55 protein-coding genes and 1 pseudogene (1 of these 56 running past the window's edge) are annotated in these 57,179 nt (G+C 63.3%); 30 read left to right on the top strand and 26 right to left on the bottom strand.

All coding sequences use genetic code 11. The features are described 5' to 3' along the window. Positions 1–325, bottom strand: partial view of an ABC transporter substrate-binding protein gene (locus PCS43_RS11850; RefSeq protein WP_209910818.1) — the 5' end (the start) only. Its footprint begins 689 nt before the window's first position; the window shows 325 of its 1,014 coding nt (coding positions 1–325); its start codon is at positions 323–325; its stop codon lies off the left edge, out of view. Further along, positions 322–1,344 (bottom strand): ABC transporter substrate-binding protein, encoded by a 1,023-nt coding sequence (locus PCS43_RS11845; protein WP_209910815.1) that lies wholly within the window; start codon positions 1,342–1,344, stop codon positions 322–324. The genes PCS43_RS11850 and PCS43_RS11845 overlap by 4 nt, the downstream gene beginning before the upstream one ends. Before the next feature lie 156 nt (positions 1,345–1,500). Between PCS43_RS11845 and PCS43_RS11840 the strand changes: the two genes are divergently transcribed. The 4 genes from PCS43_RS11840 to PCS43_RS11825 all read left to right on the top strand — a co-directional run bounded on the left by PCS43_RS11840 (position 1,501) and on the right by PCS43_RS11825 (position 4,676). Next, positions 1,501–2,223: a FadR/GntR family transcriptional regulator gene (locus tag PCS43_RS11840; protein WP_007735969.1), complete on the top strand. Its 723-nt coding sequence runs from the start codon at positions 1,501–1,503 to the stop codon at positions 2,221–2,223. Beyond that, on the top strand, positions 2,220–2,870 hold the full coding sequence (locus tag PCS43_RS11835) for a sterol desaturase family protein (protein ID WP_020968076.1): 651 nt from the start codon (positions 2,220–2,222) through the stop codon (positions 2,868–2,870). The genes PCS43_RS11840 and PCS43_RS11835 overlap by 4 nt, the downstream gene beginning before the upstream one ends. A 144-nt stretch (positions 2,871–3,014) precedes the next feature. Further along, positions 3,015–3,173: a hypothetical protein gene (locus PCS43_RS11830; protein ID WP_003944172.1), complete on the top strand. Its 159-nt coding sequence runs from the start codon at positions 3,015–3,017 to the stop codon at positions 3,171–3,173. A 90-nt stretch (positions 3,174–3,263) separates the two neighbouring features. After that, the gene (locus tag PCS43_RS11825; RefSeq protein ID WP_209910813.1) at positions 3,264–4,676 is read left to right on the top strand and encodes an amidase; all 1,413 of its coding nucleotides are present in this window, start codon (positions 3,264–3,266) and stop codon (positions 4,674–4,676) included. Between the two features lie 19 nt (positions 4,677–4,695). Here PCS43_RS11825 and PCS43_RS11820 read toward each other — a convergent pair whose 3' ends face one another. The 5 genes from PCS43_RS11820 to PCS43_RS11800 are packed head-to-tail and all read right to left on the bottom strand — an operon-like array spanning position 4,696 to position 10,354. Continuing rightward, a complete protein-coding gene (locus tag PCS43_RS11820) occupies positions 4,696–6,894 on the bottom strand; it encodes an acyl-CoA dehydrogenase (RefSeq protein WP_209910810.1) in 2,199 nt (732 codons plus the stop codon). Positions 6,895–6,898: 4 nt separating this feature from the next. Continuing rightward, positions 6,899–7,765, bottom strand: coding sequence for an SDR family oxidoreductase (locus PCS43_RS11815; RefSeq protein ID WP_030535856.1), 867 nt, complete (start codon positions 7,763–7,765; stop codon positions 6,899–6,901). A 41-nt stretch (positions 7,766–7,806) separates the two neighbouring features. Then, complete coding sequence (locus PCS43_RS11810) at positions 7,807–8,682, bottom strand: MaoC/PaaZ C-terminal domain-containing protein (RefSeq protein WP_019746344.1); 876 nt, start codon at positions 8,680–8,682, stop codon at positions 7,807–7,809. Positions 8,683–8,689: 7 nt separating this feature from the next. Beyond that, positions 8,690–9,121, bottom strand: a complete 432-nt coding sequence (locus PCS43_RS11805; protein ID WP_030535858.1) for a type II toxin-antitoxin system Rv0910 family toxin — start codon at positions 9,119–9,121, stop codon at positions 8,690–8,692. Between the two features lie 42 nt (positions 9,122–9,163). After that, the gene (locus PCS43_RS11800) at positions 9,164–10,354 is read right to left on the bottom strand and encodes a lipid-transfer protein (protein ID WP_209910807.1); all 1,191 of its coding nucleotides are present in this window, start codon (positions 10,352–10,354) and stop codon (positions 9,164–9,166) included. Between the two features lie 102 nt (positions 10,355–10,456). Here PCS43_RS11800 and PCS43_RS11795 point away from each other — a divergent pair, with 102 nt between their 5' ends. Both PCS43_RS11795 and PCS43_RS11790 read left to right on the top strand, forming a co-directional pair. After that, positions 10,457–11,140: a TetR/AcrR family transcriptional regulator gene (locus PCS43_RS11795; RefSeq protein ID WP_209910805.1), complete on the top strand. Its 684-nt coding sequence runs from the start codon at positions 10,457–10,459 to the stop codon at positions 11,138–11,140. After that, positions 11,137–11,688 (top strand): GNAT family N-acetyltransferase, encoded by a 552-nt coding sequence (locus tag PCS43_RS11790; RefSeq protein WP_209910802.1) that lies wholly within the window; start codon positions 11,137–11,139, stop codon positions 11,686–11,688. The genes PCS43_RS11795 and PCS43_RS11790 overlap by 4 nt, the downstream gene beginning before the upstream one ends. Before the next feature lie 81 nt (positions 11,689–11,769). Here PCS43_RS11790 and PCS43_RS11785 read toward each other — a convergent pair whose 3' ends face one another. From PCS43_RS11785 to PCS43_RS11775, 3 genes are read right to left on the bottom strand one after another with little or no spacing between them, the layout of a single operon-like run. After that, entirely contained in the window at positions 11,770–13,122 is a 1,353-nt protein-coding gene (locus PCS43_RS11785) for a DUF222 domain-containing protein (protein ID WP_245361519.1), read from the bottom strand. 35 nt (positions 13,123–13,157) lie between these two features. Beyond that, positions 13,158–13,808 carry a DUF6308 family protein gene (locus PCS43_RS11780; RefSeq protein WP_209910799.1) on the bottom strand — a complete coding sequence of 217 codons (651 nt, stop codon included), beginning with the start codon at positions 13,806–13,808 and terminating at the stop codon, positions 13,158–13,160. Then, a complete protein-coding gene (locus tag PCS43_RS11775; protein ID WP_054188683.1) occupies positions 13,801–14,391 on the bottom strand; it encodes a hypothetical protein in 591 nt (196 codons plus the stop codon). Before PCS43_RS11775 ends, PCS43_RS11780 begins: the two co-directional genes overlap by 8 nt. A 158-nt stretch (positions 14,392–14,549) precedes the next feature. Between PCS43_RS11775 and PCS43_RS11770 the strand changes: the two genes are divergently transcribed. Beyond that, complete coding sequence (locus tag PCS43_RS11770; protein ID WP_003944195.1) at positions 14,550–15,317, top strand: SDR family NAD(P)-dependent oxidoreductase; 768 nt, start codon at positions 14,550–14,552, stop codon at positions 15,315–15,317. Positions 15,318–15,372: 55 nt separating this feature from the next. On the opposite strand, the gene PCS43_RS11765 is transcribed toward PCS43_RS11770, so the two are convergent. Both PCS43_RS11765 and PCS43_RS11760 read right to left on the bottom strand, forming a co-directional pair. Beyond that, the gene (locus PCS43_RS11765) at positions 15,373–17,700 is read right to left on the bottom strand and encodes a putative bifunctional diguanylate cyclase/phosphodiesterase (protein WP_209910796.1); all 2,328 of its coding nucleotides are present in this window, start codon (positions 17,698–17,700) and stop codon (positions 15,373–15,375) included. Positions 17,701–17,838: 138 nt separating this feature from the next. Further along, positions 17,839–19,395 (bottom strand): TM0106 family RecB-like putative nuclease, encoded by a 1,557-nt coding sequence (locus PCS43_RS11760; protein ID WP_209911758.1) that lies wholly within the window; start codon positions 19,393–19,395, stop codon positions 17,839–17,841. 124 nt (positions 19,396–19,519) lie between these two features. Here PCS43_RS11760 and PCS43_RS11755 point away from each other — a divergent pair, with 124 nt between their 5' ends. The 8 genes from PCS43_RS11755 to cysC all read left to right on the top strand — a co-directional run bounded on the left by PCS43_RS11755 (position 19,520) and on the right by cysC (position 26,617). Further along, complete coding sequence (locus tag PCS43_RS11755; protein WP_003944178.1) at positions 19,520–20,173, top strand: DUF6474 family protein; 654 nt, start codon at positions 19,520–19,522, stop codon at positions 20,171–20,173. A 14-nt stretch (positions 20,174–20,187) separates the two neighbouring features. Further along, on the top strand, positions 20,188–20,703 hold the full coding sequence (locus PCS43_RS11750; protein WP_003944165.1) for a hypothetical protein: 516 nt from the start codon (positions 20,188–20,190) through the stop codon (positions 20,701–20,703). A 52-nt stretch (positions 20,704–20,755) separates the two neighbouring features. Continuing rightward, a complete protein-coding gene (locus PCS43_RS11745; RefSeq protein WP_003944147.1) occupies positions 20,756–21,430 on the top strand; it encodes a YcnI family copper-binding membrane protein in 675 nt (224 codons plus the stop codon). Continuing rightward, the gene (locus tag PCS43_RS11740; protein ID WP_003944137.1) at positions 21,430–21,948 is read left to right on the top strand and encodes a copper resistance CopC family protein; all 519 of its coding nucleotides are present in this window, start codon (positions 21,430–21,432) and stop codon (positions 21,946–21,948) included. The genes PCS43_RS11745 and PCS43_RS11740 overlap by 1 nt, the downstream gene beginning before the upstream one ends. Before the next feature lie 4 nt (positions 21,949–21,952). Then, the gene (locus PCS43_RS11735; RefSeq protein WP_003944164.1) at positions 21,953–22,894 is read left to right on the top strand and encodes a copper resistance D family protein; all 942 of its coding nucleotides are present in this window, start codon (positions 21,953–21,955) and stop codon (positions 22,892–22,894) included. A gap of 122 nt (positions 22,895–23,016) precedes the next feature. Continuing rightward, complete coding sequence (gene stf0, locus PCS43_RS11730) at positions 23,017–23,826, top strand: trehalose 2-sulfotransferase (protein WP_007735934.1); 810 nt, start codon at positions 23,017–23,019, stop codon at positions 23,824–23,826. After that, positions 23,823–24,737 carry a sulfate adenylyltransferase subunit CysD gene (cysD, locus tag PCS43_RS11725; RefSeq protein WP_042453255.1) on the top strand — a complete coding sequence of 305 codons (915 nt, stop codon included), beginning with the start codon at positions 23,823–23,825 and terminating at the stop codon, positions 24,735–24,737. The genes stf0 and cysD overlap by 4 nt, the downstream gene beginning before the upstream one ends. Beyond that, positions 24,737–26,617: an adenylyl-sulfate kinase gene (cysC, locus tag PCS43_RS11720; protein ID WP_047272727.1), complete on the top strand. Its 1,881-nt coding sequence runs from the start codon at positions 24,737–24,739 to the stop codon at positions 26,615–26,617. The genes cysD and cysC overlap by 1 nt, the downstream gene beginning before the upstream one ends. Here the strand turns inward: cysC and PCS43_RS11715 are convergent. From PCS43_RS11715 to PCS43_RS11700, 4 genes are read right to left on the bottom strand one after another with little or no spacing between them, the layout of a single operon-like run. Beyond that, positions 26,614–27,984, bottom strand: a complete 1,371-nt coding sequence (locus tag PCS43_RS11715; RefSeq protein ID WP_209910793.1) for a sulfatase family protein — start codon at positions 27,982–27,984, stop codon at positions 26,614–26,616. The two genes, cysC and PCS43_RS11715, sit on opposite strands and share 4 nt — an antisense overlap. A gap of 56 nt (positions 27,985–28,040) precedes the next feature. Further along, a complete protein-coding gene (locus tag PCS43_RS11710; RefSeq protein WP_209910789.1) occupies positions 28,041–31,238 on the bottom strand; it encodes a carboxyl transferase domain-containing protein in 3,198 nt (1,065 codons plus the stop codon). Further along, positions 31,235–32,932 (bottom strand): AMP-binding protein, encoded by a 1,698-nt coding sequence (locus PCS43_RS11705; RefSeq protein WP_007735929.1) that lies wholly within the window; start codon positions 32,930–32,932, stop codon positions 31,235–31,237. The genes PCS43_RS11710 and PCS43_RS11705 overlap by 4 nt, the downstream gene beginning before the upstream one ends. A gap of 25 nt (positions 32,933–32,957) precedes the next feature. Continuing rightward, entirely contained in the window at positions 32,958–33,593 is a 636-nt protein-coding gene (locus tag PCS43_RS11700; protein ID WP_019746323.1) for a TetR/AcrR family transcriptional regulator, read from the bottom strand. A gap of 150 nt (positions 33,594–33,743) precedes the next feature. On the opposite strand from PCS43_RS11700, the gene PCS43_RS11695 reads away from it, so the two are divergent. Then, a complete protein-coding gene (locus PCS43_RS11695) occupies positions 33,744–35,120 on the top strand; it encodes a M20/M25/M40 family metallo-hydrolase (RefSeq protein WP_209910783.1) in 1,377 nt (458 codons plus the stop codon). After that, positions 35,117–36,679 carry a YfcC family protein gene (locus PCS43_RS11690; protein WP_054826618.1) on the top strand — a complete coding sequence of 521 codons (1,563 nt, stop codon included), beginning with the start codon at positions 35,117–35,119 and terminating at the stop codon, positions 36,677–36,679. Before PCS43_RS11695 ends, PCS43_RS11690 begins: the two co-directional genes overlap by 4 nt. 1 nt (position 36,680) lies before the next feature. Here PCS43_RS11690 and PCS43_RS11685 read toward each other — a convergent pair whose 3' ends face one another. Beyond that, entirely contained in the window at positions 36,681–37,268 is a 588-nt protein-coding gene (locus tag PCS43_RS11685) for a DinB family protein (RefSeq protein ID WP_003944177.1), read from the bottom strand. Positions 37,269–37,286: 18 nt separating this feature from the next. Here PCS43_RS11685 and PCS43_RS11680 point away from each other — a divergent pair, with 18 nt between their 5' ends. The 4 genes from PCS43_RS11680 (at position 37,287) to PCS43_RS11665 (ending at position 40,986) form a co-directional block, all read left to right on the top strand. After that, positions 37,287–38,534, top strand: coding sequence for a hypothetical protein (locus PCS43_RS11680; RefSeq protein WP_270923036.1), 1,248 nt, complete (start codon positions 37,287–37,289; stop codon positions 38,532–38,534). Positions 38,535–38,602: 68 nt separating this feature from the next. Beyond that, positions 38,603–40,249: an MFS transporter gene (locus PCS43_RS11675; protein ID WP_050657053.1), complete on the top strand. Its 1,647-nt coding sequence runs from the start codon at positions 38,603–38,605 to the stop codon at positions 40,247–40,249. Positions 40,250–40,252: 3 nt separating this feature from the next. After that, positions 40,253–40,705, top strand: coding sequence for a DUF6325 family protein (locus tag PCS43_RS11670; protein WP_007735911.1), 453 nt, complete (start codon positions 40,253–40,255; stop codon positions 40,703–40,705). Continuing rightward, positions 40,702–40,986: an SHOCT domain-containing protein gene (locus PCS43_RS11665; RefSeq protein ID WP_007735909.1), complete on the top strand. Its 285-nt coding sequence runs from the start codon at positions 40,702–40,704 to the stop codon at positions 40,984–40,986. Before PCS43_RS11670 ends, PCS43_RS11665 begins: the two co-directional genes overlap by 4 nt. 1 nt (position 40,987) lies before the next feature. Here the strand turns inward: PCS43_RS11665 and PCS43_RS11660 are convergent, their stop codons facing one another. The 5 genes from PCS43_RS11660 to PCS43_RS11640 form a co-directional block, all read right to left on the bottom strand. Then, positions 40,988–41,671 (bottom strand): SagB family peptide dehydrogenase, encoded by a 684-nt coding sequence (locus PCS43_RS11660; protein ID WP_209910780.1) that lies wholly within the window; start codon positions 41,669–41,671, stop codon positions 40,988–40,990. Next, on the bottom strand, positions 41,668–42,648 hold the full coding sequence (locus tag PCS43_RS11655) for an ABC transporter substrate-binding protein (RefSeq protein ID WP_161121504.1): 981 nt from the start codon (positions 42,646–42,648) through the stop codon (positions 41,668–41,670). The genes PCS43_RS11660 and PCS43_RS11655 overlap by 4 nt, the downstream gene beginning before the upstream one ends. After that, positions 42,645–43,439, bottom strand: coding sequence for an ABC transporter ATP-binding protein (locus PCS43_RS11650; protein WP_042453274.1), 795 nt, complete (start codon positions 43,437–43,439; stop codon positions 42,645–42,647). Before PCS43_RS11650 ends, PCS43_RS11655 begins: the two co-directional genes overlap by 4 nt. Then, positions 43,436–44,503, bottom strand: a complete 1,068-nt coding sequence (locus PCS43_RS11645) for a FecCD family ABC transporter permease (protein ID WP_209910777.1) — start codon at positions 44,501–44,503, stop codon at positions 43,436–43,438. Before PCS43_RS11645 ends, PCS43_RS11650 begins: the two co-directional genes overlap by 4 nt. A gap of 84 nt (positions 44,504–44,587) precedes the next feature. Further along, the gene (locus PCS43_RS11640) at positions 44,588–45,847 is read right to left on the bottom strand and encodes an MFS transporter (protein WP_209910774.1); all 1,260 of its coding nucleotides are present in this window, start codon (positions 45,845–45,847) and stop codon (positions 44,588–44,590) included. 92 nt (positions 45,848–45,939) lie between these two features. On the opposite strand from PCS43_RS11640, the gene PCS43_RS11635 reads away from it, so the two are divergent. The 5 genes from PCS43_RS11635 (at position 45,940) to PCS43_RS11615 (ending at position 51,084) form a co-directional block, all read left to right on the top strand. Then, positions 45,940–46,128: a streptamidine-related RiPP repeat protein gene (locus PCS43_RS11635; protein ID WP_003943543.1), complete on the top strand. Its 189-nt coding sequence runs from the start codon at positions 45,940–45,942 to the stop codon at positions 46,126–46,128. Positions 46,129–46,222: 94 nt separating this feature from the next. Continuing rightward, complete coding sequence (locus tag PCS43_RS11630) at positions 46,223–47,035, top strand: hypothetical protein (RefSeq protein ID WP_209910768.1); 813 nt, start codon at positions 46,223–46,225, stop codon at positions 47,033–47,035. Next, entirely contained in the window at positions 47,032–48,462 is a 1,431-nt protein-coding gene (locus PCS43_RS11625; protein ID WP_209910763.1) for a CocE/NonD family hydrolase, read from the top strand. Before PCS43_RS11630 ends, PCS43_RS11625 begins: the two co-directional genes overlap by 4 nt. Continuing rightward, positions 48,455–49,795 carry a YcaO-like family protein gene (locus PCS43_RS11620; RefSeq protein WP_209910759.1) on the top strand — a complete coding sequence of 447 codons (1,341 nt, stop codon included), beginning with the start codon at positions 48,455–48,457 and terminating at the stop codon, positions 49,793–49,795. The genes PCS43_RS11625 and PCS43_RS11620 overlap by 8 nt, the downstream gene beginning before the upstream one ends. Then, complete coding sequence (locus PCS43_RS11615; RefSeq protein ID WP_209910756.1) at positions 49,792–51,084, top strand: YcaO-like family protein; 1,293 nt, start codon at positions 49,792–49,794, stop codon at positions 51,082–51,084. The genes PCS43_RS11620 and PCS43_RS11615 overlap by 4 nt, the downstream gene beginning before the upstream one ends. Here the strand turns inward: PCS43_RS11615 and PCS43_RS11610 are convergent. Continuing rightward, entirely contained in the window at positions 51,031–52,002 is a 972-nt protein-coding gene (locus tag PCS43_RS11610; protein WP_037130941.1) for a hypothetical protein, read from the bottom strand. The genes PCS43_RS11615 and PCS43_RS11610 overlap by 54 nt on opposite strands. A 51-nt stretch (positions 52,003–52,053) precedes the next feature. Here PCS43_RS11610 and PCS43_RS11605 point away from each other — a divergent pair, with 51 nt between their 5' ends. Beyond that, the gene (locus tag PCS43_RS11605) at positions 52,054–52,680 is read left to right on the top strand and encodes a TetR/AcrR family transcriptional regulator (RefSeq protein WP_003943606.1); all 627 of its coding nucleotides are present in this window, start codon (positions 52,054–52,056) and stop codon (positions 52,678–52,680) included. A gap of 6 nt (positions 52,681–52,686) precedes the next feature. Here PCS43_RS11605 and PCS43_RS11600 read toward each other — a convergent pair whose 3' ends face one another. From PCS43_RS11600 to PCS43_RS11590, 3 genes are all read right to left on the bottom strand, one after another. Next, positions 52,687–53,127 (bottom strand): PAS domain S-box protein, encoded by a 441-nt coding sequence (locus PCS43_RS11600; protein WP_003943598.1) that lies wholly within the window; start codon positions 53,125–53,127, stop codon positions 52,687–52,689. A 111-nt stretch (positions 53,128–53,238) separates the two neighbouring features. Further along, positions 53,239–53,979, bottom strand: coding sequence for an ABC transporter ATP-binding protein (locus PCS43_RS11595; protein ID WP_007735886.1), 741 nt, complete (start codon positions 53,977–53,979; stop codon positions 53,239–53,241). Then, a complete protein-coding gene (locus PCS43_RS11590) occupies positions 53,976–55,022 on the bottom strand; it encodes an ABC transporter permease (protein WP_039973533.1) in 1,047 nt (348 codons plus the stop codon). The genes PCS43_RS11595 and PCS43_RS11590 overlap by 4 nt, the downstream gene beginning before the upstream one ends. Before the next feature lie 114 nt (positions 55,023–55,136). On the opposite strand from PCS43_RS11590, the gene PCS43_RS11585 reads away from it, so the two are divergent. The 3 genes and pseudogenes from PCS43_RS11585 to PCS43_RS11575 all read left to right on the top strand — a co-directional run. Then, entirely contained in the window at positions 55,137–56,339 is a 1,203-nt protein-coding gene (locus PCS43_RS11585) for a sensor histidine kinase (RefSeq protein ID WP_003943587.1), read from the top strand. Further along, positions 56,336–56,953: a response regulator gene (locus tag PCS43_RS11580; protein ID WP_003943536.1), complete on the top strand. Its 618-nt coding sequence runs from the start codon at positions 56,336–56,338 to the stop codon at positions 56,951–56,953. The genes PCS43_RS11585 and PCS43_RS11580 overlap by 4 nt, the downstream gene beginning before the upstream one ends. 92 nt (positions 56,954–57,045) lie before the next feature. Continuing rightward, positions 57,046–57,179 (top strand): annotated as a pseudogene (locus PCS43_RS11575) (HNH endonuclease signature motif containing protein); the annotation flags it as partial.

Below are 57,179 nucleotides of genomic sequence, written 5' to 3'. Positions count from 1 at the left end.
CATAGGGTTCCGGGACGCCGTCGGCGTTCTCGTAGTCGACCGGCAATCCGACCGGTGTGAACCCGGCGTCGAACATCGCGGGGCCCGTGTAGTAATCGGCGCTGACCACCCGTTGCGGGTTGGTGGGCACTTCCACCTGCCCCAAAGCCGTGTTGATGGTGCGCATCGAACCCTCGGCCGATTCACCGGAGCTGGTTCCACAGGCCGTGAGCAATCCGATCCCCGCCAAGGCACCGGCTCCGAGGAAACCGCGTCGGGTAAGTGCTGCGGTGATGCGAGCGAATTCGGCATCGGTGTCAGCGGTGGGCAATAGAAGTGATGTCATGAAAGTGCCTCCAAGGCGCCGGTTTCGAGTTCGTTGAGCCAGTTGATTGCAGTGCCGTAGTCGGTGACCTGAGTGCTGATTCCGAATACCCGGCCCGAAGCTGCTGCCGGAATGCGGCTCCACAGCGGGCTGGCGAAGACGGATTTCATTCCTGCAGAATCAGTTCCGTTCGGCTGCTTCGGGTAGATGACGACGGTGACGTCCCGCAGCATTTCGAGTTGTTCGAGCGGGAAGGCTTCGAAGCCGGTGGCTGGGCGCAGGTCCGGGATGAATTCGCCGCGGGTCACGTTCAGGTCGGCGAGCATCGCGCCGGTCACTCCGGTTGGATACAGGATGGAGAAGAGCCCTTCCGAACCACCGATAGCAACCTGGGCCCACCGATTCTCGCCAAGCTGCGCGGCGTATTCGGTGCGGATTCGCTCTTGCATCGCCTGATACTTCTCACGATTCGACGTCAGTGCCGAACCCTTGTTGACCGCGTCTGCGACACCCTCGGCGACAGCGCGCCAATCCGATCGGTTCGTGCCCGAATACACCGCTGTCGGAGCAATTTTCGAGAGCTCGCGGAACATGTCCTCGTCGATCTCGTACGCATCGCCGACAATGAGATCAGGCGCGGCAGCCACGACGGCTTCGCGGTTGACCTCGAGGAAAACCCCCACCGTGGACAAGCCGTCGATGAACTTCTGCTGTGTCGGGGTGAACTGGTCGATGTACGCGCTGTAGTCGAGCGTCGCGACGGGTCGGGCGCCGACGGCTTGCAACTGCCACGGGGTGTTGTAGGAGACGGCGACGATGCGCTGCGGATCAACGGGAACATCCACGGGTCCGTAATGCGTCTGCACCGTCCGAGTTTCGCCTTCCGCACCGTCACCGCCGTCCTCACTGCTGCATCCGGCAAGGGCGAGCATGGACAGTGCGGCGGCACTTCCGCCCAGAAAGCCGCGTCGGGTCAAGGCCGCGGTGATGCGAGCGAACTCTGCGTCGGTGTCTAGCGTCGGTAACAGGAGAGGTGTCATGGGCTTCCTGACGGTATTCCGAATTAGGGTCGCCTAAAATTACTCTCACCTGCGCCGTTACGGTGAAGCTTGTTGGCCAAGGGGTATCTCTTTCACGCCAGTGCACAACTGGTAATACCACTTGACCTCTCACCAGCAAGCGCTTAAGGTCGGTACATGTTCCAACCCGTTGCACGTACCTCGGCCTCCGGCGCAGTCTTCGATCAGATATCGGTGAAAGTGCTGGCCGGAGAGCTGGCTGCGGGTGAGGCACTACCCAGCGAGCGCAAGCTCGCCGAGGCATTCGGCGTCTCGCGGCCCGCAGTCCGCGAGGCAATTCAGAAGCTCGCCCAGGCCGGACTCGTCGAGGTCCGCCAGGGCGAGTCCACGTCGGTGCGCGATTTTCGACGCCAGGCCGGACCCGAACTTCTCCCCCAGCTGCTGGTGCGCGACGGCGTCCCCGACCTGAGCGTGGTGCGCAGCGTGCTGGAAACTCGCGAGTTGATGGGACCGCAGATCGCTGTGCTGGCCGCCCGTCGCATCTCCGCGGAATCCGCCCGAGAACTCGACACGGCCGTTGATCAACTAGGCGCCACCGAAGATCCAGTGGAGTTGCAGGACCGCGCTCTGGCGTTCTGGGACGTCGTCGTCGACAGCGCAGATTCCATTGCCTTCCGTTTGATCTTCAACAGCCTTCGGGCTGCATACGAGCCGGCTATGACTGCACTTGCATCCGTCATGGTCGCCGAAGTCGGCCAGACCGACCTGTATCGAAAACTGGCCTCCGCCATCACTTCACACGACGAGCCAACTGCCGAGGCGTCAGCCGCACAGCTCCTTCACACCGGCACGACGGCAATCGGCGACGCTCTCACCTTCCTGGAAGGACTGAAACCATGAGCAAGCCTCTCACTCTCGCCGATGCCGCACGGACGTTCCGCAAGTCACCGACGCCGTGGATGATCGGCACCATGCTGCTGGCCGCCGCGGCGGCGCGCATCGCAGTGGGCAACTGGCAGATCACCGACGCCCTCGTTCCGCTCGTGATGCTTGCCGCATTCCCCTTCGTGGAGTGGATCATTCACGTCTTCGTTCTCCATTGGAAGCCGCGAACCATTGCCGGCGTCACACTCGATTCCCGGCTGGCGCGCAGCCATCGGGAACACCACTTTGCGCCGCGAACCGTCTCACTCATCTTCATCCCGTGGCAGACGCTCCTGATCGTGATTCCCGTTCTGACAGCCGTCGCCCTCCTGGCATTTCCCCGCGTCGAACTCGGTCTGACGTTCCTGACCTGCATTTCCGTGCTCGGCCTCGGTTACGAGTGGACTCATTTCCTCATCCACAGTGACTACAAGCCGAAAACTGCTCTCTACCGGTCGGTTTGGCGCAACCATCGCAACCATCACTTCAAGAACGAGCACTACTGGTTCACCGTCACCACCGCGGGAACGGCCGATCGCGTACTGGGCACGTACCCCGATCCCAAATCCGTCGAGACGTCCCCGACGGCGAAGAACCTGCACGGCGCAGCGTCCAAGCTGTGAAGGAAGGCTGGTTCCTGGCCCCCAGCTGGCAATGAACTTGAACTTGCCTGTGTATCAGCAATTTTCGTTGAAACTCGTCAGAACCGTGCTTAGTGTCGATGGAGTCAGAAGTTCGAAAAACGCTGTAACCGAAGGACACAACACATGTTCAACGATGTATTCAACAACGTGATCCACCCGATGGTCACGAACTTCCAGCAGTTAGGCCCCCAGCAGTTCATTCCGCAGCAGTTCATCCCCCAGGGAGTGTTCCAGCAGGCGCCGCAGGCGGCCGAGCAGGCAGTGACGATCTTCGGTAGCTGATACCGCAATCCACAGATAGCGCCACTCAGGGGTCGTCCGTCCAATATGCTGGACGGACGACCTGAGTGCCTCCGCCTGACAAGGATCCCCATGACCGCGAACACCCCCATCCACGCTTTCACCGACGACGCCCTGGGCGACCTCGACGCCACCGGCGTCGCCGCCCGGATCGAATCGGGTGAGGTGACCGCACGGGAAGTCATGGAGGCATCGATCGCCCGCGCCGAGGCAGTGCAGGGGCAATTGAACGGTCTGGCCTGCACTGATTTCGATCGTGCCCTCGCCAGGAGCAACCGGCCCGCCAAGGGCGTCTTTGCCGGTGTCCCCACCGCGATCAAGGACAACACCGACAGCGCCGGCCTTCCCACCCAGCAGGGCAGTACCGCCTTCACCGCGATCCCCGCCAAAGCCGACAGCGATTTCGCGAAGCAGTTCCTCTCCACCGGGGCCATTTCGATCGGCAAGACCCGACTGCCCGAGTTCGGATTCAGTGCGTCCACCGAATACATGACGGAAGAACCCGTCCACAACCCGTGGAATCCGGCGTACTCGTCGGGCGCTTCCTCGGGAGGCGCAGCCGCGCTTGTTGCTGCGGGCGTACTCCCGATCGCGCACGCCAACGATGGCGGTGGATCGATTCGCATTCCCGCCGCTGCCTGCGGACTGGTCGGACTCAAACCCACTCGCGGACGCACCATCGCCGATCCGGCCGACAAGTCGATGCCGATCCGGTTGATCGCTCAGGGCGCCGTTACTCGCACTGTTCGCGACACTGCACGATGGATGTCTGCGGCTGAGAACTACTACCGCAATCCGCGACTCGCACCGGTTCGCTTGGTCGAAGGACCCAGCTCAACCCGCCTGCGCGTCGGCGTGATCGCCGATTCCGTCACCGTCACCAAGACGGACGACGAGACGCGCAAGTCCGTCGAAGCTACGGCCGAACTCCTTGCAAGCCTTGGCCATCATGTCGAGGACGCAGCACTGCCCGTCGGCCCCGAATTCATCGACGACTTCAGCATTTACTGGGGCTTTCTGTCGTTTGCCATCTCCACCGGTGGCAAACAAATGCTCGGACCCGACTTCGACAAGTCCGGCACCGACAATCTCACCAAGGGCCTCTACACGCTGTACCGGAAGAACCTGGTGAAGACGCCGCGCGTGCTCTATCGTCTGCGACGGCTCCAGCAGCAATACAGCGCCATGTTCTTGAAGTACGACGTCGTGCTCTCGCCGGCCCTGGGGCACACCACCCCCGAGCTGGGATACCTTTCTCCCGCTCAGCCTTTCGAGGAACTCTTCGACAAGCTGATCGCGTACACATCGTTCACGCCACTGAACAACATCTCCGGAGGTCCCGCGATTTCGCTACCGATGCATCAGACCAGCAATGGTTTGCCGTTGGCTGCGCATTTCTCCGCCGATCTCGGCGACGAGCGCACGCTCCTCGAATTGGCCTTCGAACTGGAAGAGGCTCAGCCCTGGAGAAGAATCCAGGACTGAGCCTCGCCGGTAAATACCCTCAGTCTCGCGGCAATCCGAGCATGCGCTCACCGATCACGTTGAGCTGCACCTCGGTTGTGCCACCGTAGATGGTGGTGGCACGGCCCGAAATGAGTTGCTCCATCGCCTTGTCGCTTGGCTGACCTGGGATGCTGACCGCTCCGGCAGCACCCAGTTCGGCGACGACGAACTCGGCGATCGACTGGCTGATCTTCATCGCCAACAGCTTGCCGACGCTCGACGTCGTACTCACGTCGATCCCCGAAAGTTGCTTGAGCACAACGCGGGAGCCGATGAGGTCGATCGCCTGACTCTCCGCAACCAGCTCGCCGACACGGTAGCGTCCGATCGGGCTCAGGTCTGCCGACTTCGCGAACTTCAGCAGATCGGAGTCCGAGGCGTACGCCTCCATCTTCTGGCTGAGCGCGACGCGCTCGCCGGCCAGCGTCGTCCGGGCGACGTTCCACCCGTCGTTGACCTCACCGACCACGTTCTCGTCGGGGATGAACACGTCGTCGAGGAACACCTCGTTGAACAACGCCGAGCCCGTCATCTCACGCAGCGGGCGGACGGTGATGCCCGGTGTCGACATATCGAGCACGAAGTAGGTGATGCCCTGATGCTTCGGCTTGGTGGCGTCCGTGCGGGCGATCAGCATTGCCCAGTCGGAGAACTGCGCAACCGTGGTCCAGATCTTCTGACCGGTGATCTTCCAACCGCCGTCGACCTTTTCGGCCTTCGTGGACAATGACGCAAGGTCGGAACCAGCACCGGGCTCGCTGAAGAGCTGGCACCACACCAGCTCACCCTGCAGGGTAGGCACGGCCAGCTCTTGCTTCTGCTTGTCCGAACCATGTGCCACGACGGCCTGCACGGCCCACGTTCCCATCAGAAGCTGCGGCATCGAGATTCCGGCAGCCTTGATCTCCTGGGAGATGACGATCTGCTCGAGCGGAGCGGCGCTGCGCCCGTACGGCTTCGGCAGGTGAGGCTGAACCCAGCCGCCGTCGCCGAGCGCGATCAGCTGGTCGTCCTCGTCGAGCTCGACCAACTTGGCAAGCTCGGCCGCGATGCCGCCGCGGATCTCCTCCGCCTCTGGCGGCAGTTCGAGAACCGAAGCCCGGCTGACACCGTCAAGTGCTTGCTGCGCAACACGATTGGCTCGATCCTCGCGGGTGCCGAGAATGCCGCGGATCGAGAGCGCGCGGCGGTAGTACAGGTGTGCGTCGTGCTCCCACGTGAAGCCGATGCCGCCGTGGACCTGCACACAATCCTGCGCTACCTGCACTGCGGCGTCCGGCACGATGACTGCTGCGATATCGGCGGCAAAATCTGCCGTGCCGTCGCCCTTGTCCAATGCGCTTGCCGCATCCCACACAACGGCGCGTGCCTGCTCGAGCGCAATGCCCATCTGCGCACACTTGTGCTTGACGCCCTGGAACTGGCCGATGGGTCGCCCGAACTGCACGCGTGTCTTGGCGTACTCCGACGCAGTGGAAACGCACCAGGACATGACGCCGACGTCTTCGGCGCCGAGAACGACTGCGGCAATGGACCGTACCCGCGCCTCGGTGAGACCGTCGAGTATCCGTTCGGCGCTGATCTGAGCATTGTCAGCTTCGATCCGCGCACTACCGCGCAGCACGTCGATGCTGTCCTGAACGGTGATCGCGACTGCGCTGCTCTCGAGCACCGCGTAGCGAACGCCCTCGGGCAACTGGATCGGAACCAGCAGTACGTCGGCGTGCTCACCACCGAGCACACCGTCGAGTGCGCCCGTGATCTTGTACCCACCGTCCGACGACTCGGCCGCAAACGGTGCACCCAAGGCGACTGCTGCCGTACGACTTCCGTCGATCAGACCGGGCAGGAACTCGGGTCCCGCCTTGGAATCGGCGACACCGAGAACGGCACTTGCCAATACCGTCGGAACGAACGGGCCGGGAGAGACTGTGCGGCCCAATGCTTCCAGTGCCACTGCCAAGGTCAGCAGGCCGGCGCCGTGACCACCTTGCTCTTCCGGAACCGCGAGCCCGAGAAGGTCCTGCCCGACGAGCGCCGTCCAGAACTGGGGGAACTTGTCCTCGGTCCGCGACTCCACGGCCGCGCGCACCTGCTCGGTGGTGATGGTGCGCTCGGCGAAGGAGCGCACCGAATCTGCAAGCGCGGTGTGCTCCTCACTCAGCCCGAGACCGAGTTCGTATGCGTTGCGTGCCATGCGCTTACAGTCGTTCTGCGAGGTCGGCGGTGGTCCAGGGACCCTCGCTCTCGATGGTGTTCACACCGTGCCAGCCGGCGAGTTCCGTGATGGCCCCACCCTGAACGGCATACACCTTGCCGGTCAGCTTGCAATCCGCTGCCGCTAGATAGGCCACCAGCGGGGAGATGTTGGACGGCGCAAACGCGTCGAACTCACCCTCGGGGACCTCGGCGGCGAACAACGCGCCCATACCGGGTGTCGCTAGCGTCAGCCGAGTACGCGCGATCGGCGCAATAGCGTTGACACGCACGCCGTATCGATCGAGCTCGTCAGCGGCCACCAGAGTCAGGGCTGCGATGCCCGCCTTGGCGGCGCCGTAGTTGCCCTGGCCCGCGTTGGGCATGAAGGTACCCGAAGCCGAAGCGGTGTTGATGACCGAAGCGTTGACGGTCTCGCCTGCCTTGCTCTGGTCCTTCCAGTACGCGGCAGCGTGGTGCAGCGTCGCTGCGTGCCCCTTGAGGTGCACGGCAATGACTGCATCCCACTGGCTCTCGTCCATACCGGCGATGAAGGCGTCACGAAGAATGCCGGCGTTGTTGACCAGTACGTCGAGTCGGCCGAACTCGCTGACGGCCTGCTTGACGAGGTCCTCGGCGCCGTCCCAGGTGGCGATGTTGTCGGTGTTGGCAACAGCCTTGCCGCCTGCAGCGACGATCTCGTCGACTACCTGCTGCGCGGGGCCGGCATCTGCACCGGAACCGTCGTTTGCTCCGCCGAGATCGTTGACCACGACGCTCGCACCCTCACGAGCGAAGAGCAGCGCATGCTCACGGCCGATGCCGCGTCCTGCTCCGGTGATGATCGCTACGCGACCGTCGAGACTTCCCATCAGTTCAAATTCCCATCAGTTCAGTTGTCGGACATGAAGACTCATTTGTCGGCGATGACCGCGAGGCCGTCCTTGATGACCAGGTCACCGACCGCGCTGGTTTCGTACGAGTACGACGTGGCTCCGTCTGCCGAACCCGACTTGTAGAACACCGTCTCGATGTCCTGGGTCGGGAGCACAGGCTTCGCGAATCGCACTGCGAGACGGCGCAACCGCTCGGTCTCGCCGCCTGCCAGTTCGGTCAGGGCTCCCCACGACGTGAACGCCATCGTGCACAGTCCGTGGTTGATGATTCCGGGGAGCCCGGACATCCGAGCGATCTCCTCGTCAAGGTGGATCGGCATCGGATCGCCGGAAGCCGGTGAGTACCGGAACGTCTGGTCCTCGTCGATGTGCTGATTCACCACCGCTGCGGGACTACCAGCGCGAAGAGCGTCGTCGAATCGGTGTTCGGGAGCCTTCTCGCCCAGTCCGGGGCCCGCGTCGACCTTGCGGAAGAACGCTGTCATCCATTGCTCGTTGACCAATTCACCCTTGTCGGTTTTGGTTTCGACGTAGATGACGACGGTGGACCCGTTGTCCCGGCCCTCGAATCCGATGGGCTTGGCGCGAGCGACCAGATGGTCGCCAGGGTAGATCGGACGGTGGAACAGGAAGTCCTGCTCACCGTGAACGAGCTTCATCAGCAGTTCGACCGGCGCCACCGACAGCGCAGCGGGTGCCATCGACATGAAGACGGGTACCACCGCGAAGACCGGCGGAGCGATCTCGCCTTTCAGGTGTCGCTCGATGGGGTCGTTTGTGGCAGCGGCATATTCGGCGATGCGCTCGGCTGTCACCTCGAAGTGCTCCGGATCGGTCCATACGTCCAGCCCGGACGTATCGAATTCGACCGCGTTGGTCTTCGGTGTCGTCATCGAGCCGTTACCCGACCAGCTCGGCGAACTTGGCCAGCGAGGCCTCGAGATCAGCCTTGGCGTTCTTGGCAACTGCCTTGCCGATCGGCCCGACGATCATGGTGCCCTTGAAGCTGGCGTCGACGGTTGCCTTCGAACCCGCACCGTCGGCCTCGACCGAGAGGATGAATTCGACGGTGACGCCGGCCATTCCGGTACCGGCAATCTTGACCATCTTCGGAACCTCGACCTCTTCGACGGTCCACTCGATCTTGTTGGCCATACCCATCACGGAGACGACCTCGGTGAACTTGGCGCCCAACGCGACCTCGGTGGGGAGTTCACTCTTCCAGCCCTGGTGAATGGTGAGCCACTCTTCCCAGCGAGACAGATCGGAGAGCGCATCCCAGGTCTTCTCGGGGGATGCGGGCAGTACGGCGGAGACGGAAACGGAAGCCATGATGAAACTCCTAGTGGGTAGCTGGCGGGTTGAGGGTGTGATTCAGCGTGCGTAGGGCTTGTATGCGGTCACGACAACTGCACCGCCGAGTCCGATGTTGTGCTGGAGGGCGACCTTCGCGCCGTCGACCTGACGCTTGTCCGCGGTTCCGCGGAGCTGCCAGGTGAGTTCGGCGCACTGCGCGAGGCCTGTTGCTCCGAGGGGGTGGCCCTTCGAGATGAGGCCGCCGGACGGGTTGACCACCCAGCGTCCGCCGTAGGTGGTGTCGTCGGCGTCGACGAGCTTGCCGCCGTCACCTTCGGCGCACAGTCCAAGTGCCTCGTAGGTCAGCAACTCGTTGGTGGAGAAGCAGTCGTGGAGTTCGATGACGTCGACGTCGTCGGCGGTGATCCCGGCCTGGGCGTATACCTTCTCGGCGGCCTTGCGGGTCATGTCCGCGCCGACGAGGCTGATGGCGCTCTTGTCCTCGAAAGTGCTGTTCATATCGGTGACCATGGCCTGTCCGACGATCTCGATCGCCTGAGCAGCGAGCCCGTGCTTTTCGACGAATGCTTCGCTGGCGATGATCGCCGCGCCGGATCCGTCCGAGGTGGGCGAGCACTGGAGCTTGGTGAGCGGCCCGTGGATCTGGCGTGCTTCGAGGATCTGCTCGAGGGTGTACTCGTCCTGGAACTGCGCGTACGGGTTGTTCAGTGAGTGCTTGTGGTTCTTGACGGCGATCTTCGCGAACTGCTCGGCAGTGGTTCCGAAGCGTTCCATGTGCTCGACGCCGGCCGCGCCGAACATGTACGGAGCGGGCGGCATCGCGAACTCCTGCAGCTCGGCGAGAGCGAGGAGGTGCCGCATGAGGGGCTGTTCGCGGTCGTCGTAGGTGGATCCGAGCGACCCGGACTGCATCTTCTCGAAGCCCAGCGCGAGTGCGCAGTCGGCCTGACCACTCTTGACCGCCTGCGTGGCGAGGTAGAGCGCGGTCGATCCCGTCGAACAGTTGTTGTTGACGTTGACGATGGGGATACCCGTCAGACCGAGCTCGTAGACAGCGCGCTGACCTGCGGTGGACTCGCCGTAGACGTAGCCGACGTATGCCTGCTCGACCTCGGTGTAGTCGATACCCGCGTCGTCGAGCGCCTTGGTACCCGACTCGCGTGCCATGTCGGGATAGTCCCACTCGCGGGCTCCCGGCTTCTCGAACTTCGTCATGCCGACGCCGACGACAAAAACCCTGTTACTCATTGCCACTCCTGAAGAGAACGGTATCTGTGTGTGACACGCTGTCCCACCAAAGTATGTGAGACATCTTGTCCAGTCAATGGCGGGGTGAGTATCGTTCGATTTATGACAAAAACAGCCGAGTCGGCGCAGCCCGACGGGCGCAGCACTCGCTGGAACGATCACAAGGAGCAGCGCAAAGCGCGGATCCTCGACGCAGCACTCGATGCAGTCAACGAAGGTGGCGCCGACGTCGGCGTCCAGCAGATCGCCGAGCGCGCCGACGTCCCCCGCTCTGTTGTCTACCGGATCTTCAAGGATCGAGCCGACCTCGACGAGCAGCTGCGAGTCCGCATCCTCGAGATGATGATGACCGACCTGGCCCCCACTCTCACGCCGAAGGGCACCGTCGGCGAGGCCATCTCACGGGCCGTCGAGACCTACCTTCAGTGGATTGTGAAATATCCACGACTGCACCACTTTTTAGGCAAGGGCTCGCCGAGTACGCGGGCCACCGGTTCGAAAGTGGTGACCGGAACCAAGACGGCAATCGCCGTCCAATTGGGAAATTTGTTGGGCACGATCCTCACCAGCCGTGGCAAACCGTCGAAGATGGCTGAGCCCTTGGCTTTCGGCGTCATCGGATTGGTCGACGTCAGCGTCAACCGTTGGCTCAGCCAGCCGGGTTCCGATGTGACCAGTGCGGAATTGGCCGAATTCCTCGAACGCTCCATCTGGCAAGTCCTCGACGGCAATCTCCGGAGCATCGGTGTCGACATAACGCTGTCGACTCCGATCGCCGAACTGTGACAGTCACCGAACTACCCTGGACACTCGGCGGACGTGGACTTCAACTGGTCCAGGTTCCATCACTCGCCCTGCACGCACTGGGTGAAGACAACGCCACTCTTGCAATGGAACTCGCACCCGACCTCCTGACCCCGTATCTCCTCGGCGAAGAATGCCAGGGCTTGTGGCGCTACCGAAGCAAGCAGATAGTAGAGAACCCGCACGACAGCGCTTGGATCACCCGCATCGCGGTCGACACTTGGACGTCGACGCCGGTGGGGTTGGCCGGATTTCACGGCCGCCCCGACGCGCGTGGGATGGTCGAGATGGGATATCGCATCGACCCGGCGTTTCGACGACAGGGCTACGCACGAACCGCCCTCGAGATACTTCTCGACGTCGCGAGTCGCGAATCCGACGTACACGTCGTTCGCGCGACCATCAGCCCGGACAATGCCGCATCTCGAAACCTGATCAGCCAGTACAATTTTTGCGAAGTCGGTGAGCAGTGGGACGAAGAAGACGGTCTGGAGACCATCTTCGAAGTCAGTGCCTCTCCGGAACCGTGACCGCCGTCAACCCGCTGGTTTTATCGGTCCAGTGAATGGCACGGTCCTCCAGCATCACCGGCGTCCACAACCTGTATGTCTTCACCTGATGGTGATGACGACACAGGCATTGGAGGTTGCTCGCAATGGTCCACCCACCACGTCTCGGATCGGAAGGATCGAACTCGGTGATGTGGTCGAGTTGGCACCTGTTCGCGGGCACCGAACACCAGGGAACCGGCAGTGACCGTCGACGGCCCGCACCGATGCGGCCAGAGCCGCTCCCGGAGCATAGGTCAGCGCGCCGGGAGGTGGATCGGGCTGGGCGCCATGCCCATCCGATCTTCGAACTATGTCCGGGGCTCGCGCGACCAACCGTTGCATCGCCCGAATCCGATCCCCGCAGCCTTTCGGTTCGCGACTTGGGCGATCACGTCGGGTGACAAGCGGCAGGACAGTCGGAGCATGCTGCCGACGCGGTCGGTTCCCCGCGGCCTGGGCGCGGAAATCGACGAACAAGGCCTGCCAGGTGGAATCAGCGGCGAGCTCGCGAGCAAAATCAGGATCGATCGGCCCGTATCCGTCGATGCTCGCGGGATCTGACATCAATCCGAGGAGCGTCGCCAGATCACACACGATGTGCAACAACGGCTTCCGACGTGAGGGCGCAGTCGATCGAGCTGCTGTGAATGCTGCCTCGCACGTTTCGCTGCCACACTGACAAGTCAGCCCCTGTTCGCCGTGCAGCAGAGCGACCAGTGCGTCGGCCCTACGGGTCGAGACATTTCGTGGATCGTGGTTGCAGACGCTTCCGGCGGCCTCGTTGATCAGGCCAAGCGCTTCGACGGCCTCGGTCGCGCTGAGTGTTGCCTGCAACTGGGCGAGTCCGTGACGGTCTGCTCGCGTGCGAACATCGCGGTGTTCCAGCATCTTCCGGCGACGTTCGGCGGCAGCATCCGGATCGTAGGCAAAGAGCTGGCGCTCGATGTCGCGCTCCAGTTGCCCGGGCGGAAGACGGTGCGCCGAGGCAAGTACCCGGCGCTCGAGTGCTGCGATCGCCTCGGGGTCGACCCCGGTGAGTCCGTCGACAATCTTGCGCACACGCGCATAGTCCAGCTCGCCGGCAGCGAAGGCGACCTTGGTGAGCGGAAGGAACTCCCGTAGGGCATCACCGATCTCGATGTGGACTTCGGCAGTACGACGCGAGCACGTGAGCATGACCGCGATCTCGTTGCATGCGATCCGCCACGCCTTGTCGACATCACCGGACACGTCGAGTTCGGCGTTGAATCTCGACTCCGACAACATGGATGCACCGAGCACCTTTTGCGCGGCTAGCATGTTCTCGCTCTGCGCCGTCGCAAAGAGCATGTCCGGCAACATGAGTGGATCGACGACAGGACGGCCGTCATCGACGACTGCCCCCACACCGCCCGTCGATCCGTTATCGAACATACATTCGACAATAAACCCACCCACCGACAAGAAAGCTAGAGTGCCGGTTTGTATCCCTTACCCTGCATCCACGCCAGCACGTCCAACACCCTGATGACCGGAACGGATTCGTCGAGACCTGCTCGTGCACGTAGATCGAGGAGTCGACTCTGCAACTCGTCTTCCCGCATGGCTACGCGAACGGGTTCCAGGTGGGCCGACTTCGTTCCCAAATCCCGCCCGACGACGTCGTCGTAGATCGGGAAGAGTCGCGGACGCTTGCGCGCGATCAGTTTGGACGCCATGGTTCGCCCGACACCGTGAATCTCTCGAAGCGCCGTCTCCAACCGCCACACCGGAGATTCCGGAGTGAAGGGATCGGGTTCGTTCGACAGATCGCGATCCGGGCCCACGTCCGCCAGGAGTCGGTTCAGTTCGGCATTGTTCTCCCCGAGCAGGAAGAAGGCTCCTTGCGCCGGAACCTGAACCGACAGAAGCGTCACCGCAACAAGATCTTCCGCGGTGAAGATGTTCGCATCACGATCGCGATTGCCACTGGGATCCCAGGAATCCCACAACGCACCGGTTCGGAGATAACCGGTCTTTCGGAGCGGCCTCGTGAAATATTCCTGCAGCACGTCGACCGCGCCGTCATCGTCCCCGTCTCGCAGCACACGCGGGAGTCGGATGGGCAACTGATCAAGCATGGTCGAGCGACCTTTCCAGTACATATTTGGCGAACCCGGCGTTGTGATACTGCCGAAATGGGCCCTTGCCCTTGGCAACAAGATGCTCCGCGAGCGGACGAACCGTCGTCATGTCGACGGGCAGTTGAGCAAACTGTTCCAACGCATCCGAGTCCTCGAGACTGCAGTCGATCACGGTCCCGTCGCCGTCGGCGGACGCCAACTCGGTGCGTCTGATGGCGACCAGATCGTGCTTGGCGTCGAGTTCTTCGATGCTGCATCCGGTTCGCGATTCCAGTGCCGAACTGGATACGTACACGGACATGACGTGCTCGATCGGCTTACCGCCGACCAGATGGCACTCGACGCTCAGAATCTCCATCGGACCGATATTGAGCGTGAACAAGCGATGGCGCTCCGCGGATCGGTTGGTCGACGGCAGGCAACTGATCGTCCACTGTTCGATCTCGACGGCGGCCGGAGCGTCGAACGCGTAGGAGAGAACCTCGGCAATCAGCTCGGCAAGATCTTCGAAGAGCGGGTCGCGCTGCAACCGCTCGAAATTCTCGACAGAAGCGGCGGGACGCACAGGCGCCTTGCTCACGCAGGTCCCCTCTCGTCCGGTGCTTTGCTCTCAGACCTCGCGTCCAAGGTACCCAGCCCTACGCGGGTCTCGCGCGTTCGCCCTCACATACACCCTCGCGTTATGGTTCTCGACACGTACCACCGCCTTACCGATCGCTAACTCGAGGAGCACACGAAGTGGAAATCAAGGGAACCGCAGCACTGGTCACCGGAGCGGCATCAGGCCTCGGCGCCGCAACAGCCAAGCGCCTCGCCGACGCCGGCGCTACCGTCTTCGGCCTGGATCTGCCCGCGTCGATCGAGCGCGCAGGCGACAACGTCCCCGCCGGCGTCACCCTCATCCCCACCGACGTGACCAGCGGCGAAGAGGTCGAAGCAGCGATCAACCAGATCGTCGAGTCGGGCTCCCCGCTGCGCATCGTCGTCAACTGTGCCGGTGTCGGCTGGGCCGGACGCATCCTGTCCAAGAAGGGTCCGCACGACCTCGAGCTGTTCCGCACGGTCATCACCGTCAACCTGCTCGGCACCTTCAACGTCATGCGCCTGGCCGCCGACGCCATCGCCAAGACCGAGGCCGTCGACGAGTCGGGCCAGCGCGGCGTCGTCATCAACACCGCTTCCGTTGCTGCCTTCGAAGGCCAGATCGGCCAGATCGCGTACTCCGCCTCCAAGGGCGGCGTGCACGGCATGACGGTTCCGGCTGCCCGTGACCTTGCGCAGTTCGGCATCCGCGTCAACACGATCGCTCCCGGCATCATCGACACCCCGATGCTCGCAGGCGTCACCGACGAGTACCGCAAGGGCCTCGAGGCCGGCGTTCCGTTCCCGTCCCGCCTGGGCCAGCCGTCCGAGTACGCGCAGCTCGCGCAGATGATCGTCGAGCACGACTACCTCAACGGCGAGACCATCCGCATGGACGGCGCACTGCGCATGGCGCCGCGCTAACCTCCCTGCTGTGCGCCTTTATTAACCGCCCGCGGTTAATAAAGGCGCACAGTTGTCAGAACGAATGAAAATACCCACCGTTGGAGTGGGCAGTTGCGCTGAGGTACTCGGCTACTTCCTTCGCCGGCATCGGTCGGCTGATGTAGTAACCCTGAACCAATTCGCAACCGGCGGTAAGCAAGAGCCTCAGCTGGTCGGCCGTCTCCACGCCTTCCGCCAATGACTGCATACCGAGCGCCTTCGCCACCTCGACCACCGAAGTGACAACTGCCGAATCACCCTCGCTCAGTTCGGTGATGAACGACCGGTCGATCTTGAGGATGTCCAACGGCAGTTTCTTCAAACTCTCGAAAGACGAATAGCCGGTTCCGAAGTCGTCCAGGGCAATCGCAATCCCGGTGGCACGCAGGCGATCCAACTCGGCGACGGCAAGCTCCTCCACTGCTCCCGTCTCTGTGATTTCCAGCTGAAGCCGTTTGCCGGACAGACCGCTTGCCTCCAGCGCATCGTTCACGGCTGATCCGAAGCCGGACGACATCAGTTGCACCGGAGAGACGTTCACCGTCACGTACGTGTCGTCGGGCCACGTCGCGGCTTCGGCGCACGCCATGTGCAGTACCTGGAGTCCCAGAGGGACTATCAAGCCGGTCTCCTCCGCGACATCGATGAAAATGTGCGGTGCAAGCACGCCCCGCACCGGGTGATTCCAGCGAAGCAGTGCCTCGAAACCCTCGACGCGGCCGGTGTCCGCACGAACCTGCGGTTGGTAGTACAGCTCGAACTGCCGAGACTCGATCGCAAGCCCAAGTTCTTGCAGGGCCGATGCTCGCTCCCTGGCCCGCGCCCGCAGCACCGGTGAGTATCTTCCTACCCGGTTCTTGCCGGCGGATTTTGCCGCATACAGCGCCAGGTCGGCGGACATGACAAGCGTGTCCGCGTCTTCGGAATCTGCGGGTGCGCCGGCATAGCCGATCGATGCACGAACCTCGATGCGATTCCCCCGCACGTAAAACGGCTCACGCAATGCATCCAGATAGCGAGCGAACACCTCTCCTCCGTCCCCTGTTCCCCGCAAGACGACGCCGAATTCGTCACCACCGATTCGCGCACACATGGCGCCGTCGACCACCCGATTGAGCCGTGCAGCAACGGAAATCAACAATTTGTCACCGACAGGGTGCCCTAACGTGTCGTTCACCGACTTGAAATTGTCCAGGTCGAGGATTCCGACAAGGACTTCCTCGCCGGTTCGGACGGTGCCGAGCGCGTCGGACAGCTCCGAGCCGAACGTCCGGCGATTCGGGAGCCCGGTCAGTCCGTCGGTTGCAGCAAGCCACAGAATTCGCCGCTCGTAGTTGTACTTCTCGGTGATGTCCGAGCCCACGCCTCGCCAACCCACGAACTCCGTGGCCTCGGATAGCCTGGGATGACCCGACAGAGACCACCATCGGTCGACGCCGTCGACACGAACGGGAATGACGACCTCTCGAAACGGCATGAGGCGGTCGAGGTGATCTCCGATGACCTGGACCGCGGCTCGGCCACTCTTCGTCGAACCCACGTCGAGCCGATCCAACAATCCGCGCAGCGACAGGGTTCGCAGGTCGGAGACGGGAACTCCCGAGATCTGCGACAGCCGAGCGGAGGTGTGCGACAACGTCCCGGTGGTGTCGACTTCCCACAGCCAGTCGCGTGACCCACCCTCGAAATCGTCGAGAAGCAAACTGACCGTCTGGCGCTCGGCAGCAGCCTCGAACTCGGCGAGACAACGACTTCGGAACGACGCCCAGAGGTACACGACGCCGATAATCAGTGTCACCGAGTAAACGACCAACTGGAACGAGAGGACAGCATATTCCGTAGTTCTCTTGGGCAGGATAACGACGAGCAATCCGATGCTGTGCACCAGAATCCACGCTACCGCTATCGACCGAACCGTCGACAATGCTACGGCGCCGGCGCCCATGACTCCGGCGAATGTCGCTAGAAGCACAAGCTTTCGCGAGTTGTCCGTCACGGGAAGCATCGCGGCGGCGAGAACGACAAGCAGAAGCCCGAGCAGGATCACCTCGAGCATGAGCGCCCAGTAGTCGTACCTCGTCGTATGTTTGGGCGGGTACCGGCCCTTCAGGACGACTCGCGGTATCCAGACGCGCACCGAATTGAGGACGACCAAGAAGGCCGCAGAACCCCAGATCACCCGAAACTCGTTGTGACCGGGGGGTACGACATACACAAGCAAAGCGCACACGCTGAGTACATTGACCATGTTGGCCAGTGGCGCGACCGTCGTCACCTGCAGTATCTGGCGTGCGAAGAGGTCGCGCCGCTCGACGTCAGACAGTTCGGCGTCGCTCGCACTCGAAGTCAGCCTGCTCAGCATGCAACACCCTCCATCGTGGAGCCGACCAGATGAAGGTAGCGCGGATGCGGGTTCCGGACACACGATGACGAGAAACTACGAGTTGAAACATACTGTTCAATACGATGTTTCAGACAATCGCGACAGAACGGATCAGCGCTACAACTCGGAAGCCAGCGGAATTTCCTTCTCCGCGCGGTCCGTCATCCACTCACGGAGGACCTTGGTGGCAATGACGTCGTCCTCGTTGTACTGCAGGATGCGTGTCCGCTGCGTCTCGTCCGGCTCACCGTCGTAGCCGACCGCCTCGCGGTACCACGCCATCGACGCTTCACCCCCGGCCTCGGCGTCACGCCAGTTGAAGCCGGCGACGGGAGCAATCTTCTTGAGCCCCTTGCCGTTCGGGCAGATGAACTGATCACTCACCGCTTGATAGATGTCGACCCACTGCGGACTGTCGATGAACTCGCGGATCTCGTCCTTACCGGGAATCCCGGGTTCACCGGCAAACCTGCGCGCCGAGTCCAACAACCACTTGTCCTCGGCTGAACGCGAATAACAGTATGCGGCAAAGGTTTTACCCGAAGCAGCGGCCGCGGCACGCTCCGCCATCAGCCAGCCCCAGAACTCTGCGAACGACCGCGCCTCGTCACGCGTCGGCAGCGGATCCCACGTCGCAAATCCTCGATACATCGAGAAGCCGCCGACATTGAGCAACGTCCCCCACAGGTACGCGCCGTGCTCCTGATAGCTCTCCATGTCGACGTCGATCTCGATGTCCGCCCGAGTCACCGAGATCTTCTCGAACCGCCGCACCAACGGAGCATCTGCCAACCACGCCTTGGCGATCACGACTGCGTCGTCGAAATTTCCGTGCGGCCAATCCTCGAGCGGCTCACCGTCCCAGGCGGCCAGCTGATCGATCGTGTTGCAGCCGACGTCGCGCAGAAGCTCGGCCCGCGATCCGACAGCCACCAGGCTGACGTCGCGGTTGCGAACCAACTCCTGCTTGCATTCGGTCCACCACGGGCACGACTTGCACTCGCTCACCTGTGACGGAGACGTCAGCACCTCACCGCGGGCCACAGCGATACGGTCGGCGAAACGCTTGTCGTAATCGTCGAGAATCGCGCTGAGGTCGTGGACGAGGATGCAGTCTCCGTTGTATCCGATCGCCCCGGCCGTGAGCGACGGGCTCGCCAGCCCACGACGCTCGAGCATCCGATAGACCTGCGCGACGCGCATCTGATCGCGGACCTGACTGCGGACCTTGCGTTTGGGATCGACCACGGGCTCCCATTCGAAGAGCCCCGAGGTGATCGCGCCCTGACCCGGATCGGTCACCTTGTGATTGACGACAATGACGGGGATGTACCCGCCACCCTCGTCGTCACGGATGAGCATTTCGCAGCGGCCCTTGCGTCCGGTGTCGCGCTCGACCGGCAAGACCGCGCCCCAGATCCGGTCCGCGCCGGCCTCACAGGCAGCCAAGGTGTCGCGAGCCTGAGCCGACGCCGATTGATCAGGGTTGATCTTCACCCAACGCTCGGGAGCAGCACCGATCACGAGTTCGGCGATCTCCGCGCGCTTCGCGATCGCGGCGTCCTGGCGCTGCTTGACGCCGGTGTCGACGGGTTCCGAAGCCGATTTCCCGGGAAACAACCCGTCCAGACGCACCCGATGACGGCATCGGGTCAACGCCCCCGAATCGATGATCGGGAGCTGGGGCGCGGGGTTGTTAACGGAACACACGATGACGAAGATTATGTGCTCCCCTAGGCTGAAGCCGAAGCGCAGGTACCTGGCAACACACAAACACCTGGAAACGGGGTCCTTTTCGATGGGGTTGTTCAAGAAGCGAAAGTCTCGTGCCACCCGCAAGGCGGAGGCAAAGGCTCTCAAGCACAAGGCTGAGGTCGAGGCGAAGCTCAACGCCAAGAGCCAGCGTAAGCGCGACAAGGTCGAGACCAAGTCGCTCAAGAAGCTGGAGAAAGCCGAGATCGAGTCACAGCACAAGATCGAAAAGGCGCAGATCGCGACCCTGAAGGCGCAGGAGAAGGCCGCTGCGAATCAGGGCCTGACCGTCGCCAAGGTGCGTAAGTACCTGGGAGTGGCACGTCTGCTTGCCCCCGTTCTCCTGCCGATCGCTTACCGCGCAGCCACGGCGGTGCGCGCCCAGCTCGACACCACGCGTGCACAGAAGATGGGCATCGCCGTCGACCAGCTCGGTGACTACACCGGTCACGGCGCGAAGTTGAGCGCTCGTATCGCCGGCGCCGAGAGCTCGGTCACCGAGATCCTCAGCCGCAAGCCCGACGACGCGGAGACGCAGCGTTTCGCCGCCGCCATCCGTGAGCGCCTCGGCGACCTCAGCACGGCAGTTCGCGCTGCCGAGCAGATGCCGCAGGCTCGCCGTAAAGCAGCTCACCAGGCGATTTCTTCCGAACTCGACGGCGTCGAAGCAGATCTGCTCGCACGTCTCGGCGTGCGCTAGACCTGAGAACTCCAGTGAGAGCAGCCGAGCAGACCGCGACCCTCCGGGGGACAGCTGTCGGTTCCGCTTCGGCTGCTCTCGCTGTCGCCGCGCACGGGATCGGCGGAGGCGAGCTGCCACAGTCGTCGTCGCTGACCCTGTTGCTCGCCGTCTGCGCAACCGTCGGCGCCGTGACGGCCACCCTTCCCGCCCTCTCACGGGGGCCCGCTGCCTTGATCGTTGCTCTGGGTCTGGGTCAGCTCGCCGCGCACACCACCATGACGCTCTCCGAGCACGCTCATTCGCCCGCTCCGGGATTGGTGATGCTCGGTGCTCACGCCGGTGCCACCGTCGCTTGTGCGGTGGCGGTCCTGGCCGCCGAGCGCCTCTACCGAGTTGTCACCCACGCTCTCCACGTCGTCCTGGCGTCTCTGGCTCCCGCCGCTGTCACTTCCCGCGGCCACACCGTCTCGACCGGAATCCATCACGGACCTGTCGACGCTCTACTTCGCGCCAGCATCTCGCGGCGCGGTCCTCCTGCCCTGGTCTGAAGATTCGTAGAACGCCCCACCCCTTCACCAGACCAAGAGGACACTTCCCGACATGAAGAACACCCTGATTTCGCGCGCGGTTGTCACGACCGTCGCTACCGGCAGCGCCGTGCTGCTGGCCGCCGGAATTGCTTCAGCACACGTCAGCGTCGTCGCACCAGGAGCTGCGCAGGGCGGATACTCCGTTCTCACGTTCCGCGTGCCCACCGAATCCGACACCGCTTCGACCACCAAGCTGACGGTGGCGCTCCCCGACCTCAAGTCGGCACGCACCGAACCGATGCCCGGCTGGACCGCCGTCGTGGAGAAGGACCCCACCTCGTTGGTCGCCAAGTCCGTGACGTGGACCGCCGACCCCGGCGTCGGAATCGCCCCCGGCCAGTTCCAGCAGTTCGTCCTTTCTGCCGGCCCGCTGCCGGAGCAGGACGAGGTCGAGTTCAAGGCCGTCCAGACGTACAGCGACGGCAACGTCGTCAACTGGGATCAGGAAGAGCTTGCCGACGGCAGCGAGCCGGACAAGCCCGCCCCGACGCTGACTCTCGCCGCGTCCACCGGCGATGCCCACGGAGCCCCCTCTGCCGATAACACTGCCGAGACGTCCGCCGCATCCGAAGCCTCTGACTCTTCGTCGGACAACACCGCCCGCTGGCTCGGCGGCGTCGGCCTGGTGCTCGGCGCGTTGGGCGCTGCACTCGGCCTCGGCGCACTGGTCAGGAGCAAGCGCTGATGAGTACCCGGATCAAGGTCATCGCCGTCGGCATGCTCGCGATGCTGGCCACGATGCTCGGAATGGGCACGGCCAGTGCACACTCCGCGGTCGTCGGCTCCAACCCGGAAAACGGTGCGTCCATTCAGGTTGCGCCTGACACGGTTTCGGTCACGTTCAACGAGGCTCTGCAGGCGCAGTTCGCGGCGCTGACCGTCACCGGTCCCGACGGCAACCTCTGGACCAAGAGCGATCCGTCCGTCGAAGGACCCACTGTCAGTGCAGACCTCGGCGATCTCGGGCCGACCGGCGTCTACACCATCGCGTACCGCGTCACCTCCGCTGACGGTCACCCCGTCAACGGAACCCTGACGTTCACCCTCACCGAGGCGGGGTCGGGCACTCCCGGCGCTGCCGCCGCGTCGAGTACGGGTGAGTCGGAGTCCGGCAGCATGCCGGTGTGGATCTTCATCGTCGCCGGCGTCGTCGTGTTCGGCGGTGCGCTGTTCTTCGTGCTCCGTAAGCCGAAGTCGAGCTGATCGCGTGACGGGTACGGCAAACAGGTGGTGGTTGCTGTTTGCCGTACCCACAGCTCTGCTGGGAGTCCTGATCGCCTGGGGCCTCGCCAGCCCGTCGGGACCCGAATCGTCGAGCACGGTCCGCGTTCTCGCGATCGGATGTGGTTCGTTGACGCTCGGCATCGCGACGCTCGCCTGGATGGGCCGCAGTGAACGCCGCCCGGCGACAACCCCCGCCGTCATGTGGACTCAGCTCACCGCGGTGGCAGCAGTGTGGCTCGTCGCCGAGATCACGCTCCTCGTGCTCAATGCCGCAGCGGCCGACGGCGCCCCGGTCACCTCGCTGACCATCGGGCACTTCGGCGCATTCGTCTCCGAGGTCAACGTCGGCCGCGTCGGCGTCGCGATCATCGCGTGCGCGTTTGCCGTCGTCTGTTACGGCATCTACGGATTCACCAATCCCGAGACGGTGCCCGTCGCACCGGCATTGGTCGTCTCCGCGTTGGCGCTCGCTGCCCGCCCGATCACCGGGCACATGGCGCAGCAGAGCTTCGGATCGATCCTCGACGCCGTTCACGTCCTCGCTGCGGCCTTGTGGTTCGGCGTGCTCGCCGCACTCGCGCTTGCCGTACCGTCGCGCGGTGCCTGGGCGATCTGGTTGCCCAAGTACTCCGCTCTCGCCTGGCGATGCGTCCTCGCGCTGGTCGTCACCGGTATCGTCAACGCCGTCGTGCGACTCGACTCACTCTCCGCCTTCTACGACACCGCATACGGCCGGGTGATCCTCGCCAAGATCGTGGCGATCGGACTGCTCGTCGCCCTGGGATGGTGGTGGCGCCGGACATGGGTGGTCGCGAGCGCTGCACACCGCATGAGTTCGGACGGATCTCTGCGCCGCGCCATCGGTGAAGTTGTCTTCATGGCCATCGCATTCGGGCTTGCCGCGGCCCTTGCGACAACTGCGTAAGACGTGCCTCAGCGCGACATTTCGTGACCCGCACATTTAACGTTTCACGTCGAGATTTAACCTCTACGTGAGTTTATTTTCCCAGCTTGCGGCGGTTTCCGGCCCCCCTTAGCGTTGCTCGCATGACGGAGGCCCAACGCTCGTTTCTCGTCTGCGCTTCGCAGCGCAGCGGCAGTACTTTGCTGGTCGAATCCCTGCGAGCAACCGGGGTCGCGGGTGAGCCGGAAGAGTTCTTCCAGTACCTCCCCGAGACCTCGCGATCACCGCAACCGAGGCAGTGGTTCGAAGACGTCACGGACGAGTCCGTCCTGGGTCTGCTCGCCCCGTTCCACCCGGGCACGCCGGACACTCGCACCTCCGAACAGTGGCGCACACAACTTCTCGAACTCGGCCGAACCCCCAACGGAGTCTGGGGTGGCAAGCTGATGTGGAACCAGACGCCGCTCCTACTCGATCGCGCGGCCGGATTGCCCTGGCGCAGTGGGACGGACCTACGTTCCGCACTCCACGACACCCTCGATCACGACCTGCAGTTCATCCACGTCTATCGAGAAGATGTCGTCGCTCAAGCTGTGTCGATGTGGCGCGCCGTGCAGACACAGGTTTGGCGCGACGACGCGACTCCACCGAATCTCTCGGACGGTGCGCAGTACAACGCAGTCGGAATCGCGCACCTGGTGACGATTCTCGGTGAGCAGGAACGCCAATGGAAGCGCTGGTTCGAGGAAGAGGACATCTCTCCCATCGAAGTCGGGTTCCGCGATCTCACCGAAGACCCGCAATCCGTGGTCGCAAAAACCCTCATCTCCCTCGGCCTCGACGGACAACTGGCCCCGCCACCGCCGCTGCGTCGTCAGAGCGACGGACGATCCCGCGAATGGGTGCAGCGTTATCGCATCGACGCCGAACAGAACGGATATCCCGTCACATGAGCACCGTCACCGATGTCGTCGACGAACTCCGAGTTCTCGAATCCGAAGCGGTTCACATCATTCGAGAGGTGGTGGCAGAACTCGAGAGACCGGTACTGCTCTTCTCGGCCGGCAAGGACTCGATAGTCCTGCTTCGTCTGGCCGAGAAGGCGTTCCGGCCCTCCCCACTCCCTTTCCCGGTCCTGCACGTCGACACCGGTCACAATTTCGAGGAGGTCATCGAATTTCGCGACCGTCGAATCAAGGAGGGCGGGCACACACTTCTGGTTGCTTCCGTTCAGGATTCGATCGACCAGGGCAGAGTGCAGGAGTCGACCGAGACCAGCGGATCGCGAAACCGCCTGCAGACCAGAACCCTGCTCGACGCTCTCGAAGCTGGAAGGTTCGACGCCGCGTTCGGTGGCGCCCGCCGGGACGAGGAACGTGCGCGCGCCAAGGAAAGAGTCCTCAGCTTCCGGGACGAGTTCGGCCAGTGGGACCCGCGAGCGCAACGGGCCGAACCGTGGTCGCTCTACAACGGTCGGATCAGACGCGGCGAGTCCGTTCGTGTCTTCCCGCTGAGCAACTGGACCGAACTCGACATCTGGCGCTACATAGCCCAGGAGGAACTGGAACTGCCGCCCATCTATTTCGCGCACCAGCGGAGGGTATTCGAGCGCGACGGGATGCTCCTCGCTGCTTCCGAATTCAGCACCGACGCCGAGAACGCCGCGGCAACGACCGAGTGGGTGCGATATCGAACCGTCGGCGATCTGACCATCACCGGCGCCGTTCGATCTCACGCCACCACCATCGACGACGTCGTCACCGAAATCTCGGCCGCGACGGTTTCCGAACGAGGCGAGACTCGCGCAGACGACCGAACGTCGGTCGCCGCGATGGAAGACCGAAAGCGTGAGGGCTACTTCTGATGACGACCACCATCACTCGCCAACTCCTGCGACTGGCCACGGCGGGTAGCGTCGACGACGGCAAGAGCACGCTGATCGGCCGACTGTTGCATGACACCGACAGTCTGCCAACCGATCACCTCGATTCCGTGACCGACGAGCACGGTGTCGCCGACCTGGCTGCACTCTCCGACGGACTACGTGCCGAGCGTGAACAGGGCATCACGATCGACGTCGCGTACCGATTCTTCTCCACTCCGACCAGAAGTTACGTACTTGCCGACACCCCGGGGCACGAACGCTACACGCGCAACATGTTCACCGGAGCATCCAATGCTCACGTAGCGGTCCTGCTGGTCGACGCGAGGACCGGCGTGCTGCGTCAGACCCGTCGGCACGCCAGAATCGCCGCACTGCTCGGTGTTCCGAACCTTGTAGCCGTGGTGAACAAGATCGATCTGGTGGACTTCGACGAAGCGAGATTCGCTCAGGTGCAGGAAGAATTGCGGGCCTTGGCACGGCAAGTCGGACGCGAGGACGTACTCGCCATACCGGTCTCCGCGAAAGCCGGCGACAATGTCGTGACGCGGTCCGAGAACACCGCGTGGTACGAGGGGCCGACGCTCCTCGAGTACCTCGAAGGCGTCGAACTCCATGCGCCCGCGACGCACATCGAGGAGCTTCGGCTTCCCGTGCAATGGGTTTCGCGCCCCGATCCGCAGAATCGTCGCCGGTACACTGGCCGGATTTCGGCAGGCACACTGAGCGTCGGAGACGAGGTAGTGGTCCTGCCGTCCGGATCGAAGAGCACCGTGATCAGTCTGGACACTCTCGACGACAACCGCAGTACTGCCGTTGCACCACTGTCGGTTTCGGTGGAACTGGCCGACGACATCGACGTCGGACGTGGCGACGTTCTGGTCAGTGGCGGTGCGCAGGCTCATTTGCCGGTTCTGGCCCGAGAACTCGAAGCCACGATCTGCTGGTTGTCCAACACACCGTTGCGCGCGGGCGATCGGATAGCGCTCAAACACACGTCCCGGACCGTGCGAGCGACCGTCCAAGAACTGCACACCCGTCTCGATCCTGAAACGCTCGACGAGCAGGACAGCCCAGTCGAACTGGGACTCAACGACATCGGAACGGTCACGCTCCGAACCAGTTCCGTGGTGGTCGCCGACACCTACGACCACAATCGGGACTCTGGCGCCTTCATCCTGATCGACGAGCAGAGCAACGACACCGTCGGCGCCGGCACCATTCTCGAACCACGCGTCGTCGTTCCCGGCGAGCAGACCCGCAACGACATCAAGTGGCATCCGTCCTCACTCGAACGTCAACGGCGATGGGCGTCTACCACCCAGAGGGGCGCGACGATCTGGTTGACCGGCCTACCTGCATCCGGAAAATCCACCGTCGCAGTCGCTGTCGAACGTGCGCTCGTCGACGCGGGACGCACCGCGTATCTGCTGGACGGTGACAACGTCCGCCACGGTATCTCCGACGATCTCGGGTTCTCGCCGGGAGACCGAGCCGAGAACATCCGACGCGTCGGGCATCTCACTCGACTGTTCGCCGACGCCGGCGTGGTGGCGATCGCGTCGATGGTCTCGCCACTGCGTTCGGATCGAGCAATTGCGCGCGCGCTCAACGAAGCTGCCGGGCTCACCTTCCTCGAAATTGCCGTCACCACTCCCGTCGAAGAATGCGAACGTCGAGATCCCAAGGGCCTGTACGCTCGTGCGCGGGCGGGTGAACTGAAGGGGCTCACCGGAATCGACGCGCCTTACGAGACGCCGGAGGAGCCGGACCTGGCATTCGACACAACCGGCGCTGACATCAACGAGCTGGTCGAGCGGGTCATCGCATTGTTGGAAGAGCGCGAAGCCGCAAGGCCCTAGGGGTTTTCGGTGTCCGACTCGAGGTAACCGCGGTCCGCACTGTAGGCGGACCGCACGTTGGGTCGGACACCGATCTTCTCGAGGTACGCCGCCATGCGGTGCACCGCCATCGCGCTTCCCAATGCCTCGTCCGGGAGACGATCATCCGTTTCGGCGCGCCACGTGTGAAGCTGCGAGGACAATTCCGCCTGTATTGCCGAGACTTCCGGTCGATCGATCAGATTGATCTTCTCGTCCGGGTCGGCACGGAGGTCGTACAGCTCCCGGGGTGCGCGTACCGCAAGATGCTCGGTGCCGAGCGCTTTTCCGGAAAGACTGTCCTCGATGTCGAGCGGTAGATCCAGAGCCGGGCGGACGGCGTAGTTCTCGATGTAGCTGTAGTCCTTGGTTCGCACCGCACGAATGGGATCGAAGCTGTCGTGAAAGGTCTTCTCCGTGAACAGGGAAGTACGAACGGGTTCGGACGGCTCGGTTCCGCGGTCGACGAGGGCATCGGCGTGCGAGCGCCCTTCCACCTCGGTGGGGACGTCGATTCCGAGCAGATCGAGAATGGTCGGAACGAGGTCCACACCGCTGAACAGTGTCTCGTATTCCTTTCCGCCACTGCGATACCGCGCGGGAGGCCGAGCGATCAAGGCAATACCGGTGCCCGGGGCGTAGAGCGTCGACTTGGCGCGCGGGAACGCCGCGCCGTGATCAGTGAGGAAGAAGACCCAGGTGTTCTCGTCGAGCCCCTCTTCCTCGAGGGTCGCGAGCAGTTCCCCCACCGCGGCGTCGGCCACCTCTACGCTGCCGTGGAATTCGGCCAGATCCTCGCGCACCTGTGGCACGTCCGGAAGGTATCCGGGGACCTCCAGGGCTGCGGTGTCCGCCGGGGTATAGCGATCGGCGGGGTACGGGCGATGCGTTTCGAAGAATCCCGTGGTGAGCAGGAACGGCTCGGGCGGGAAGCGTCGTAGCCAGTTCTGGGCACGCGGAACCACGTAGTCGCAGAACGAGTTGGTGACGTCGTACTCGTGATAGCCCAGTCGCTTCGGATACGCAGTCTCGTGCTGCATGCCGAACAGCGAGGTGTACCAACCGTTGTCGGAGAGGATCTGCGGGAGCGTCTGCACCTCCGCGTGGTACTCCCAGCCGTGGTGCGCCAACCCGATCAGACCGTTGTTGTGCGGATACCTGCCCGAGAAGAGCGATCCGCGCGAAGGCGAGCACAGCGGCGCCGTCGCGTGTGCGTCGGCGAACCGGATACCTTCTGCCGCCAGTCGGTCGAGATGGGGGCTGTTGACCCCGGCGACACCGTAACTCGCGAGGTGTCGCCCCAGGTCGTGCCAATGAATGATCAGGACGTTATCTCGCGCAGCCGACACGTGGGCAAGGCTAGTTGCCCCGCCCACGTGCGGCAACAGCTCGAATCAGCAGGATCTCAACTGTTTCTGCCGAGTTGTCTGATCCATCCGCGGGTATCGGCCGGGTCGATGACGTCGTCCAGTTCGAACGTGGTCGCCGCCATCAGCGCCTTGCCCTGTGCGTAGGCCAGTTCCACGAACTGACCGAACAGCGTTTCCCGAGCCACCGGATCTTCGACGGACTCGAGCTCCTTGCGGAAACCGAGACGCACAGCACCTTCCAGACCCATCGGCCCGATCTCGCCCGTCGGCCACGCGACCGTGAACTCGGGGGCGTGGAAGGAACCACCGGCCATTGCCATGGCGCCCAACCCGTAACCCTTGCGCAGGATGATCGTTCCGAACGGCACGGTGAGGCGAGCACCGGCAACGAAGAACCTGCCGAACCTTCGAACCGTCGCCTCCTCCTCCGAATCCGGACCCACCATGAATCCCGGTGTGTCGCACAGCGTCACCAGAGGGATGCGGTGCGCTTCGAGCAGTTCCAGGAAATCCGAAGCCTTGTCCGAGGCTTCCGCGTCTATCGCGCCGCCGAGATGCTCGCTGCTGTTCGCCAGCACACCGTACGGAACTCCTTCGACACGAACGAGTGCGGTTACTACACCGCGTCCGTAGTCTCGACGCAGTTCCAGGACGCTGTCGACGTCCGCGATTGCGTCGATCGCTCCACGAACGTCGTACGAGCGCAGGCGATTCTCCGGCACCACATGCCGCGAGAGCCGCGGATCCGGAGCGGTCCACTCTCCGCTCGCACCCTGGAAGTAGCCGAGGTACTGCTTGGCCAGCGCCACCGCATGTGCGTCGTCGTCAGCGACCAGGTGTACGACGCCGTTGCGGCGCTGGACGTCGATGGGGCCGATGTCCTCGGGGCGAAAGTTTCCGAGCCCGCCGCCCTCGACCATGGCAGGACCACCCATCCCGATGTTGGCGTCCGGTGTCGCGATCAGGACGTCGCACGCGCCGGCCAGGGCCGCGTTGCCTGCGAAACAGCGCCCGGACACGACGGCGACCATGGGCACCCGCCCGCTCAGCGCCGCCATGGCGCGGAAGGTTCCCAGCTCGAGGCCTGCCCCGGCGCCGGCGTCGGTGTCACCGGGGCGACCGCCGCCGCCTTCCGCGAACAGCACTACCGGAACTCGCTTGCGATCGGCGATCTCGAGCAGGCGGTCGGTCTTGGCGTGATTGCGCATGCCCTGGGTACCGGCGAGCACCGAGTAGTCGTACGAGATCACGACGCTCTCGCCGCCGCTGATGGTCGCTACTCCGCCGATCAACCCGTCGGCGGGTGTGTTGGCGATCAGGTCTTCCTCGCTGCGTCGACTGCGCTGCGCTGCCAGCGCGAGAGCGCCGTACTCGACCAGGCTGTCGTCGTCGACCAGGTCGTAGACGTTCTCGCGAGCAGTCCGCCGCCCCAGCTTGTGGCGTTTCGCCACTGCCGCGGGCCGCGCCGCGTCCAGGGTCACCTCGTGGCGAGCGATGATTTCGGCGAGGTCGGGACGCACGTCGTCGAGGTCCACCTCGTCGACCTCGGCGAGCTTCGATCCCGCGCTCGCGCTACGGACGACGAGCAACGGTTCGCCCGCACTCACCGACCTGCCCGGTGACGACAGGACCCGGACGACTTCGAGGTCACCGGGCGCCGAGAGAACATGCTGCATTTTCATCGCTTCGAGGACGGCAACCTGGCCACCCGCATGGACGCCGTCACCGACTGCGGCAAGTTCGACGACGATTCCTGCCATCTGTGCACGGACCACGTCCTCGTCCGGCGCGATGTCAACACTCGCGGAGGGTGTTTGTGGGTCCGCTTCGGGAACGAGGTCCGCCAATCGAGAACCCAACCAGTCGACGTCGACCAGGCCGTCGCGGAAGTCCTTGTCCGACAGTATTGCCTGCAGAAATTCGAGGTTGGTCGCTACACCGTCGATGGCGAACTCACTGAGAGCAGCAATCGACTTACGCACCGCGGCAGGGAAATCCGCTCGACGCGTGTGGGTGATCACCTTCGCCAAGAGCGAATCGTAACGCGCACTCGGCGAGAGTCCGACCGTACCGAAGGTGTCCACTCGCACGCCGGGCCCGCCCGGAGGAGTGAAGTTGTCGAGCGTGCCCGACGAGGGCAACGCATTGCCGTCCGGCGTCATGGTTTCCATGTTGACGCGGGTCTGGATCGCGATTCCCGAAGCGTTTGCCACGGATCCGACTGTCTCCAAGCCCTTCTCGACAGCGATGATCCCTGTTGGCAGGTCCAGGTTCTCGAACGGAACTCCGTCCGCGATCGCGAGCTGCACGGCTACGAGGTCGACTCCGGTGACCTCCTCGGTCACCGTGTGCTCCACCTGAATTCGGGGATTGACCTCGAGGAAGACGAAGCCGCGTTCCTCGACGAGGAACTCGACCGTCGCGATGCCGCGGTAGCCGACCTCGGCGCACAGCCTCGCCGCCGCAGCGTGAAGACGCTCGCGCAGGGCCCCCGACAGCCCCTGCGCGGGCGCAACCTCGATCAACTTCTGATGGCGACGTTGGACGCTGCAATCGCGGTCACCCAGAGCGAGCGCGTGGGTTCCACCTTGCCCCGGTGCCGCCACGATCTGCACTTCGATGTGCCGAGCGTGCTCACTGAGTACCTCGGCGAACAGTGCCGAACTGCCGAATCCCGACTGGGCTTCGGCCGCACACACACGGTACGCGTCGTCGAGTGCTTTCGGGTCACGCACCGCGCGCATGCCGCGGCCACCGCCGCCGCTGAGCGCCTTGATCATGATGCCGCGGGAGTTGCGCTCGAAGAATTCACGCACCTCGTCGAGGTCGGCGTTCGCCGATGTCGACGGCAGGACCGGCACTCCTGAGTCGACCGCCGCGGTGCGGGCACTGGCCTTGTCGCCGAAAGTCCGGAGAACCTGGGCGTCCGGGCCGACGAAGACGATGCCCGCCTCTGTGCACGCCTGCGCGAATTCGGCATTCTCACTGAGGAATCCGTAGCCCGGGTGCACGTGCGTGGCGCCCGTTTCGGCCGCGATCTTCAGCAGTGCGCTCTGATCCAGGTACGCGGATGCGCCCGACGCTCCGAGCGGCACCGACTCCGTGGCCGCCGCGACGTGCGGACTGGACGCGTCGTCCTCGGCGTACACCGACACCGTCTCGATCCCGAGTTCACGGGCAGTTCGAATGATCCGCAGCGCAATTTCGCCGCGGTTCGCAATCAGCAGTCTCACTTGTCCCCCTGAGTGCGCTCGAACAGATCGCCCTTGCGCACCTTTCCTGTCGCTGTCATCGGAAGCGCCTCGAGCACTTCCACTTCGGGCACCTTGTACGTGGCCATGTTCTCCTTCGCCCACGAGACGATCTCGTCGGCCGCAGTGTCGGAACCCTCGACCAGTTGGACAAACGCAAAAGCCACCTGCCCCTTGTCCGGGTCCGGTTTCGGCACCACCGCAGCCTTTTCGATCGCCGGGTGCAGCATGAGCAGCGCTTCCACCTCGGAGGGAAAGACACTCATGCCGTTGGTCTTGATCATTTCCTTGTTCCGCGCCAAATAGTGCAAACCGCCACGCTCACTGAACTTTCCGACGTCACCGGTCTGCAGCCAGCCGTCACGGATGGCGTCGGCGGTGGCCGCCTCGTTGCGGTAGTACGCGGAAAGGATGGATGGGCTGCGCACGATGATCTGCCCGTGCTCGCCGACGGGCACCGGCCTGCCGTCGTGATCGACGATCAGAACGTCGGTGCCGGGCACCGGAATTCCGCAGAACACCGGCTCGCTTTTCAGGTCGTAGTCGCCGTCCTGGAAGCCGAGGGTGATCGTGTCCGCGGTGTGGGTTTCGGTCATGCCGTAGCTCGCTTCGCGCAGAACGCCGCCGGTAGCCTCGCGCCACCGCTGGCGCGTGGCCGGATCGAGTTTGAGAACGAACGAAACTGCCATGACGTTCTGGAGTGTCGAGAGATTTCGCTCCGCGAATCCTGGCGTGTCCATCAGTTCGACGTAATTGTCGACAGTTCCGACCAGCGAGGTCACGCCGTAAGCCTCGACAGCGTCGAGCGTGGTCTCCGCATCCCAACGATTCAGCAGGACCACGGTTCCGCCGTTGACGAGCGGAACCAGGATGCCGAAGTCCTCGCCTGCGATCCAGAAGATCGGCAGAAACACCAGGGACACCGGCGGATTGGCACCCACCTGGTCACCGCCCGCAAGCGTCGCGGTGGCCGCGGTGTAAACCATGTGGCGCTGAGTGTGCTCACAGCCCTTGGGCATTCCCGTCGTTCCGCCCGTGTAGTTCAGGGCGGCGAGGGAATCGAGTTCGGTGGCGACAGGAGTCGCCCGCTCACTGGTGATGATCGACTGCCAGTCGCTCAGGCGCGGATCGTCGACCTCGAAGGGCAGTTCGACGGTCGGGATCGCCGTCAGCATGTCCGACACTGCAGTCTTCGCGACGTGTTCGAGTGGAGTCTGTGAGCGAACCTTCTTCACCAACTTCGAGAAGGTGTTCTGCGTCAGTAGGACCTTGACGCCGGCATCGTTGAGTTCGTGAATCAATTCATGTTCACGGAAGAGTGGATTGATCGGCACGTGAACCGCACCGACCTTGAGAATGCCGAGCATCGCGATATGGAACTGAGGGCAATTGACCAGGTGAACGCCGACGCGATCGCCGCGTTCGACTCCGAGTGACAGCAGCCATCCGGCAAAACGATCCGAAAGCTCGTCGTATTCGGAATACGTGATGACCCGGCCGTAGAAGACGATGGCAGGAGTATCCGGCCGCTCGATCGCCCAATGCCGCAAGTAATCGACAAGTCCCCCACCTTCGAGCGGATACTCGACGGCGCGGGGAATGCCGGCGGGCCAATGCGCTTGTTGCAGCGCAGAGATCTCCGCCAGAGCCGCTTCGAGCACGTCTTGTTCTGCCACCGATCACTCCATTCGTAAAAGAAATCTATTTCGACTCTTCGAACCCGATCAACCGCTCGGACATCGTCGTCATATCTGCAATGAACTGGTTCTGCTCTTCGACACTCGCCTTACTCAGTCGTGCTCCACCGGCCATCTGTGCGTCCGAGATCATCTGAACGAGCACCGGGGGCGAAACACAGGGATCTACGTCGTGAACCTGTCGAATCCGTTCGACAAAGCGGACGTAGCGGCTCACGAGCTTTTCGCGAACCGCCGACCAACTGCGCTCGACCTCGGAATCCACCCGCGCCCGATGCTCGATCACCGCGAGCAGGTCACCGTAGGTGTACACGGCCGTGATGAACGCCGACGTGGTCGTTCGGAGAACTTCGCGTAGATCCTCGGCCGCCGGGCCCTCCATGTGCTGAGCGTCGAGGAAGCGTCGGCACATCATTTCGGCGACGGCGCGGAAGACCTCGTCCTTCGACGAGAAGTACGCGTAGAAGGTCGCCCGGGACACATCAGCCCTGGTCGTGATCGTCTCGACCGTCACGGCGTCGTATCCGAGTTCGCCGAAGCAGAGGGCAGCGGTGTCGAGCAGTCCGGCACGGCGTGGACCGTCGCCGAGTTTGCGGGCTGTCCGCGCTCGCTCCTGCGTTTCACTGGTGGTCACCGTCACAGTGTGTGTTGACGTTGACGTCAATGTCAAGAATCGCGAGCCCGGCGCCCCACTTCGGCTTTTTGTTCGGGTCACCCTTTCACACCCCGCATATCGGGTGTAAGACTCTGCCTCTAATGTTTTTCGCCTTTCCCAGAAGGAGTCAATTCCGTGCCGGAAGAATCCGCCTCGCCCTCCTATTCCACAATCAAGGAAACAGTTGCAGCTTTGATGCCGGCACTGGAGTCGGAACTCGTCGAACTTGTTCGTATTCCGTCGATAGCAACAGAAGGTTTCCCCAGCGAGCCCCTGTTCGAGGCTCACGACCTGATCGTTTCTCTATTGGAGAAGTCCGGAGTCACGAAGATAGAGAAACTCGAAATAACAGGTAAAACTGCGCCGGTCATCATTGCAACAGTTCCCGGTCCAGAGGGAGCCCCGACCGTATTGATGTATTCGCATTACGACGTCGTTCCCGCCGACGACGTCGAACTCTGGGATTCACCGCCTTTCGAACCGAGCAAGCGTGACGGCGCGATTTACGGCCGCGGTACGGCAGATTCGAAGGCAAACGTCATCGGCATGATCGGCGCGCTTCGCGTCTTCGACGGAAAGCCGCCGGTGACGGTCAAGCTCGTCATCGAAGGCCAGGAAGAATTCGGCAGCCCCTTCGACAACTATCCGCCGGAAGCCCCCGAATTGTTTGCGGCCGACGCAATGGTCATCGCCGACGTCGGGAGCGTTCGACCCGGATCACCGACCCTGACCGTCGCACTGCGCGGATCGGCCCAGGTGATCGTCGAACTCACCACTCTCGGAGCCGACAAGCACAACGGCCTCTACGGCGGCGCCGCACCGGACGCCCGCCTCGCGCTCATCCGCGCACTGGCGTCGCTGCACGACGACAACGGTGACGTGGCGATCGACGGCCTCCTGCGCGAACCGTGGACCGGCAGTTCATACACCGAGGACGAGTTCCGCACCCTCGCCGAGATCCAAGACGGGCTTCCGCTGCTCGGAACCGGCGGCATCGGCGAACGCATCTGGTCGGGCCCGGCCATCACCGTGACGGGAATCGACGCTCCCCCTGTGGACGGTGCGGTCAACGCCGTCGCAAGCACTGCCCGCGCCGTGATCAATCTGCGCGTACACCCGCGCCAACCTGCCATCGAGGCGCAGGCTGCTCTGGTCCGGCACCTGGAAGCCCTGCGCCCCTTCGGTTTGCAACTGACTGTCACCGCGGAAGAAACCGGCGACGGGTTTGCGGCAGCCGAAGGTGGACCGGCCTTCGACGCGGCATTGTCTGCATTATCGCAGTCGTGGGGTGAGCCGGCCGGGCTGATGGCAGGCGGCGGCTCGATCCCCCTCGTGATGGCCTTGGATACAGCAGTGCCCACCGCCGAGAAGCTGTTGTTCGGCGCCACCGACGGTTACGCGAACATCCACGGCCCCAACGAACGCGTCCTGCTCGACGAGCTCGAGAAGGCCGTCGTCGCCAAAGCACTGTTCTTCCAGGAGTACGCACACACCTTCGAGGGGAAGAAATGAGCACCGAGACCGATACGGGATCCGCGCAAACGCCCGCCAAGAAGAAGTTCGAGTTTCCCGGTGCGGTCACGATGCTCGCGATCGTCACCATTCTGGTCTGGGTTGCGGCACTGTTCATTCCGGCCGGACGCTTCGGCGTCGACGTGGACGGCTCACCCGTTCCCGGCAGCTTCGAGACCGTCACGTCTCCGCTCTCGTTCTGGGAACGAATCCAGCAACTGATCCTCTCCCCCGTGAACGGCCTGTACGGCGTACAGGATTCGATCACCGGGTTCGTCGACACCGACAACATCGGACGGCTCTTCGGTTCGGTCGGCGTAGTCCTCTTCATCATGGCGCTCGGTGCGTTCATCTCGGTCAGCTTTGCCACCCGCAGTCTCGAAACCGCTGTCTCCCAACTCGCTACCAAGCTCAGCGACAAGGGCTGGTTGCTCATCACCGTCATCATGGTGCTGTTCTCGCTGCTCGGTTCGACGATGGGCTTCTCGGTCGAGACGTTCGGCTTCTACGCCCTGCTCATCCCGCTGATGACGGCACTGGGTTACGACCGCATGGTCGCGGCCACCATGATCATCCTCGGCGCTCTGGTCGGAAACATGGCGTCGACCGTCAATCCGTTCTCGATCGGCGTCGCCTCCGGTGAGGCAGGCGTCTCCATCGGTGACGGCATCGTGCTGCGCGTGATCCTGTGGATCGTATTGACCGCTGTGGCAGTGGTATTCGTTCTCCGCTACGCCGCAAAGGTGAAGAAGGATCCGTCCAAGTCGCTTGTCGGCTTCGACATCGCGGACGACGAAGACGAAGAGCCGGCCGAGCCGGCCGACATCGACGGCAAGCTCACCGGAACTCAGAAGCTGGTACTGCTCATCACCGGACTCACCTTCGGACTGATGATCTTCTCCGTCATCCCGTGGTCGAGCATCTTCGGCGCCACTACCGGTCCGGCCGAGTACGACGCGTACCACGTCACGGCAACCGAGCCCTACTGGTTCGAGTTGAACTGGTGGTTCCCGCAATTGGCGATGCTGTTCATCCTCGCCGCCGTTCTCGTCGGCATAGTCGCGAAGATGGGTGAGAAGAAGATCGTCTCCCTGATCACGCGTGGAGCCGGCGACATGGTCGGACCGGCGATCGTCATCCTGCTCGCTCGCGGCGTCTCGGTGATCATGACCAACACCGAAACCCTCGACACCATCCTCAACGCGATGGAGCAATTGGTCAGCGGCGCTTCGGCGGGGGTCTTCGCGATCCTGGTGATGCTCGTCAACATCCCGCTGGCGTTCCTGATCCCGTCCAGTTCCGGTCACGCCACCCTGGCGATGCCGCTGCTCGCGCCGCTGGGCGACTTTGCCGGAGTCAGCCGAGCACTCGTCATCACCGCCTTCCAGATGGGCCACGGCCTGATGCTGATGGTTGCCCCGACCAACGTCGTCGTTGTCGGCGGGTTGGCCATGGCGAAGGTCGGCTACGACAAGTTCCTGCGCTTCGTCTGGCCACTGCTACTGATCAACTTCGTGATCGTTGTCGTGGTGATCGGCGCGGCAGCGGTATTCGAGTAGTTCAAGCGTGGTGGGCCTCGCGTGCCGCCGTCTCCAGACGGTCGGTGTACTCGGCCCACCACGCCTCATCGCCGGGAGCCAGATTGTTGTCGCCCGCCTTCATCCCAGCGGCGCCGTCGATCAGCTCCCGCACGATGTCCGCGTGGCCGGCGTGCCGATGGATCTCGGTGACAACGTGAACGAGTATCCGGTGCAGTGTGACGTCGCGTCGATCCTCCGGCCAGTGCTTCACGAAGCCGGGGGCGTCCAGATCGTGCTCCTCGATCGTGGCGTCGGCGAAAGCCCAGGTGCGGCGATAGGTTTCGACGATGTCGGCAGTGGACTCGTCGGCGCGGGCCCACATGTCGACGTTGAGTTCCTCCGAACGCAACCACGCGGGGAGATCGGGAACCCGACGGCCGAACGTAGGACCGAAATACCCGAGCTCGACGCCGATCATGTGTTTGACCAGACCCAACAAGTTGGTCCCTGTCCGGGTCATCGGGCGCCGAATGTCATACTCCGACAGCCCGTCGAGCTTCCAGACGAGCGCATCACGTGCTGCCTGCAGGTACCGCTGGAGATCTTCCTTTTCCGAGTTGGTGGTCATGAAACCAACCTAAACCGAGTGGAGCAGACATTGACAGCGGTCGAGGATCTGACCGAGGTTGCCTCCCGGGCCGTCGCCGCCGAGCGTGACGCCCGGTCGGTGCGCTGGCACAACCCGGCAGCCGTCCGCAAGGCTGCCGCGGCCGTCCGTGATTCGCTCGACGACGAACGATCAGCGCTGAGCCGACCGTCGTACAGCGGGTTGTCACCGTCGCCGCACATGGCGCGCCAACTCGAACTGATCACGACGTTGCAGCCGCCGCTGGCCGCCGACGCCGGCATCGGCACCGCCGCGCAGGCCGAGGCCGACGCCGTCGCCGCGGTGACCACCGCACGGATAGCCTTGCGCGCCGCCCACCTTGCGGTTCTCGAAGCACGCGTCGCCGCGCTCGATGCCGGTGACACCGATACCGTCGCCGCCGCGATCCGTGGTTACGTCCCGCTGAACTCGGGCAACCCCGTCGTCCGGCATGTGCAGGATCTCGGCTCCCGGATCCGTGAGGAAGCACGGCACGTGGTGAGTGGTAAGCCTCGGTCGATCGCTTTTCGGCTGGGGCTGAGCCTCGGAATGGGCTTGGCGTACCTGGCATTCATTCGCCTCTTCCAGTGGGACACCAAGGAAGATCGACTGCCTTACCTTGCGCTGTATGCACTCTCGGGTGTGGTCGGAAGCGTCGTGTGCACCAATGCGCTCAGCTTCGACGCCGGCCGCGTGCGCGCTGCGTTGTCCGGTGGAACGAGGCTCTGGCACGTGCTCGTCGCGAAAAACGCGGTGATGCTGCTCCTCGTCGGCAGCGCCGGGTTCCTGCTCAGCGCCGTCCTCGCGTGGCGCTCCGGAAGCAGTGCCGACCTGGTGAAAGCGTGCGGCCAGGTGCTGACCATGATCCTGCTCTGGTTGGGGGTCGCGAACGTGATGTCGGTGAGCTTGCCGCTGCGGGCGGAACCGATGACGGCGCGGCGCCATGACGGCACGTGGAAGCAGTTCCTGCTGTCCTTCGTCATCTCGTACGGTGTCGGACTGATCGTCAATCTGATGCTCTACTGGCGCGTCTGGGCAAAGACGACGCTGCTCGAGCAGATGGGCGGTCCGTGGATTCCGGTCCTGCTGCTCCTCGCGAGCGCGGCCGCGACGTGGCTGTTGCTGACCGTGCTGGCCGTACTCCTGGCCGAGCAACCGCGCTTCCGGCGCGCCTTGCACCGGGAGATGGTGGTCTACCGCGAAGAAACCAACCACTTGCAGGCGACCATTCAGCACAATTCCGGCTAATGTAGCCGTGCGTGGCTGATCCGGGCACGTCGCGAGTACACGCAGTGTCGAGGAAGGCGTGACCCATCATGTCCGTAAAGCCTGGCGCGGCCGCCACAACGGCCGCCGTGAGCACCGCCTCCTGGCTACCACTCATCGTGGTGGTCCTCACCCAGATTCAGGCGTCGTTCGCCGTCAACGCCCTGACCGTCTCGATGGCCGGCATCACCACCGATCTCGACACGCCCGCAACAAGTGTCGGCACCGCGATCACCGCGGGCACCTTCGCCATGGCTGCCTTCATTCTGTTGGGGGCCAAGATCGGCGCCCGTTACGGAACGCGTCTGGTCTTCCAGATTGCCGTCGCGATTCACGGCCTCGCAATGGCCGCGGTCGCCCTGAGTCAGAGCCCGGCAATGCTGTTCGTGGCGCAAGCTGCATCCGGCGCCGTGATCGCCCTCATCGCTCCCGCATTGACGGTCTTCATCGCCACGAACTTCAGTGGCGATCAGCAGGCAAAGGCCATCGGTTACCTGGCAGCAGCAATTCCGGCGGCCGGTGTGCTGGCGCTGCTCATCGCCGGTTCCTTCGCGACGACGATCGGGTGGCGATACTCGTTCGCCCTCGTCGTGGCTCTCGCGGTGGTCAACCTGATCCTGAGCTTCCGGGTCAAACCTGTTCCCCCGCAGAAGGACATCACCATCGACTGGGCCGGCGCCGCCATTGCTGCCGTTGCCGTCATCCTGCTCAGCTTCGGTTTCAGCGGCCTGAACTCGTGGGGCGTCATCCTGGCCACCGACGCTGCGCCGTTCTCGGTCATCGGTGTTTCACCCGCGGCCATCCTGATCGTCCTCGGCACCATCTGCGCGCAGGGATTCTTCCAGTGGACGCGAAGCCGCAAGGCGCAGAACAAGCCTCAGCTCTTCAACCTCGACGTCCTCAAGACCGGCGCCGAGCGCGCCACCACGATCTGCATGGCGACGATGATGTTCGTGGGAACCGCGGCCAACTTCCTCATTCCGCTGTACATGCAGATCATCCAGGGCCGCAGCAGCTTGCAGACGTCGTTCTCGATCATCCCGTACACACTCTCGATCTTCATCGCGAGTACCGTCGTCGCGCGTCTGTACAAGACGTACTCCCCGCGTCTGATCGCACGAGCCGGGTTCGTCGTCGTTGCCGCTGGACTCATCTTGTTGGCCTTCACCATTCGTGGCGACTGGCATCAGATCTTTGTCGTCATCGGACTGATCACCCTCGGCCTCGGGCAGGGCGCCATCGTTGCGCTGGTGTTCAACACCCTCCTCACCGCAGCCCCCAAGGAACTGGCCGGCGACGTCGGTGCCTGGCGAGGACTGGTACACAACATGTCCGGCAGCGTCGGCATCGCGGTGGCCAGCGTCTTCGCCGTCGGAATCCTCGGTTCCCTCGTCAGCTCGCAGCTGATCGACAACCCCACCATCCCTGCATCGCTCAAGGTCGAATCCGGGATCAATCTCGACCAGGTCAACTTCGTCCCCAACGATCAACTCGTCGTGACGCTCGAAAACACCTCGGCGACACAAGCACAGATCGACGAAGCCATCCGGATCAACACCGAAGCGCGCTTGCGCGCCCTGCGAACCTCGCTACTCGTCCTCGCCGGACTCTCCCTGCTCGCCATCATTCCGGCCGGCCGCATGCCCGACGAAGTACCTGCTCTGGAAGAACCGCAACCCACGAAGGGCAAGAAGTAACCGATGTCCAACCAAGACCAATTCGGTCCGATCGAATACGTAGCCGTCGAGTTTCCCGGCGGTGCACCGACCTCCGCAGGATTCGAGCAGCTGCTCACTCTCGTCGACTCCGGCGTGATCCGCATCCTCGACCTCGAGTTCGTCACCAAAGCCGCCGATGGATCAGTGGCCGTCGTACCGGCATCGACCTTCGAACTCGCAGATTTCGATCTGGCGCAGTTCGACGGCGCAGCCTCCGGACTGCTCGACGCCGGCGACATCGCCGCCGTCGGTGACGAGTTGGCCACCGGTAGTGTTGCCGCCGTGCTCGTTTACGAGGAACTGGCCATACTGCCGGTGATCGACGCGTGGACACGCAGCGGCGCAAAGATTGTCACCGAAGGTCACCTGAGCTTGGACGAACTTGCCACCGCACTCGACAACACCGCACCAGGCAATACGGAGAAGGACGCATGAGTTTCTTGAGGCGAGCCGGCCGGGTAGCCGTCGCAAGCTCCATTCACGGCAATGTTCAGCGCCGTCAGCGGACCCGTTGGGCCGCCGAAGATCAGGCTCGCGCAGCGCAGGCCCAGCCGGTGCCGCCGATTCCCGATCTACCACCCCTGCCACCGCAGGCAGCTCCGGCAGCATCGATGGACTTGAAGCTCGAACAGCTCACCAAGCTGGGCGAACTCAAGAATGCGGGAGTATTGACCGAGGCCGAGTTCGAGACCCAGAAGGCGCGCATCCTCGCCTGACCTAGCTGCGCCTCCCGAGGGCAAAAGCCATGACGGGAAGCTGCGTCGTCGCGAGATTCAACAGAGATGCCACTCGCGCATCCGTGAATCCTGCGATGGCGCAGCCCACAAGTCCCATCGCCTCGGTCACAAGGTACAGATTCTGAACCAGCACACCGGCATCCACGTGCATCGTGCGGTAGTGCCGCATCGCGTACTTCTCCAGCGGCGCTTCCACGTCGGCGACCACAAACAAAAGAACCGGGAACACGTCGACGAACTCGGGTTGGAGAAGGCTCGCTCGAAGGTGCTCTCGCACGTCGCCTGGCCGGACAGCTTCGGCGCGGCCTCGGGCATATCGGTATACCCCGGCTCCGAGCTCGTCTCCGGGTCGGCTGAGAACAAACGACAGCGTCAGTTCGCGCATCCCGCCCGCCGTCGGGCTGCTGACAACACTGTGGTGCAACATGTTTGACAGCTCGCCTGCTCGGAGTGCCGTCTGTGCGGGGTCGTAGCGGCTCCGTCGTGCCTGCAAGACGTCCGCGAACCCGCAGGCCGGCAGTGGCGTCGCGGCCGGCAGTTCCACGGATTCACACGTCACCGGCGGCAGTGCGTGCTCGTCGAACGGTAGCTCCGACGGACTCACCGTCCGGTCCAACACTGCATGCAGCGATACGACGGCCTCGATTCGCTCGAGTGCGGTCACGAACCCGGGTGCAGCAGGCGAGACACCTCGCCGGCCCCGTCGATCGAGACCAACTCGCCGGCGAACCATGCCTCCGGAACGGCAAAGATCGCATTCGATGTCGCGGCGGGGGATCCGGCAAATGCCGTCCGCGCAGCATCCAGGGTGGATTCCCGAGCCGACTCGGTGGAGTAGACGACGAGGATAGCCTTCGGCGACTTCGCGAGCACCGATTCCGTGGCTACCTGGCCGAAGTACTTTCCGTCGGGAAGGTCGTTCTCGAAAAGATTGCTTCCCCCGGCGGCCTCGAGCACACTGCTGTAGAGGCCCCTGGCCAGAGCATAGGACTGTCCCTCCGAAACCTGAACCATCACAGTGGGAACCGGCTCCTGCCCGGCGACAGATGCCTCGGTTGCTGCGAGGGACTTCTTGCCGTCGGCCAGGAGGGTTGCTGCCGCGTCACTTGTTCCGGTCAAGGCGCCGAGACCGTCGAGGTCGGACCAGACGTCGTCGATCCTGCCTTCGGTGACGGCCTTGTGGCAGTAGCCGCTGTTCACGAAGATCGGGATGCCGAGGTCACGCAATTCGTCCATGGTCTGCAATCGGTCACCGTCGAACCAGTATTCCCCGTCGGAGACGATCAGATCCGGACGGGCGTCGAGCAATGCTTCTTTCGCGGGAACTCCGGCGCTCAGTACCGGCACGGCCGCGAACTGATCAGCGAGTTCGGGGCTGGGAGGAGAGAGGTCGGTATTCGATTGTCCGACAATACGGTCGGCGGCGCCGAGCTGAATGAGAAGTTCCGTCATCGACGGATACAGCGAGACAATCCGCTCCGCCGTCTTGGGCACCGTGACCTCGCGATCACAATTGGTGACGGTGATCTTCTCGGACGACGACGCCGCCGAATCCGCCGTGGAGTTTCCGCATGCGGCCAGTACTGCGGTGGCGGTAACGGCCGAGCACATCAGCGCGGCAGTACGTATCGAGGATTTCAAGACACTGCTTCTTTCGTGTGTAGGAGCGGAGGGGCGAACGAGAGCAGGGGGCGCCCGGTCAACGGATGAGTGCCGAGATGCACCTGAACCCCGAATACTTCGGACAGCAGGTCCTCGGTGAGGACCTCGGCCGTTGGTCCTGTCGCGACAACTACCCCGCCGGAGAGCAGACAGACGTAGTCGCAATACGCTGCGGCCAAGGCGAGTTCATGGATCGCGACAATCGTCGTGGTACCGAGTTCGGCGACCAATTCCATCAATTCGAGTTGAGCACGGATGTCGAGGTGGTTGGTGGGCTCGTCCAGGACCAGCACCGACGGTTGTTGAGCGATCGCCCGGGCCAACATCACACGCTGCTTTTCTCCGCCGGACAGTTCGGCGAAGAGACGTGATCCAAAGCCCTGCATGCCGGTTCGCACCAGTGCTGCGCTGACGATGTCTCGGTCGATCTCGCCGAGTCGAGAGAACGCGCTGTGATGCGGCGTCCGACCCGTTGCAACCACCTCGCGGACGCTGAACGAGAAATCGGATGAATGCTCCTGCCCCACAACACCGATGATGCGTGCCGCCGATCGAGGCGAGAGATCGTCCCAAACATTCACCTCGTCCACCTTCACGATTCCGCTTCGCGGCTTCATCGAGCGATACAACGCGCGAAGGAGGGAGGACTTTCCACTGCCGTTCGGTCCGACGAGTCCGACCACGCTTCCCTCGGGCGCTTCGAGGTCTACACCCGAAACCACGAGGCGTCCGCCCCGAACGACGTGAATTCCGCTGGCCGACAATCTCATGACTGTGCACCGCCGTCCCGTCGAAGCAACCAGAGGAAGAACGGTGCACCCAATCCGGCGGTGATGATCCCGAGCGGTAATTCGTTGGGCGCATCCAACATCCGAGCCGCAAGATCGACAATCACCAGGAAGGTGGCACCAACCAACGCGGTCGCGGGGAGCAGCTTGCCGTGATCGGAACCGACCAGAAGTCGTACGGCGTGCGGCACGAGCAGCCCCACGAAACCGATTCCCCCGGCGACGGATACGACAACCGCGGTCAGCAACGACGCGATCACCAGTAGTAGCAACCTGGTACGGCGCACGTCCACGCCGACCGATTGCGCGCTCTCGTCTCCCATGGCCAACGCGTTGAGTTGGCGCGATTGTGTCAACAGAATTGCCGCACAGACGGTGATCACCGCGGCGGGCACACCGAGATCCGACCAACTGGCCCCGCTCACCGAGCCCAGCAACCAGAAGAGCACTCCCGAAAGCTGACTCGGATCGGCGCGCAACTGCACAAAACTTGTTGCAGCCGAGAGCAGATAGCCGATGGCAACTCCGGCCAGGACCATGCGCAGCGGGACGAGCATTCCCTCTCGCCGACCCAGTACGAGAACCGCGATCAGGGAGACCATGGCCCCCAGGAAGGCTGCCACCGGGACACCGATCGACAGGCCGGTGCCGATGCCGGTCGTCATGATCAGTACTGCACCGAAGGATGCTCCGGAACCCACGCCCAGAATGTACGGATCGGCAATCGGGTTGCGCACCAACGCTTGCAGCACGGCGCCGGCCAACGACAATCCGGCGCCCGCCAATGCCGCAATCAGAATGCGCGGTACCCGCAATCCCCACACGATCCGATCGAGCAGCGGGTCGACCGGCGGACCGCCGACGTGCGCGTACAACACCGCGAACACGTCGGCAAAGGACACCGACGCGGCACCCGACCACACCGCGACGGTGGAGACCGCGACAAGCACAACCGCCGTGGCCAACAGAAACGGGACGTACCCGCGCTCGCCGACGGGATGTGGACGCGACGGCACTCGTCGTGCTGCCTCGCTGGTCAGCGTCATCGCACTCCTGAGTAGGTGGGGTTCGCAGTCATGAACAGGTGGATCTAACCATAACGACAGTCGTTTTCATTAATAGTCACATGCTCATCTGTGCGGGTAAGGGTCGGTCCGCAGCGCGCTCGCCCACGCGAAGAGCGCCCCGACCAGCGCAAAGATGCACGCAACGAGGTAGGCAGTGCCGATGTCCCAGCGTCCTGCGATTGCCCCGGCAATCAAGGCGCCGACCGGCGAACCACCCCAGGCGACCATCCTCGCCGTGGTGTTCACGCGCCCCTGCAGACGATCCGGAGTCAGGCGCTGACGTGCACCGATGCCATTGAGGATGGTGACGGTCGCACAGCCGGAGTAGACGACGAGCGCCGTGATCGCGGCGCCGGTATTGCCGGTTGTCGCAACGACGAACAGCACCACCGGGCCGATGGTCAGCGCCCCGACCGTGATCGCCCCGACCGGCCACCGCGCCGGTAGCCGTGGAAGCACGAGTGCGCCGACCACTCCACCCACGGAGACGGCCGTCCACACGGCACCGATCATCGGACTCGACGTCGCAATCCCCAGCCTCTCGGACGCGTACACCACGAGGAGAGCCGTAACCGCACCCTGCGTCAGCGAATTGACGAAGCCGACGCCGGTCAAGGCCCGCAGAAGCGGCGACTGCCAGAGGAAGTTGAGGCCTTCGCGTATGTCACGCGCAATTCCGGTTCCCGACTTCTTCGGCGCCGCAGGAGTAATCGAAAACGAGGCTCCGATCGAGGCCATGGCCAGCCCGGCCAGTACGTAAGCCAGTGCATCAGCACCCAATGCGTAGGCCGGGCCGATCGAGGCCACGAGCACGCCGGCTATCGCCGGAAAGACAACATCGATCAGCGTGCTGGACGTCCACAGCGCGCTGTTGGCCGCCGGTATCCTCTGCCGACCGACCAGAGCAGGCAGCGCTCCGAAAGCAGCGGCGTCGAACCACACGAAACACGTTCCGATGCACATCGATACGCCGACGGCATGCCACGCCGTCAATACGCCGAGTGCCTGCGCTGCCGGAATACTCGCCAAGGCAAGTGCAGCAACGGCCTGCGCACACAGGATGACCGTCCGTCGGTTGACTCGGTCTGCCACGGCGCCGGCGAACAAGCCGAACACGAGATACGGCAGAACCGTCCCCGCAGCCGCGAGCGAGGTGAGAAACGGAGACCGGCTGATGTCGAACACCAGGATCGGCATGGCCACTCCGGTGACCGCCGCACCGGCTACGGCAATCGTACGAGCCGTGAAGAACAATCGAAACGATCTGTCCCGAAAGACATGTGGTTGCGCTTCGACGGATCCCGTCGTCGGGGTCTCGCTCATGTATGCACTCTCTTGTACCTGTTGCTCTCCGTGGCGATCTTTCGTACGGTGGCATCGTAATGGAAATGGTTTCCATTACGGAAGGGATGACAATGAGCAACATTTCGTTCGACAGCGTCTCCAACTCGGCTCCGGCCAATGCACTCCAGGGCGTCGGCACCAACGCTCTCGTCGACAACCCGTTCACCTTCGAGCCGGTTGCCGAGGCAACGTCCGCACACGCCCTGCAGGGTGTGGGCACCAACGCCCTCGTCGACAACCCGTTCAGCTTCCAGAGCTGAAACCTCCCCTGATCCAGACTGTTTCGACAGTCTGATCTGCCGATGACCCCGCCCGCATCCGACTCGTCGGGTGCGGGCACCGACAAGGAGATCCGTGTACGCCCTCGCCGACGGACACCAGCTGTATCCGACCCCGGACGGCACTTGGCATTACCTGACACCGGACGAGAACGCGGTCACGATCGGCGCGCCGGCCGAAGACCTCGCGGAACTCGACAACTTTCTCAGGCGCTCTGGTTCGGTGCTCGGCCCGGGAGCTATCGAGATCGCCGACGCCCTCGTCTCTCGCGGCGTGCTGGTTGTTCCGGGTCAAGCGCCGGAGATTCCGCGCCCACAGCGTGTGCTGATGGACGGGATCGGGCCCGTTGCCGATGCTTGCATCGCCCTGCTCTCCAAGGCTCTTCCGCATCTCGAGGTCGTATCCACTACTGCGCCAATCGAAGACGACGTTGCGTCGTCGGACCTCGTACTGTCGGTTGCCGGGGCTCCTCCTCACGACGAGTGGTCGGAACTCGATACCTGGTGCCGCCGAAACCAAACACCGTGGCAAACCGTCCACGCGGAGCTGGGTGAGATCTGCATCGGACCCTTCTTCGACGGTATCGGCAGCGCAAGCTACCGGGACGTCTGCGGTCGACGGCTTGCCGCGTCGCGCGTCCCGAATCATCTGCAGGCACTGTGGAATCACCTCGCCGGCAGCGAACCTCGCCCGCTCGAACTTGAACCCACCGCAGCCGCAATGGCCAGTGCGCTTGCATGTTCGGACGTCGTGGCTGGTGTACATGGCGCACCGCCATCACACCTTCACCACCAGATCCGGATGAATCCGCGAACCCTCATGATGACTCGCCATCCCGTGCTACCACTGCCCGGCGGCGTTCTCGAACCCGCGCCGACGCTCCGGTGATCTCACTCGGAGTGAAGATCCCGGCGGCAGACGGTTCTTCGTTGGCTACGGATGTGCTTCTCCCACCGGATTCTTCACCGCGGGGACTGATCGTGATCCGCACCCCGTACGGGCGTGGATGGCATCTGGCGGAGGGGCTCGAATGGCGATCACGAGGAATTGCCTTCATCTGTCAGGACGTACGTGGACGGCACGATTCCACCGGATCTTGGGTACCGTACGTCCACGAGCGCGAGGACAGCGCCGCCCTGGCCGAGTGGCTGCAGGATCAGCCGTGGACACCGGAGTGCGTCATCGCAAGCGGGGCTTCGTATGCGGCCGGAACCGCCTGGGCATTTGCTGCCGAGACCAACAGCGCCGATCGGTCATTTCGTGTAGACGGCGTCGTCTCCAAGGTGCCGACCATCGGAAGCGACCGCGTCAAACGTGATCCCTCGGGGATACTTCTCCTCGCCGAGCATCTGGCGTGGTGGGGCGAGCACGGAGATTCGTCTTCCTCTCGTGAGGGTTTCATCCCTGAACTGATGCGTTCGGATTCGTCTTTGCTGGAACATCTCCCGGTGCAGTCGATGATCGAGGAGGTCGGCCTGACCTCCGATTCACCGGGCTGGTTGACGCCGATCCTTCGCGCTTGTAAACGCGAAGACTTCGGTGGCGATGATCTGGTGTCCGCGGACGAACTCTCCGAACTCGACATCGCCGGGCTGCACATCGGCGGTTGGGACGATGCGATGATTCGGGAGACACTGCGGCACTTCACGTCCGTTGGGCGCGGGCCGCAGAGTTTGATCGTGGGCCCCTGGGCGCACGACCTCCGCCCTGGAAGGGTCGGCGAGACAAGTTTCGGCCGCCTTCAGGTCGAGTGGATGGAATCGGTATTCGCTGCGCGGCCCCTGACCATCAATCGGGTATTCGACCGGGGTGTCGGCGAATGGTCGACCGAACCGTTTGTCACGGGTGCGAATCGCGTTCATCTCGAACCAGATCGGAAGGATGCGGCCTACAGCTTCCTGTATGACGCCTCACGGGACCGAAACAACTGTGTTGCCTTGACTTTCGATATCAAGCACGACTCCGTACTCTCCGGAACACCATCGGTGGAGCTGAAAGTGTATTCACCCGAGGGCGAAGCCGATTGGATCGCCGAACTGAGCGTCGTCGATCCCGCTGGAGTTACCAGATCGATCGCACGGGGCGCGGGTGTCAGCCTGCAGCCGACGATGGTGACCATCGATCTGGATCCCGTGTTGCACACTGTGCGCGCGGGTGATGTCTCGACGCTGCGGATCGCCGGCTCGGACTTCCCACGACTCGCACGCAATCTCGGAGACGGTGATCGCTATCGAGGAACACGCAGTACCGCACTGCACCAATCATTTTCCGGGTCGTTGACCCTGCCGATACGCGGAGGAACTGCCGGTGGATGACTTGCTGGTCGACGACCGGAGCGGCGTGCTGACCTCACTGGAACCACACATTCGCTCGGACATGCCGACAGGCTGGGTCGGTTGGGCCGCGAGGGTGGCCGACACCAGAAACTTCGGCGGCAGCGGTTCACTGTTTCGCGCGGACCCTTACGGATTCGGGGCTTCGATACGCGACGATGCAGCAGCTCGCGGGGCGGCGACCGGTGAGGCCGTCGAAAGATATTGCGGCAACGTGGTCCCCGAGGATCTGGTCCGCAGCAGTGCATCAGCGCTGGAACTGGCCGGCTCACGGGTCGTCGATCCCGCTGAATTTGCGTTGTACAGCGAGGATCAGTACCGCCTTCCCGGATTCCCCTTTGTTCCCTTCACCTCTGATCTGAACATTCGCTGGGCATTGGGTCACACCATGGACGAAAAGGTGCCCACCTACGTGCCTGCGGCCCTGACTTATCTCGGGTACTACACAGGCACCCGTCGCTGCGAGCCACCGATCGCGTCGTTGCAGTACGCCGGAATCGCAGCGGGACGCTCACGCGACGAGGCCGAGATGTCAGCTCTGCTGGAACTTCTCGAACGCGATGCCACCGCGCTGTGGTGGTGCGGGGACCGGTCACAGCCGGCGATCGAGCTTTCCGACTGGGAGCGGTTGCCTGCGCACCGCCAACTCGGGGATCTGGAGAGCCAGACCCGGAGCGTTCGAGTGCTGCTGCTTCCCTCCCCCTTCGGCATTCCCGTCGCCGCAGCGTGGATCCGCGATGACCGACGTGGACTGGTCGCGCTGGGCACAGCTTGTCGACCGACGGTGGAGGCGGCAGTCTCGAAGGCGCTTGTCGAGGCGTATGCCGTACTTGCCATCACGATCGACCTCGCCGACCCCGACGGGCCGACCTGGCGCAGCGTGGCGGACGGAACGCTGCCGGCGCACCTGTACAAACCCTTTCGGGCCGACCGTCGTTACCGGGACGAGTTCGATCCGCAATGGAAAGACATCGTCGATCTGCCGACCGTCGCCCAACTTTATCTCGATCCCGTGATAGCCCTGGCCGCAGAGGAACATCTCTTCGACTACACCGAAACACTCTCGGTATCAGAGATTCCCGACGAAGCGCCGTTGGATCTGGCTTCTCTCGTAGCGCTTCTGATGTCACGGGGACACCAGCCGATTTCCGTCGATCTCACCACCGGCGACATCTCGATTGCCGGGTTGCACGTCGTCCGCATCCTGACTCCGGGCCTGTACAACAACGCCCCGGCAGCCTTTCCCCTTCTTGGAGGTAGCAGATTGACCAGCGCATCGACCACCCATCTGCATCTGCCGGTCCCCCTCGCATGACATCTTCGCTCGTCGACCGCCGAACTGGGATCATTCGAGAGCTGGTCGACGCCGTTGTTCCCCAGCACTTTCCGCCCGAGTTCAAGCTGATTCACTCGTATGTCAGTGATTCAGCACGCTTTTCACCCTGGTCCAGTGACTCGGCCGGCGCCGGATATTGCTTCGATCTGGGTGACCGTGCGCGGCCTACCGCAGCTGCGATAGGCGAAGCGGTGGAACGGTATTGCGGCAACATCGTCGCCAAACCGATCGTCCGCGAGTCCGCCGAAGCGTTGATCGGAGCAAGCATCGACCTGTCACAACTCGCGCGTTTCGATACTGCCCAGTACGCGCGGCCACAGTTCCCGTTCGTCGAACCAACCGACGATCTGGAGATGGACTGGACTCGCGGAGCCGACCTGATCACGGGTTCGGATAGCTGGGTACCGGCCGAACTCGTCTGGGGTTCGTATCCTCATTTCGTCGCCCGGACGGGTCCGGCGATCTCTCCGGTAGCTCAGGCGGGTCTCGCCGCCGGTCCCACGACGGAATTCGCGATACGGAATGCACTGCGCGAGATAGTCGAGCGCGACGCGATGACGTTGTCCTGGACCGGAAGACGCGGCGTTCGGATCGTCACCGGCATTCCCGAGGTGCTTCGGCGACTGGGGAATCACGACAGCCTCTCGACCAGGTGGATTTCATTCGAGAGTGATTTCGAGATCCCCGTCCTGGGCGCCCTGGTTTGCGACCGACTGACCGGATACTCGACCATGGGTACCGCTTGCCACGAAGACGCCCAGACCGCTGCGTTCAAGTCACTCGGCGAAGCGCTTCAGCTGCAGCTGCTTTCCACCGACTACGACAGCCCGGAGAGCGGCATCGGTCGAGCCGCGGCCTCCCCGACCAGTCCGCTTGCGCCTTGGCGAGCTGACCGAAGCTATGCAGGCGCCTACCGATCGGATTTTGCCGACGTGATGGACTACGGATGCCACCTGCAACTTCACCTGGACCCGGAGATCCAAGCACGATTCGAGAGTGAGCTGGCAGATGCGGTCGTCGGCGAGGTGGACCTCGACTCTCTGACGTCACCCATCGACACCGAAAGCGCACTGACAGGCTCGGGTTTCAGGCCGGCATGGGTCGACCTCACCACTGCTGATGTTCTCCGCGCTGGCTTGCATGTCGTCCGCGTCGTCGAACCCGGTTGTCTCACCAATGCGGCCGCCGGATTGCCGTTTCTCGGCTCGCCCCGACTAGTGGACTGTCTTGCCGGACGATCGGCTCGCACCATCCCATTGCCGCACTGACAGTTCGGGAACCGCCGCTTGCAACGACTCGGTGGTTTCCACCGCGTGGAACCACGTCGGCTTCGAGATCGCGGCATCCCGAATCACCTGCACGGCGCGCGCGGCGATAGCTGCCGTCGCGACCGACTGGCTACGCCCCGAAACCCACAGCGCCGGGCCGGTATCCGCTCGGGCCATCGCTACCCAACGATCCGAGCCCCACAGCTTCTTCGGCACGACCTTCTGTAGCGCGGGTGCCCACGTCATGGCCGCAAGTCCGAGCGTCGCGGTGGACGTGTCCAATCGCAGGTACGTCCTGACCGGAACACCGAGGTCTCGCGTCAACGCATGCTGGTCCGAAAAGTCGGCCCGCACAGCAGGACCGGTGCGGTAGCCGGTCGCATCGGCCGGTATTCGAAACGTCTTCATCCCGGTGTAGTTGCGGACCGATCGTCCGTCGGGATCAGGAAACCTCGTGCCCAACATCCCGTACGTCCACGCCGTTGCGGCCGGCCCGTGTAGTTCTCCACCGCCGAGGCCGATCAGGATGTCCACGGGTCCGTCGCCGAGTCGATGCGCCTCGGTTGCAAGGACACTGGTCAATCCCGGCGCCAACCCGACGCCCATGAGAACGGGTCCGTCGACCGCTTCCAATTCTTCGCAGTAGCTCGAGGTCGCCGTGATGTCGACGAATGCCGCCCCACCGCGTACCGCTTCGTCGGCCAGGCGAACATCCTCGAAACCCGACGCATTCACCACGACATCGAAGTCTCGAACCACAGTCGAATACGCGCCTGGTTCTTTAAGATCAACGACGACGTCCGCGCGGGCAGGGTCACGGCCGGCGGAGTACGCGGAGATTTCGGGGACCTTCGCGAGTTGTTTCATCAGGGGAATCCCGACGGCACCGTAGCCACCGAGTACAAGAACCTTCGTCATTACTTCGCCTCCCGAGTCGCTAGAGTTCGACTCTAGAGTTAGACTCTAATCATGACTGAGGTTCTTCGGGAAGACACGTCGGCGCGGCGCAAGATCATCGAGGCAGCGCGTGAGGTTTTTGTCGATCCCGGCTACGCGGCCGCCACGATCAAGCAGCTTGCCGCGGCGGCGGGCGTGTCGGTGCAGAGTGTCTATTTCGTGTTCGGCAACAAGCCGAGCGTGCTGTCAGCACTACTCGACGTGGCCGTTGCGGGCGACGAGGAAAAGACGGCAACTCTCGACCGTCCGTGGGTGGCGGCAGCACTCGGCGCCCCACATCCACTCGGACAACTCCGGATTCAGGTTCACCACGGACGGCTCATTCTGGAACGCACCGCAGACATCCTGCTGGCACTGCGGGCCGCCGCTTCCGCCGACGAGGACGCCGCCCGTCTGTGGCAAATCAACCGCACTCAGAGACGCACGGTGCAGGAACATCTGATGGTCGGCATCGTCGAAAAAGCGCCAACCGTCGACCTCGAAACAGCTGTGAACGTCGCACTCACGCTGCTCAGTCCCGAGACCTACACAGACCTCGTGGTCGGCGCGGGTTGGACCGGCCAACAGTACGAAGAATGGGTGGTCAACACCCTTGCCGCCACCCTCGGCCTGGACCGAACCGTCAAATCCCGGAAGTAGCTGGGATTACTTGGTGGGCTTGTCGTCGATGTGCCGTGGGTTGTTCCACAGGCGCTCCGTCAAATCGTGGAGGACGGCAAGGGTGATCGTGTCGTCGTCCCGTCGGAGCAGAGACTGGCTGACCGTCGCGCGCACCAACGTGGAGTCGGAGTGCACGAACTCCTTGACCGAGCCCGGCTCGGAACTCAGTTCACGATGGGCCTGCTCTGCACTGACGTCGTCGGCATCCTTGTCGTAGAGGATGTCCTGCAAACGCAACGCCGAGACGGCCTTCTTGGGATATCCCAGCATGTCAGCGAAGGACGGATTGGCAAAAACGATGCTGCCGTCGCGGTGAACGGCCATGACCGGCACCGGAAGCCTGTCGAGGAGAATCAGGGCAGGCATCTGCTCCAGATCCGCGATCGGCGATTGTGGCGGCTGCGCAACGTTGCGGCGGCGTTCCATAACACGTCCTCTCAAGTTGCCCGAGTCGACAACAGTCTAACTGCCCAGCAAATCGCGGGTTGACTTCCCGCCCGGATGCAGTGACGAATGCCCGAATCGTGCCCGCCTGAGTCACGCCGCGAGCGCCTCCTGATCCTCCGCCAAGGAACCGTCAACAACACGATAGACAGTATCCATCCGAGACAGGTGACTTCGGTCGTGTGTCACGAGAAGGGTTGCCGCCTCGCGTTCCCGCACCACCCCGATGATCAGATCCATGACAGCGGCACCGCGCTCCTGATCGAGCGCACTCGTGGGCTCGTCGACCACGAGAAGCTGCGGATCGTTCATCAATGCTCGCGCGAGATTGACGCGCTGTCGCTGCCCGCCCGACAGCTGGGACGGCCGTTTTCCGCTCTGATCCGCGAGCCCGACAGCGTCCAGCAAATCCATCGCTTTTGATTTCACGGCCTTGCGACGGGTCCGTGACGTGAACACGGACTGCCCCAGATGCGCCATCACCTCGAGCTGCTCCAGTGCAGTCAGCGAAGACACGAGGTTCGACTGTTGGAAGACGATGCCGATCGACGAGCGTCGCAGCTCCGACGCCGCCCGCCGACTCAGCGCAGCGATGTCGGTGCTGCCTTCCGGCGTCCGGAGATACACGTGCCCGGAATCCGGACGGATCAGCGTCGACGCCACCGCCAACAGGCTGGACTTGCCCGAACCCGAGGGCCCGGTGATCGCGGCGATCTCGCCGCGGTGCAGTCGCAGAGACACGTCGTCCAGCGCCGTCACCCGCGATTGCCCATCGGGAAACGTCAGATCGACGTTCTGGATGTCGAGAACTGTGGTGCCGGTTGTCATGGTCATCGTGCGCTCCCCAATGCTGTGAGTGGATCGGTGGTCGAGAGGAATCGAAGTGCAAAGGCCGCGCCGAGCAGACCGAGCCCGATCAATGCCACGGCAGGTACGACGGTGGTGGATGCGTCCAGGACAAACGGCATGGCGTCACCGATCAGCGATCCGGCCACGGCCGTCAGCCCGATTCCGACGGTGACACCGGCAATCAGAACGATGAGCGCCTGACCCAGTGCGTCGCGCACCAGCGAACCGGTAGTCGCACCGAGCGCTTTCAGCGTCGCGATGTCCGGAGTTCGCTGGATCGTCCACACCGTGAAGAACGCACCGATCACCAAGGCTGAGATCGCGAACAACATGAGCGTCATCAACGTCAACGACCCGTTCTCCGACTTGTACGAACCGATCGCGTCGAGCGAACCGCTGACCGTCGTCGACGTCGTCGCAGCCGCCTTGTCCGTTGCGGAAGCGTCGGAGGCTCCGGTGACAGCCAGTACTGTCGCAACTCCGCCGCGTGGATTGGCCGCCTGCCAGTCGTCGAGCGTCATCCAGACGACGGGCGAATGGCTGTACCAGTCGTCACCGCGAACGGCGCTGACGGTGAACTGCTGCGTACCGACACTCACCTGATCGCCGGCGCCCGCCCCCAGATCGCGGGCGGCACCTTCGCTCAACACCACAGTGCCTGACGCCGACGGCGTCACGTCACCGAAACCGCCATCAGCGCCGAACAGGGCCACCGACTTCTGATTTCCGTCGGCCAATCCCGCTTTCCCGCGACCGATTCCGATGGGATCGACGTCCTTCGACGTGGAGGTCCAAGCGTTGACCTGGTCCTGCGTGAGCGCCGACTCGTCGAACGACGCCCCGGCTCCGGTGTCGGCGAACACCACCGTGTCGGCATTCATGGCCTCGATGGCCGACACGTTCTGATGGCGAAGTCCTGCAGTCAACCCGCTGAGAAAACTGACCAGAAGTGCAACCAACAGAACCACGACGGAGATCAGCGCGAAACGACCTCGCGCTGCCCGTAAGTCCCTCATTGCGACAAACACTGTGAATTCCTTTCCTGTGCTTGCCTCTACGCTCTCGCGGATGCAGACTCTTTCCATCGCACCTCGGATCGACATTCCAGCGCTCGAAAGAACCATCCCGGTTTACAACTTTTGATGGATGAACCAGGCCCGAACCTCGCTAAGCTGGGCGAGATGCACCGATCGCCGCTCACGCCTGTCTTCGCCGGCCTACAACTGGGCCTGCATGTCCTTGTCATGGCGCTGGCCGGTGTGGTGTTTCTTCGAGCGCTGATCGACGAATCCGACCTGACCGCAACAATCATCGCGTTGGCCGTGATCTTTGTTGCCGTCTATCTTTTCGGGGTCGCCAAAAGGCTGCGCGGCAACGCTGCCCGCTGGTGGCTGGCCGTGCTGACCCTCGTCTGGATCGCGACGATGGCGGTATCCGCCGACGCCGCCTACCTCGCGTTCGGACTCTTCTTCCTCTATCTCCATATTCTGCGACGCCCCTGGAGTCTTCTCGCCGTCACCGCGGCAACGGCTGTCGCCGTGGTCGGCACCGGCCTGCATCGTGGATGGACGATTGCCGGCGCCGTCGGCCCGATCATCGGCGCTGCCGTAGCGGTTGCAATCGGCCTCGGATATCAAGCGCTGTACCGCGAGGCGGCCGAGCGCGGTCGTCTCATCGACGAGTTGATGAATACTCGTGAAGAATTGGCGTCGACGTCTCGCGATGCCGGAAAATTCGCGGAACGTGAAAGACTCGCCGCCGAGATTCACGACACCGTCGCCCAGGGACTTTCGAGCATCCAGATGCTCCTTCACGCTGCCGAACGCGCCGATCCGGACAGCCCGGCCATCCGTCAGATCAGCCTCGCACGGGAAACTGCCGCGGACAGTCTTGCCGAAACCCGCCAACTCATAGCCGAATTGACGCCCGCGGCCTTGGACGGTCAGTCGCTCGCCGACGCGCTTCGTCGAATCTGCGAACGCGCGAGCAGTCCTGAACTGGAAGCGCGCTCCGTGGTCGAAGGCGAGGCAGTGCGGCTGCCGATGCCCCTCGAAGCAACATTGGTACGCATCGCTCAGGGCGCGGTGTCCAATGTTCTCCGCCATGCGGATGCAACCAGAATGGCTGTGACACTGACCTATTCCGATGACACCGTCAGCCTCGACGTGGTCGACAACGGTCGCGGTTTCGACGTGGCAGTTCTCGAACGTGGCCCGGCGGAATCTTTCGGCCTCAATGCAATTCGCCGACGCGTCGAACTTCAGGGCGGGACTTTCTCCATCGAGTCCGAGCCGGGACACACGGCCGTCGCAGTGACGTTTCCTCTCGAAGTCGGCGAACCGTGATCCGCCTGCTGCTCGCCGACGATCACGCGATCGTGCGCGCCGGGTTACGAGCGCTGCTCGAAAGCGAAGCCGACATCGAGGTGGTCGGCGAAGCGGGCACCGCCGAGGAAGCCATAGCCTTCTGCGCCACCACGCCGGTCGACCTCGTGCTCATGGACCTGCGATTCGGCCCCGGGAAGACGGGCGTCGACGCCACCCGCGCGGTGTGCGCGCTGCCGAATCCGCCGCACGTACTCGTCGTGACCAACTACGACACGGATGCAGACATCTTGAGCGCTGTCGAGGCCGGGGCCAGCGGGTACCTACTCAAGGACACACCACCGGTCGAGTTGCTGTCAGCCGTCCGCGCCGCTGCGAGCGGGGACAGCGTTCTCTCCCCCGCCATCGCGTCGAAGCTCATGACTCGGGTACGCAAACCCGAAACCAGCCTCAGCCCAAGGGAAATCGAAGTTCTGAAGTTGGTGGCGGCGGGTCGCTCCAACCGAGAGATCGGCAAAGAACTGTTCCTGAGTGAGACCACGGTCAAGTCGCACCTGGTTCACATCTTCGGCAAGTTGGGAGTGAAGTCGCGGACGTCGGCGGTAGCTCGTGCGCGCGAGTTGGGTTCGATCTGACATTTGCCCGAATTGTCGAAAGTAGCTGTACAGCAGCAATTTTCGCCTGCGATTCTCTTGTGTTCGAAACTTTGTTCGATTAGATTTTTAGCATGGACAGTCGGGAAGCGTGGCAACTGGATGGCGAGGACCTCAAGAGTGAGGTTCTCGATCTGGTGCGTGTCCGGCACGAGTTGCAGTCGCGGATGGTGTTGCTGATCGTGGAGATGTTTTCCCGGGAGGTTCT

This window comes from Rhodococcus sp. C-2 (assembly GCF_027854095.1).
Taxonomy (GTDB): Bacteria; Actinomycetota; Actinomycetes; order Mycobacteriales; family Mycobacteriaceae; genus Rhodococcus_F; species Rhodococcus_F qingshengii.
This window is presented reverse-complemented; position numbering and strand designations above follow the sequence as displayed.

Excerpts from the sequence above, each read along its gene's own strand:
- PCS43_RS11845 (WP_209910815.1), bottom strand. The coding sequence starts at position 1,344 with ATGACACCTCTCCTGTTACCGACGCTAGACACCGACGCAGAGTTCGCT.
- PCS43_RS11840 (WP_007735969.1), top strand. The coding sequence starts at position 1,501 with ATGTTCCAACCCGTTGCACGTACCTCGGCCTCCGGCGCAGTCTTCGAT.
- PCS43_RS11835 (WP_020968076.1), top strand. The coding sequence starts at position 2,220 with ATGAGCAAGCCTCTCACTCTCGCCGATGCCGCACGGACGTTCCGCAAG.
- PCS43_RS11830 (WP_003944172.1), top strand. The coding sequence starts at position 3,015 with ATGTTCAACGATGTATTCAACAACGTGATCCACCCGATGGTCACGAAC.
- PCS43_RS11825 (WP_209910813.1), top strand. The coding sequence starts at position 3,264 with ATGACCGCGAACACCCCCATCCACGCTTTCACCGACGACGCCCTGGGC.
- PCS43_RS11820 (WP_209910810.1), bottom strand. The coding sequence starts at position 6,894 with ATGGCACGCAACGCATACGAACTCGGTCTCGGGCTGAGTGAGGAGCAC.
- PCS43_RS11815 (WP_030535856.1), bottom strand. The coding sequence starts at position 7,765 with ATGGGAAGTCTCGACGGTCGCGTAGCGATCATCACCGGAGCAGGACGC.
- PCS43_RS11810 (WP_019746344.1), bottom strand. The coding sequence starts at position 8,682 with ATGACGACACCGAAGACCAACGCGGTCGAATTCGATACGTCCGGGCTG.
- PCS43_RS11805 (WP_030535858.1), bottom strand. The coding sequence starts at position 9,121 with ATGGCTTCCGTTTCCGTCTCCGCCGTACTGCCCGCATCCCCCGAGAAG.
- PCS43_RS11800 (WP_209910807.1), bottom strand. The coding sequence starts at position 10,354 with ATGAGTAACAGGGTTTTTGTCGTCGGCGTCGGCATGACGAAGTTCGAG.
- PCS43_RS11795 (WP_209910805.1), top strand. The coding sequence starts at position 10,457 with ATGACAAAAACAGCCGAGTCGGCGCAGCCCGACGGGCGCAGCACTCGC.
- PCS43_RS11785 (WP_245361519.1), bottom strand. The coding sequence starts at position 13,122 with ATGTTCGATAACGGATCGACGGGCGGTGTGGGGGCAGTCGTCGATGAC.
- PCS43_RS11780 (WP_209910799.1), bottom strand. The coding sequence starts at position 13,808 with ATGCTTGATCAGTTGCCCATCCGACTCCCGCGTGTGCTGCGAGACGGG.
- PCS43_RS11765 (WP_209910796.1), bottom strand. The coding sequence starts at position 17,700 with ATGCTGAGCAGGCTGACTTCGAGTGCGAGCGACGCCGAACTGTCTGAC.
- PCS43_RS11755 (WP_003944178.1), top strand. The coding sequence starts at position 19,520 with ATGGGGTTGTTCAAGAAGCGAAAGTCTCGTGCCACCCGCAAGGCGGAG.
- PCS43_RS11745 (WP_003944147.1), top strand. The coding sequence starts at position 20,756 with ATGAAGAACACCCTGATTTCGCGCGCGGTTGTCACGACCGTCGCTACC.
- PCS43_RS11740 (WP_003944137.1), top strand. The coding sequence starts at position 21,430 with ATGAGTACCCGGATCAAGGTCATCGCCGTCGGCATGCTCGCGATGCTG.
- stf0 (WP_007735934.1), top strand. The coding sequence starts at position 23,017 with ATGACGGAGGCCCAACGCTCGTTTCTCGTCTGCGCTTCGCAGCGCAGC.
- cysD (WP_042453255.1), top strand. The coding sequence starts at position 23,823 with ATGAGCACCGTCACCGATGTCGTCGACGAACTCCGAGTTCTCGAATCC.
- cysC (WP_047272727.1), top strand. The coding sequence starts at position 24,737 with ATGACGACCACCATCACTCGCCAACTCCTGCGACTGGCCACGGCGGGT.
- PCS43_RS11690 (WP_054826618.1), top strand. The coding sequence starts at position 35,117 with ATGAGCACCGAGACCGATACGGGATCCGCGCAAACGCCCGCCAAGAAG.
- PCS43_RS11685 (WP_003944177.1), bottom strand. The coding sequence starts at position 37,268 with ATGACCACCAACTCGGAAAAGGAAGATCTCCAGCGGTACCTGCAGGCA.
- PCS43_RS11675 (WP_050657053.1), top strand. The coding sequence starts at position 38,603 with ATGTCCGTAAAGCCTGGCGCGGCCGCCACAACGGCCGCCGTGAGCACC.
- PCS43_RS11670 (WP_007735911.1), top strand. The coding sequence starts at position 40,253 with ATGTCCAACCAAGACCAATTCGGTCCGATCGAATACGTAGCCGTCGAG.
- PCS43_RS11665 (WP_007735909.1), top strand. The coding sequence starts at position 40,702 with ATGAGTTTCTTGAGGCGAGCCGGCCGGGTAGCCGTCGCAAGCTCCATT.
- PCS43_RS11650 (WP_042453274.1), bottom strand. The coding sequence starts at position 43,439 with ATGAGATTGTCGGCCAGCGGAATTCACGTCGTTCGGGGCGGACGCCTC.
- PCS43_RS11645 (WP_209910777.1), bottom strand. The coding sequence starts at position 44,503 with ATGACGCTGACCAGCGAGGCAGCACGACGAGTGCCGTCGCGTCCACAT.
- PCS43_RS11640 (WP_209910774.1), bottom strand. The coding sequence starts at position 45,847 with ATGAGCGAGACCCCGACGACGGGATCCGTCGAAGCGCAACCACATGTC.
- PCS43_RS11635 (WP_003943543.1), top strand. The coding sequence starts at position 45,940 with ATGAGCAACATTTCGTTCGACAGCGTCTCCAACTCGGCTCCGGCCAAT.
- PCS43_RS11615 (WP_209910756.1), top strand. The coding sequence starts at position 49,792 with ATGACATCTTCGCTCGTCGACCGCCGAACTGGGATCATTCGAGAGCTG.
- PCS43_RS11610 (WP_037130941.1), bottom strand. The coding sequence starts at position 52,002 with ATGACGAAGGTTCTTGTACTCGGTGGCTACGGTGCCGTCGGGATTCCC.
- PCS43_RS11605 (WP_003943606.1), top strand. The coding sequence starts at position 52,054 with ATGACTGAGGTTCTTCGGGAAGACACGTCGGCGCGGCGCAAGATCATC.
- PCS43_RS11600 (WP_003943598.1), bottom strand. The coding sequence starts at position 53,127 with ATGGAACGCCGCCGCAACGTTGCGCAGCCGCCACAATCGCCGATCGCG.
- PCS43_RS11595 (WP_007735886.1), bottom strand. The coding sequence starts at position 53,979 with ATGACCATGACAACCGGCACCACAGTTCTCGACATCCAGAACGTCGAT.
- PCS43_RS11585 (WP_003943587.1), top strand. The coding sequence starts at position 55,137 with ATGGATGAACCAGGCCCGAACCTCGCTAAGCTGGGCGAGATGCACCGA.